At 72.4% G+C, this 54256-nt stretch carries 63 protein-coding genes (2 of these 63 cut by a window edge); 30 read left to right on the top strand and 33 right to left on the bottom strand.

Translation table 11 applies throughout. The annotated features are described in order from the left end of the window. Positions 1–123: the 5' end (the start) of a CAAX protease gene (locus tag DEI82_RS06955; protein ID WP_111036282.1), read on the bottom strand. Its footprint begins 531 nt before the window's first position; the window shows 123 of its 654 coding nt (coding positions 1–123); the start codon lies at positions 121–123; its stop codon lies beyond the left edge, outside the window. A 236-nt stretch (positions 124–359) separates the two neighbouring features. On the opposite strand from DEI82_RS06955, the gene DEI82_RS06950 reads away from it, so the two are divergent. Both DEI82_RS06950 and DEI82_RS06945 read left to right on the top strand, forming a co-directional pair. Beyond that, a complete protein-coding gene (locus tag DEI82_RS06950; RefSeq protein WP_111036280.1) occupies positions 360–1832 on the top strand; it encodes an ATP-binding protein in 1473 nt (490 codons plus the stop codon). Beyond that, on the top strand, positions 1829–2515 hold the full coding sequence (locus tag DEI82_RS06945; protein ID WP_111036279.1) for a response regulator: 687 nt from the start codon (positions 1829–1831) through the stop codon (positions 2513–2515). The genes DEI82_RS06950 and DEI82_RS06945 overlap by 4 nt, the downstream gene beginning before the upstream one ends. Here the strand turns inward: DEI82_RS06945 and DEI82_RS06940 are convergent. Together DEI82_RS06940 and DEI82_RS06935 are read right to left on the bottom strand one after the other, a co-directional pair. Beyond that, positions 2491–3642 carry an acyltransferase gene (locus DEI82_RS06940; RefSeq protein ID WP_181435134.1) on the bottom strand — a complete coding sequence of 384 codons (1152 nt, stop codon included), beginning with the start codon at positions 3640–3642 and terminating at the stop codon, positions 2491–2493. The two genes, DEI82_RS06945 and DEI82_RS06940, sit on opposite strands and share 25 nt — an antisense overlap. A gap of 168 nt (positions 3643–3810) precedes the next feature. Beyond that, entirely contained in the window at positions 3811–4164 is a 354-nt protein-coding gene (locus tag DEI82_RS06935; RefSeq protein WP_111012963.1) for a hypothetical protein, read from the bottom strand. Positions 4165–4276: 112 nt separating this feature from the next. Here DEI82_RS06935 and DEI82_RS06930 point away from each other — a divergent pair, with 112 nt between their 5' ends. Both DEI82_RS06930 and DEI82_RS06925 read left to right on the top strand, forming a co-directional pair. Then, positions 4277–4756, top strand: coding sequence for a hypothetical protein (locus tag DEI82_RS06930; RefSeq protein WP_111036275.1), 480 nt, complete (start codon positions 4277–4279; stop codon positions 4754–4756). Next, complete coding sequence (locus tag DEI82_RS06925) at positions 4753–5067, top strand: transcriptional regulator (protein ID WP_111012965.1); 315 nt, start codon at positions 4753–4755, stop codon at positions 5065–5067. Before DEI82_RS06930 ends, DEI82_RS06925 begins: the two co-directional genes overlap by 4 nt. On the opposite strand, the gene DEI82_RS06920 is transcribed toward DEI82_RS06925, so the two are convergent. Next, a complete protein-coding gene (locus DEI82_RS06920; RefSeq protein WP_111010591.1) occupies positions 5064–5678 on the bottom strand; it encodes a TetR/AcrR family transcriptional regulator in 615 nt (204 codons plus the stop codon). The genes DEI82_RS06925 and DEI82_RS06920 overlap by 4 nt on opposite strands. A 144-nt stretch (positions 5679–5822) precedes the next feature. On the opposite strand from DEI82_RS06920, the gene DEI82_RS06915 reads away from it, so the two are divergent. From DEI82_RS06915 to DEI82_RS06905, 3 genes are all read left to right on the top strand, one after another. Then, positions 5823–6896: an alkene reductase gene (locus DEI82_RS06915; RefSeq protein ID WP_181434776.1), complete on the top strand. Its 1074-nt coding sequence runs from the start codon at positions 5823–5825 to the stop codon at positions 6894–6896. Between the two features lie 95 nt (positions 6897–6991). Then, the gene (locus DEI82_RS06910; RefSeq protein ID WP_111036274.1) at positions 6992–7819 is read left to right on the top strand and encodes an endonuclease/exonuclease/phosphatase family protein; all 828 of its coding nucleotides are present in this window, start codon (positions 6992–6994) and stop codon (positions 7817–7819) included. 94 nt (positions 7820–7913) lie between these two features. Next, on the top strand, positions 7914–8678 hold the full coding sequence (locus DEI82_RS06905) for an amidohydrolase (RefSeq protein WP_111036272.1): 765 nt from the start codon (positions 7914–7916) through the stop codon (positions 8676–8678). Positions 8679–8690: 12 nt separating this feature from the next. On the opposite strand, the gene DEI82_RS06900 is transcribed toward DEI82_RS06905, so the two are convergent. From DEI82_RS06900 to DEI82_RS06865, 8 genes are all read right to left on the bottom strand, one after another. Beyond that, entirely contained in the window at positions 8691–9458 is a 768-nt protein-coding gene (locus DEI82_RS06900) for a hypothetical protein (RefSeq protein WP_111036270.1), read from the bottom strand. Between the two features lie 122 nt (positions 9459–9580). Beyond that, positions 9581–10396, bottom strand: a complete 816-nt coding sequence (locus tag DEI82_RS06895) for a phosphatase PAP2 family protein (protein WP_111036268.1) — start codon at positions 10394–10396, stop codon at positions 9581–9583. After that, positions 10393–12756, bottom strand: coding sequence for a PEP-utilizing enzyme (locus DEI82_RS06890; RefSeq protein WP_111036267.1), 2364 nt, complete (start codon positions 12754–12756; stop codon positions 10393–10395). The genes DEI82_RS06895 and DEI82_RS06890 overlap by 4 nt, the downstream gene beginning before the upstream one ends. A gap of 95 nt (positions 12757–12851) precedes the next feature. Further along, positions 12852–13961, bottom strand: a complete 1110-nt coding sequence (locus tag DEI82_RS06885) for a hypothetical protein (RefSeq protein ID WP_111036265.1) — start codon at positions 13959–13961, stop codon at positions 12852–12854. Continuing rightward, positions 13958–15019 carry a phosphotransferase family protein gene (locus tag DEI82_RS06880; RefSeq protein ID WP_220037245.1) on the bottom strand — a complete coding sequence of 354 codons (1062 nt, stop codon included), beginning with the start codon at positions 15017–15019 and terminating at the stop codon, positions 13958–13960. The genes DEI82_RS06885 and DEI82_RS06880 overlap by 4 nt, the downstream gene beginning before the upstream one ends. Then, on the bottom strand, positions 15016–16086 hold the full coding sequence (locus tag DEI82_RS06875; protein ID WP_111036263.1) for a zinc-binding dehydrogenase: 1071 nt from the start codon (positions 16084–16086) through the stop codon (positions 15016–15018). Before DEI82_RS06875 ends, DEI82_RS06880 begins: the two co-directional genes overlap by 4 nt. Further along, the gene (locus DEI82_RS06870; protein WP_111036261.1) at positions 16083–17618 is read right to left on the bottom strand and encodes an aldehyde dehydrogenase family protein; all 1536 of its coding nucleotides are present in this window, start codon (positions 17616–17618) and stop codon (positions 16083–16085) included. The genes DEI82_RS06875 and DEI82_RS06870 overlap by 4 nt, the downstream gene beginning before the upstream one ends. Further along, positions 17615–18829, bottom strand: coding sequence for a cytochrome P450 (locus tag DEI82_RS06865; protein WP_220037244.1), 1215 nt, complete (start codon positions 18827–18829; stop codon positions 17615–17617). The genes DEI82_RS06870 and DEI82_RS06865 overlap by 4 nt, the downstream gene beginning before the upstream one ends. A 74-nt stretch (positions 18830–18903) precedes the next feature. On the opposite strand from DEI82_RS06865, the gene DEI82_RS06860 reads away from it, so the two are divergent. The 3 genes from DEI82_RS06860 (at position 18904) to DEI82_RS06850 (ending at position 21810) form a co-directional block, all read left to right on the top strand. Further along, positions 18904–20568 (top strand): PEP/pyruvate-binding domain-containing protein, encoded by a 1665-nt coding sequence (locus tag DEI82_RS06860; RefSeq protein ID WP_111036260.1) that lies wholly within the window; start codon positions 18904–18906, stop codon positions 20566–20568. A gap of 12 nt (positions 20569–20580) precedes the next feature. Beyond that, complete coding sequence (locus DEI82_RS06855; protein WP_111010600.1) at positions 20581–20787, top strand: hypothetical protein; 207 nt, start codon at positions 20581–20583, stop codon at positions 20785–20787. Between the two features lie 123 nt (positions 20788–20910). Continuing rightward, positions 20911–21810 (top strand): glucose 1-dehydrogenase, encoded by a 900-nt coding sequence (locus DEI82_RS06850; protein WP_111036258.1) that lies wholly within the window; start codon positions 20911–20913, stop codon positions 21808–21810. Positions 21811–21977: 167 nt separating this feature from the next. On the opposite strand, the gene DEI82_RS06845 is transcribed toward DEI82_RS06850, so the two are convergent. Both DEI82_RS06845 and DEI82_RS06835 read right to left on the bottom strand, forming a co-directional pair. Beyond that, entirely contained in the window at positions 21978–22304 is a 327-nt protein-coding gene (locus DEI82_RS06845) for a hypothetical protein (RefSeq protein ID WP_111036256.1), read from the bottom strand. Positions 22305–22491: 187 nt separating this feature from the next. Then, on the bottom strand, positions 22492–23787 hold the full coding sequence (locus tag DEI82_RS06835) for an Ig-like domain-containing protein (protein ID WP_111036255.1): 1296 nt from the start codon (positions 23785–23787) through the stop codon (positions 22492–22494). A 238-nt stretch (positions 23788–24025) separates the two neighbouring features. Here DEI82_RS06835 and DEI82_RS06830 point away from each other — a divergent pair, with 238 nt between their 5' ends. Continuing rightward, positions 24026–24703, top strand: coding sequence for a TetR/AcrR family transcriptional regulator (locus DEI82_RS06830; RefSeq protein WP_111036253.1), 678 nt, complete (start codon positions 24026–24028; stop codon positions 24701–24703). Positions 24704–24756: 53 nt separating this feature from the next. Here the strand turns inward: DEI82_RS06830 and DEI82_RS06825 are convergent, their stop codons facing one another. After that, the gene (locus DEI82_RS06825; protein WP_181435133.1) at positions 24757–25338 is read right to left on the bottom strand and encodes a sigma-70 family RNA polymerase sigma factor; all 582 of its coding nucleotides are present in this window, start codon (positions 25336–25338) and stop codon (positions 24757–24759) included. Positions 25339–25561: 223 nt separating this feature from the next. Here DEI82_RS06825 and DEI82_RS06820 point away from each other — a divergent pair, with 223 nt between their 5' ends. The 4 genes from DEI82_RS06820 to DEI82_RS06805 all read left to right on the top strand — a co-directional run bounded on the left by DEI82_RS06820 (position 25562) and on the right by DEI82_RS06805 (position 27701). Further along, positions 25562–25987, top strand: coding sequence for a BLUF domain-containing protein (locus tag DEI82_RS06820; protein WP_181435132.1), 426 nt, complete (start codon positions 25562–25564; stop codon positions 25985–25987). Positions 25988–26094: 107 nt separating this feature from the next. Next, the gene (locus DEI82_RS06815; RefSeq protein WP_111036249.1) at positions 26095–26709 is read left to right on the top strand and encodes a hypothetical protein; all 615 of its coding nucleotides are present in this window, start codon (positions 26095–26097) and stop codon (positions 26707–26709) included. A 75-nt stretch (positions 26710–26784) separates the two neighbouring features. After that, entirely contained in the window at positions 26785–27213 is a 429-nt protein-coding gene (locus tag DEI82_RS06810; protein WP_111036248.1) for a hypothetical protein, read from the top strand. Between the two features lie 134 nt (positions 27214–27347). Further along, on the top strand, positions 27348–27701 hold the full coding sequence (locus DEI82_RS06805) for a hypothetical protein (protein WP_111012981.1): 354 nt from the start codon (positions 27348–27350) through the stop codon (positions 27699–27701). 36 nt (positions 27702–27737) lie between these two features. Here the strand turns inward: DEI82_RS06805 and mgrA are convergent, their stop codons facing one another. Further along, on the bottom strand, positions 27738–28778 hold the full coding sequence (mgrA, locus tag DEI82_RS06800) for an L-glyceraldehyde 3-phosphate reductase (protein WP_111010609.1): 1041 nt from the start codon (positions 28776–28778) through the stop codon (positions 27738–27740). 206 nt (positions 28779–28984) lie between these two features. Between mgrA and DEI82_RS06795 the strand changes: the two genes are divergently transcribed. Then, on the top strand, positions 28985–30028 hold the full coding sequence (locus DEI82_RS06795) for an NAD(P)-dependent alcohol dehydrogenase (RefSeq protein WP_111036246.1): 1044 nt from the start codon (positions 28985–28987) through the stop codon (positions 30026–30028). A 57-nt stretch (positions 30029–30085) separates the two neighbouring features. Here the strand turns inward: DEI82_RS06795 and DEI82_RS16195 are convergent, their stop codons facing one another. Both DEI82_RS16195 and DEI82_RS15965 read right to left on the bottom strand, forming a co-directional pair. After that, positions 30086–30250, bottom strand: coding sequence for a hypothetical protein (locus DEI82_RS16195; RefSeq protein WP_181435131.1), 165 nt, complete (start codon positions 30248–30250; stop codon positions 30086–30088). Beyond that, the gene (locus DEI82_RS15965) at positions 30243–30530 is read right to left on the bottom strand and encodes a hypothetical protein (protein WP_146242853.1); all 288 of its coding nucleotides are present in this window, start codon (positions 30528–30530) and stop codon (positions 30243–30245) included. The genes DEI82_RS16195 and DEI82_RS15965 overlap by 8 nt, the downstream gene beginning before the upstream one ends. A 32-nt stretch (positions 30531–30562) precedes the next feature. Between DEI82_RS15965 and DEI82_RS06790 the strand changes: the two genes are divergently transcribed. Continuing rightward, positions 30563–31195, top strand: coding sequence for a DNA alkylation repair protein (locus DEI82_RS06790; RefSeq protein ID WP_181435130.1), 633 nt, complete (start codon positions 30563–30565; stop codon positions 31193–31195). On the opposite strand, the gene DEI82_RS06785 is transcribed toward DEI82_RS06790, so the two are convergent. Further along, on the bottom strand, positions 31140–31739 hold the full coding sequence (locus DEI82_RS06785) for a hypothetical protein (RefSeq protein ID WP_111036242.1): 600 nt from the start codon (positions 31737–31739) through the stop codon (positions 31140–31142). The two genes, DEI82_RS06790 and DEI82_RS06785, sit on opposite strands and share 56 nt — an antisense overlap. Before the next feature lie 259 nt (positions 31740–31998). On the opposite strand from DEI82_RS06785, the gene DEI82_RS06780 reads away from it, so the two are divergent. The 4 genes from DEI82_RS06780 (at position 31999) to DEI82_RS06765 (ending at position 35881) form a co-directional block, all read left to right on the top strand. Continuing rightward, positions 31999–33186 (top strand): zinc-dependent alcohol dehydrogenase, encoded by a 1188-nt coding sequence (locus DEI82_RS06780; RefSeq protein WP_111010613.1) that lies wholly within the window; start codon positions 31999–32001, stop codon positions 33184–33186. Next, positions 33183–34205, top strand: coding sequence for an NAD-dependent epimerase/dehydratase family protein (locus DEI82_RS06775; protein WP_111036240.1), 1023 nt, complete (start codon positions 33183–33185; stop codon positions 34203–34205). The genes DEI82_RS06780 and DEI82_RS06775 overlap by 4 nt, the downstream gene beginning before the upstream one ends. Before the next feature lie 158 nt (positions 34206–34363). Further along, on the top strand, positions 34364–35197 hold the full coding sequence (locus DEI82_RS06770; protein WP_111036238.1) for a hypothetical protein: 834 nt from the start codon (positions 34364–34366) through the stop codon (positions 35195–35197). A gap of 27 nt (positions 35198–35224) precedes the next feature. Beyond that, positions 35225–35881, top strand: coding sequence for a pentapeptide repeat-containing protein (locus DEI82_RS06765; RefSeq protein ID WP_111025824.1), 657 nt, complete (start codon positions 35225–35227; stop codon positions 35879–35881). Here the strand turns inward: DEI82_RS06765 and DEI82_RS06760 are convergent. Then, positions 35824–36585, bottom strand: coding sequence for a TetR/AcrR family transcriptional regulator (locus DEI82_RS06760; protein ID WP_111025822.1), 762 nt, complete (start codon positions 36583–36585; stop codon positions 35824–35826). The two genes, DEI82_RS06765 and DEI82_RS06760, sit on opposite strands and share 58 nt — an antisense overlap. A 353-nt stretch (positions 36586–36938) precedes the next feature. Here DEI82_RS06760 and DEI82_RS06755 point away from each other — a divergent pair, with 353 nt between their 5' ends. Together DEI82_RS06755 and DEI82_RS06750 are read left to right on the top strand one after the other, a co-directional pair. Continuing rightward, the gene (locus DEI82_RS06755) at positions 36939–39131 is read left to right on the top strand and encodes an acyltransferase family protein (RefSeq protein ID WP_111036237.1); all 2193 of its coding nucleotides are present in this window, start codon (positions 36939–36941) and stop codon (positions 39129–39131) included. Between the two features lie 206 nt (positions 39132–39337). Next, on the top strand, positions 39338–39655 hold the full coding sequence (locus DEI82_RS06750; protein ID WP_111036235.1) for a hypothetical protein: 318 nt from the start codon (positions 39338–39340) through the stop codon (positions 39653–39655). 51 nt (positions 39656–39706) lie between these two features. Here the strand turns inward: DEI82_RS06750 and DEI82_RS06745 are convergent, their stop codons facing one another. The 4 genes from DEI82_RS06745 to DEI82_RS06730 are packed head-to-tail and all read right to left on the bottom strand — an operon-like array spanning position 39707 to position 43213. Beyond that, on the bottom strand, positions 39707–40510 hold the full coding sequence (locus tag DEI82_RS06745) for a metal ABC transporter permease (RefSeq protein ID WP_111010619.1): 804 nt from the start codon (positions 40508–40510) through the stop codon (positions 39707–39709). Beyond that, entirely contained in the window at positions 40510–41442 is a 933-nt protein-coding gene (locus DEI82_RS06740) for a metal ABC transporter permease (RefSeq protein WP_111036233.1), read from the bottom strand. The genes DEI82_RS06745 and DEI82_RS06740 overlap by 1 nt, the downstream gene beginning before the upstream one ends. Further along, complete coding sequence (locus DEI82_RS06735) at positions 41439–42290, bottom strand: metal ABC transporter ATP-binding protein (RefSeq protein WP_220037243.1); 852 nt, start codon at positions 42288–42290, stop codon at positions 41439–41441. Before DEI82_RS06735 ends, DEI82_RS06740 begins: the two co-directional genes overlap by 4 nt. Further along, entirely contained in the window at positions 42287–43213 is a 927-nt protein-coding gene (locus DEI82_RS06730) for a metal ABC transporter solute-binding protein, Zn/Mn family (protein WP_220037242.1), read from the bottom strand. Before DEI82_RS06730 ends, DEI82_RS06735 begins: the two co-directional genes overlap by 4 nt. Before the next feature lie 116 nt (positions 43214–43329). On the opposite strand from DEI82_RS06730, the gene DEI82_RS16655 reads away from it, so the two are divergent. Continuing rightward, positions 43330–43734, top strand: coding sequence for a Fur family transcriptional regulator (locus DEI82_RS16655; protein ID WP_111036229.1), 405 nt, complete (start codon positions 43330–43332; stop codon positions 43732–43734). Between the two features lie 27 nt (positions 43735–43761). Here DEI82_RS16655 and DEI82_RS06720 read toward each other — a convergent pair whose 3' ends face one another. From DEI82_RS06720 to ykgO, 4 genes are all read right to left on the bottom strand, one after another. After that, positions 43762–44181, bottom strand: a complete 420-nt coding sequence (locus DEI82_RS06720; RefSeq protein ID WP_111010623.1) for a Fur family transcriptional regulator — start codon at positions 44179–44181, stop codon at positions 43762–43764. Between the two features lie 71 nt (positions 44182–44252). After that, the gene (locus DEI82_RS06715; protein ID WP_258368623.1) at positions 44253–44543 is read right to left on the bottom strand and encodes a helix-turn-helix transcriptional regulator; all 291 of its coding nucleotides are present in this window, start codon (positions 44541–44543) and stop codon (positions 44253–44255) included. Between the two features lie 81 nt (positions 44544–44624). Beyond that, positions 44625–44780, bottom strand: coding sequence for a zinc transporter permease (locus tag DEI82_RS06710; protein ID WP_111010625.1), 156 nt, complete (start codon positions 44778–44780; stop codon positions 44625–44627). Between the two features lie 96 nt (positions 44781–44876). Further along, positions 44877–44999: a type B 50S ribosomal protein L36 gene (gene ykgO / locus DEI82_RS06705; RefSeq protein WP_071274734.1), complete on the bottom strand. Its 123-nt coding sequence runs from the start codon at positions 44997–44999 to the stop codon at positions 44877–44879. Between the two features lie 40 nt (positions 45000–45039). Here ykgO and DEI82_RS06700 point away from each other — a divergent pair, with 40 nt between their 5' ends. Together DEI82_RS06700 and DEI82_RS16190 are read left to right on the top strand one after the other, a co-directional pair. Next, entirely contained in the window at positions 45040–46110 is a 1071-nt protein-coding gene (locus DEI82_RS06700; protein WP_181435128.1) for a GTP-binding protein, read from the top strand. 167 nt (positions 46111–46277) lie between these two features. Next, a complete protein-coding gene (locus tag DEI82_RS16190; protein WP_181435127.1) occupies positions 46278–46436 on the top strand; it encodes a hypothetical protein in 159 nt (52 codons plus the stop codon). Between the two features lie 10 nt (positions 46437–46446). On the opposite strand, the gene DEI82_RS06690 is transcribed toward DEI82_RS16190, so the two are convergent. The 4 genes from DEI82_RS06690 to DEI82_RS06675 all read right to left on the bottom strand — a co-directional run bounded on the left by DEI82_RS06690 (position 46447) and on the right by DEI82_RS06675 (position 50482). Beyond that, the gene (locus tag DEI82_RS06690) at positions 46447–47856 is read right to left on the bottom strand and encodes a hypothetical protein (protein ID WP_146242851.1); all 1410 of its coding nucleotides are present in this window, start codon (positions 47854–47856) and stop codon (positions 46447–46449) included. Then, positions 47846–48658 carry a TIGR03943 family putative permease subunit gene (locus DEI82_RS06685; RefSeq protein ID WP_111036222.1) on the bottom strand — a complete coding sequence of 271 codons (813 nt, stop codon included), beginning with the start codon at positions 48656–48658 and terminating at the stop codon, positions 47846–47848. The genes DEI82_RS06690 and DEI82_RS06685 overlap by 11 nt, the downstream gene beginning before the upstream one ends. Beyond that, on the bottom strand, positions 48645–49670 hold the full coding sequence (locus tag DEI82_RS06680) for a permease (RefSeq protein WP_181435126.1): 1026 nt from the start codon (positions 49668–49670) through the stop codon (positions 48645–48647). Before DEI82_RS06680 ends, DEI82_RS06685 begins: the two co-directional genes overlap by 14 nt. A 74-nt stretch (positions 49671–49744) precedes the next feature. Continuing rightward, a complete protein-coding gene (locus DEI82_RS06675; protein ID WP_258371991.1) occupies positions 49745–50482 on the bottom strand; it encodes a TetR/AcrR family transcriptional regulator in 738 nt (245 codons plus the stop codon). Between the two features lie 107 nt (positions 50483–50589). Between DEI82_RS06675 and DEI82_RS06670 the strand changes: the two genes are divergently transcribed. Continuing rightward, positions 50590–51501 carry an NAD(P)H-binding protein gene (locus tag DEI82_RS06670; RefSeq protein WP_111036218.1) on the top strand — a complete coding sequence of 304 codons (912 nt, stop codon included), beginning with the start codon at positions 50590–50592 and terminating at the stop codon, positions 51499–51501. Between the two features lie 8 nt (positions 51502–51509). Beyond that, a complete protein-coding gene (locus tag DEI82_RS06665; RefSeq protein ID WP_111036336.1) occupies positions 51510–52217 on the top strand; it encodes a ThuA domain-containing protein in 708 nt (235 codons plus the stop codon). A gap of 24 nt (positions 52218–52241) precedes the next feature. Here the strand turns inward: DEI82_RS06665 and DEI82_RS06660 are convergent, their stop codons facing one another. Continuing rightward, positions 52242–52418: a twin-arginine translocase TatA/TatE family subunit gene (locus DEI82_RS06660; RefSeq protein ID WP_258368642.1), complete on the bottom strand. Its 177-nt coding sequence runs from the start codon at positions 52416–52418 to the stop codon at positions 52242–52244. Positions 52419–52747: 329 nt separating this feature from the next. Here DEI82_RS06660 and DEI82_RS06655 point away from each other — a divergent pair, with 329 nt between their 5' ends. Both DEI82_RS06655 and DEI82_RS06650 read left to right on the top strand, forming a co-directional pair. Next, a complete protein-coding gene (locus DEI82_RS06655) occupies positions 52748–53626 on the top strand; it encodes an aldo/keto reductase (protein WP_111036216.1) in 879 nt (292 codons plus the stop codon). Positions 53627–53878: 252 nt separating this feature from the next. Next, on the top strand, positions 53879–54256 hold the 5' portion of the coding sequence (locus DEI82_RS06650; protein WP_111036214.1) for a hypothetical protein. 510 nt of this gene lie beyond the right edge of the window; the window shows 378 of its 888 coding nt (coding positions 1–378); the start codon lies at positions 53879–53881; the stop codon falls past the right edge of the window.

Below are 54256 nucleotides of genomic sequence, written 5' to 3'. Positions count from 1 at the left end.
GAGATGCGCGAGGTCGAGGAGGAAAGCAGACGCCAACCGTGCGTTCCATCCGTACAGCGCACGAGCGCGTCGGGCATCGTGGCCCGCGGCTCGGAGGTACGGTTCGAGCCTCGGTTCACTCACCCAGCCTCGGAACCAGGCATCGTCCGGATCAGGCATGGAATGTGGTATGTTCCTCTCGAAAGCCCTCGATGACCTCTGCTGCATGTCGCCTGGGCCACGGAAGGAAGCTCCGGTATTCCGCCTCGGCGGACCCGGAGCTTCTGCCGTCTCTGGGTCGTCGCCCGTGTCCCCTTTCTGATACGTAGTATATCGTGCGGTGACAGGCGGTGCACGCAGCCAGACGGCAGGATGAGCGCATGGAGCATCGACGACCCGAGGCGGATCGCATGGTCCACGCCGACCCCTCGTTGCTCCGCCGCAGCGTGCGGTTCGCGACCGGACGGACCGGCAGCCTCAGCCGATCCCGCGTGTTCGGTGCCTTCGCGTTGGTCGTCGTCGTCGGACCGTCGCTCACCGCACTGCTCGTCGCGATCCGGGCTCGAGGGGACATCACGGTCGAGGCGCTGGCGTACCAGCTCCTCGTGCTCGTCGCCGCGCTCATCGGCGGCGCGTGGCCGGCGGTGCTCGCCGCGGTGCTGTCCGGACTGTCGCTCGACTACTTCTTCGTCGCCCCGGTCCACCGCATCACGGTGCAGCAGCCGTCGCACCTCGTGGGCCTCGTGCTGTACGTCGTGAGCGCCGTGCTCGTCAGCGTGGTCGTGGACCGCTCGGCGCGGCACTCCCGCACCGCCCGCCGTGCCGCCGCGGAGTCCGCCCTCCTCACGGGCATCGCGGGGAGCGTCCTCCGCGGCGACGACGCACTCGCCGCGCTCGTCGACCGCACCCGCGAGGCGTTCGGGTTCGACAGCGTGCTCGTCCGGCAGGACGACGTCGTGGCCGCGTCGTCGGGGGCGGTGCTCGGCACGCCGGACACGACCCGGAGCCTCCCGGGTGGCGGCGTGGTGGAGCTCCGGGGTGGCACGGTCGGACCGGGCGAGCGTCGCCTCCTGACCGTCGTCGAGCAGCAGATCGATGCCGCACTCGAGCACCGCGTGCTCGCCCGTGCGGCGGTCGACGCGGAGCGGATCACGGCCGCCGACCGGGTCCGGAGTGCCCTGCTCGCCGCGGTCGGGCACGACGTGCGCCGCCCGGTGGCCGCGGCCACGGCCGCGATCGGCGGACTCCGCGCGGCCGACGTCACGCTGACGGCCGCCGACCGGGAGGAGCTGCTCGCCACCGCCGACGAGAGCCTGCGGTCCCTCGCGGCGTTGCTGGCCGACCTGCTCGACGTGAGCCGCGTCCAGGCCGGCGTGCTCGCGGTGACGCCGCAGACGGTCGCGCTGGAGGACGTCGTCGCCCCCGCACTCGACGAGCTCGAGCTCGGCCCCACGGACGTCGACCTCGACCTGCCCGCCGACCTGCCGTCCGTGTGGGCGGACCCCGTGCTCCTGCAGCGGGTCGTCGTCAACCTGCTCGCGAACGCGCAGCGCTTCTCGCCCGACGGCGCGCGGGTCCGCGTGGCCGCGACCGTCTCCGGAACGGTCGTCGAGCTGCGCGTCGCGGACTCGGGTCCGGGCATCCCGGCGGCGCAGCGCGAGGACGTGTTCCTGCCGTTCCAGCGGCTCGGGGACACGGACAATGAGACCGGGCTCGGCCTCGGCCTCGCGCTCGCCCGCGGGTTCACCGAGGGCATGGGCGGCACCATCCGCGTCGACGACACCCCGGGTGGCGGGCTCACGGTCGTCGTCCGCCTGCCGATCGCCGCCACGGGCCAGGAAGGACATCAGTGAAGATCCTCATCGCCGACGACGACGCCCAGCTCGTCCGAGCCATGTCCGTCACGCTCGGCGCCCGTGGCTACGAGATCGTCACCGCTCGCGACGGCCGGGCGGCGCTCGACGCGGTCATCACGCAGCGGCCGGACCTCGTGCTCCTCGACCTCGGCATGCCGCGGCTCGACGGTCTCGGGGTGCTCGAGGCGCTCCGGGCGTGGACGCAGGTGCCCGTGCTCGTGCTCTCCGGGCGGACGGACTCGGCCGACAAGGTGGACGCCCTCGACGCCGGCGCGGACGACTACGTGACGAAGCCGTTCCAGATGGACGAGCTCCTGGCCCGCCTCCGGGCGCTCGGCCGTCGACGTGCGTCGGCCGAGGAGGCCCCGACCGTGCGGATCGGCGACCTCGTGGTCGATCTCGCCGCCAAGCAGGTCACCCGGGCCGAGGGCAGCGGCGCGCCCGTGCGGCTCACCCCGACCGAGTGGCGGCTGCTCGAGGTCCTCCTGGCGCACCCGGACCGCTTGATGACCCGCGAGATGCTCCTCACCGAGGTGTGGGGTCCGGCGCACGGGGGCGACAGCGGCTACCTGCGGCTGTACATGGCGCAGCTGCGGAAGAAGCTCGAGCCGGATCCGGCGAGCCCGCGGTACCTCGTGACCGAGGCGGGGATGGGCTACCGGTTCTCACCGACGGGCTGAACACGGGCCTCCCGGGCGCGACGCACCATCGGCCGCCCCGTCAGCGGCAGGCTGAGCGGCGTCCACCGGAATGCCTCGGTGGCGACGACCGCACCGATCACGACGAGCACGTACGCGATCGGCACGCGCAGTGCGGTCGGGTTCGACGGTGCCGTGATGCCGAGCGCGAGCAGGATCGTGATCATCGCCGGATGGCTCAGGAAGATCCCGAACGACCGGTCCGATGCCCAGGCGAGCGTTCGGTCGTCCCACGAACCCGGACGGCGGTGGTCCGCCCACCAGGCGCCGACGCTCAGCAGGGCGAGCGTCACCACCGTGCTCCACACGATCTGCACGGGCTGCATCTCGTCCGACGCGTCGCTGAGGTCGAGGCCGATGTGACGGTTCAGCGCGTAGACGGCGAGGGCGAGCACGGCGGTGGCGGTGAGTGCGACCGCGAGGACGACCCGGTGCCCGCGCACCCACCGCAGCACCGCGTCGGCATGCGCGCCGGCGACGACGCCGCCCACGACGAAGAACAGGTAGCTCGTGAACACACTCGTCAGGGAGCCGTGCGTCCAGGCGACGGTCGCGGGCTCGTACCGCGCGACCCAGAACACCGCGCCCTGGACGAGGAACGCGACCGAGAGGAACAGCAGGTGGGCCTCGGGGAACCGCCGCACGGCCCAGATGAACGCCGGGATCACGAGGTACACCTGCATGGTCACGAGCAGGAAGTACAGCTGCTCCGCCGCGTCGCCCCGCAGGAGCGCCTGCCCCCAGTCGACGAGCCGGGCGATCGGGTCACCGAGCGAGTCCGAGATCGTCGCGTTCAGGAACACGTACACGCCCGACCAGACGACGTACGGCAGCCCGACGAGCAGGAACCGCCGCGGCCAGAACCGGCGGAGCGGCCGCGGCCGACGGAGCTGCCCGTAGGTGAGCACGAACGCGGTCAGCCAGAAGAACGCCCCACGCGTGAAGTGGAGCAGGGTGAGCAGCGCGTCCGTGACGACGCCGAACCCGCCGATGTAGTTGACCGTGTGGACGGCGATGACGCACGCGAACGTGAGGAGCCGGAGCACGTCGATCTCGTACAGGTGCGAGCGCGGCGTGGTCTGCGCTGCGGCGAGTTCGGGCTCCGACACCCGGGGCACGGTAGGCGCGACAGCTTTGCGGGACGTCCATCGAGCGCGACGATGAGCCACCGCGCCAGAGGTCCGACCTCGGGGTCAGGCGCCGCGCACACCGCCCCGCAGTAACAGCAGCGCGAGGAGGGACAGCAGGAGCGTCCGCCCGTGCGTGCCACGGTGTGACTACCGCGGGCCGGTCGTGTTGTCGCCGGCGCCGTTGTCCGACGCCTGGAACGGCAGGTGGATGTCACCCGCCTCGGGCTCGACGTCGCCGACGTCGTCCGCGCCGCCGGTCCCCGGCGCCGTCACGACCTTCGACGGGTCGATGCCGTCCTCCGCCAGGTCGGCGTCGTCGCGCTGGAGGTCCTGCGCGGCCTCCGTCTCGGCGTCGCTCGAGGGGCTGTACGCCGTGTCCTTCACGCGGTGGGCGTGGTCGCCGATGCCGTGCTCCTGCCGTCCGGTCGACGCATCGGCCGCCTTCTGCAGCGGGCCGCGTTCGTCGCCGGCCCCCGTCTCGCGTGGTCCCAGGTCCGTCATGCCCGTCCCTTCCGTCTGGAGGCCCGACGCTAGTCCGCCGCGACGGTGGCGTCCGCAGGCCGCCGCACCCGTGCCTCTTGCTTTCCGTGTTGGAAACAGTATTGTTGCCGACATGGAAAACATCGACGAGAACCGCGCCTTCGGGCCGATCGACCCGCTCGCAGCCCGCGAAGCCGTCCGTGCCGCACGCGCCCGGATGACCGACCGCCTGCGCTCACCGTGGTGGTTCCACGCGCTGCACGGCCTCGGCATCGCCCTCACCGTCTACGGCGTGCGGAGCCGATCCGCGTGGGACCTCCTCCCGCTCGGCGTCGGGCTCGTCCTGTCCATCGGCCTGGCACGGCGCCGCACGGGCGTGGTCGGGTTCTCGCGGGCGAACCCGGACCGGTGGCAGTTCCTCCGCGCGGGTGCTCCCTGGTCCGTCATCGCCCTGGTGGTCGCCGTCGCCGCGCTCACGGCCTCGGTCGTGGTGCGCTCGTGGACCGCGCCCGACGGCATCGTGGTGGCGACGGTCGTCGGGCTCGTGTCCGCCCTGACCGGTCCGCTCGCGGACGCGGCCGCACGACGGCACCTCGGGCGACGCGACGCGTGACGGCACCGATGGAACCGACGTTCGACGCGACGATCCACGCGCCACAGCGCCTCCAGATCTGCGCGCTGCTGGCACGCGGTGGCGAGGTCGAGTTCGCGACGTTGCGGGACGCACTCGACGTCTCGGACGCGACGCTGAGCAAGCACCTCCGGGTGCTCACCGACGCCGGTTACGTGGTGCTCCGCCGGGTCCAACGGGACCGAGGCCACGCCCGCACCTGGGCCGGCCTGACGCGCGACGGTCGCCGTGCGCTCGATGCGCACTTCGCGTACCTCAGCGCACTCGCCCCGGACGCAGGCGACCTGGGTTAGACCACGCGCCAGTCGCGGACCAGCACACCGAGCGCGCGGTCGAACGCCGCCTGCATGTCCATCTGGGGGCGGAGCAGGAACTGCATCCACAGCCCTTCCCAGAGCCCGAGGATGAGCTCGGCGGCGTGGTCCGCCTGCAGGTCGTGGGGCAAGCGCCCCATCGCGATGTCGTGTTCGACCGCGGTCAGGATGGTCTGGTGGAACGCCTCGTAGCGCGTCTGCAGGTAGGGCGCGCTCGGGTGCGTCGGGTCCATCGCCTCCGCGAGCACCATGACGAGCAACCGTGCCATCACGGGGTCGTCGAGGTTCTCCTCGACCAGGCGACGCATGAACTCGAGCACGCCGTGGTCCCGTCCGACGTCCAGGAGGTGCGCGGTCCGGAGGGTCTGCCAGTGGTGCAGGGTGGCCATGACGAGCCCCGGCCACGTGGGGAAGTGCTCGCCGACCTGCTCCAGGGTCATCCCGGCCTCGTCCGCGACGTCCCGCAACGTCGTGCGGCGGTAGGACTGGCGGGACAGCACCCGCAGGGCCGCCTCGACGATGCCGATGCGGACGTCCACGGCCGCGAGCGTCTGGGTGGCCGACTCGGTGGTGTCGGTCGTCGTTTCCATCAGGGTGGTCCTCCTGCGGTGGGCGTCGCGTCATGGGTGGTGCGCGGTCCTTCCATGCAAGCGGTGGCGGGAGCCTGTGGAAAGCGCCCGTTCTGGGGGTCAAGTTGCGGAATGGAACAACCCGGATCGCGGTTCGGGCCTCGTGTGAACCTCTTCGACCCCGCCCAGTTCGGCGACCTCCAGCTCCGCAACCGCATCGTCATGGCCCCGCTCACGCGCACCCGCGCCGGGGTCGACGGCGTCCCGAACGACCTGCTCGTCGAGCACTACGCGCAGCGCGCCGGGCTCGGCATGATCGTCACCGAGGGGACCTGGCCGGTGCAGGAGTCCCGCTCGTACCCCGGCCAGCCGGGCATCGAGACGGACGAGCAGGTCGCCGGGTGGGCCCGGGTCGCCGACGCGGTGCACGCCGCCGGGGGCACGATCGTGATGCAGCTCATGCACGGCGGCCGCGTTTCCCACACCGACATCTCGCTGACGCCGCGCATCGTCGGCCCGAGCGCCCTCGCGGCTCCGGGTGAGGCACACACGCCGCTCGGCAAGGCCGAGTACCCGGTGCCGCACGCCCTCACCACCGACGAGGTGCACGAGGTCGTCGAGCAGTTCGTCGCCGCGGCCCGCAACGCGATCCGCGCCGGGTTCGACGGCGTCGAGGTCCACGGCGCGAACGGGTACCTGGTGCACCAGTTCCTCTCGCCCGCGTCGAACGAGCGCACGGACGAGTACGGCGGGACGCCGGAGAACCGGGCGCGCCTCGCGGTCGAGGTGACCGCCGCGGTGGCCGCTGCCGTCGGTGCCGGCCGGACGGGCATCCGCCTCTCGCCGGAGCACAACATCCAGGGTGCGCTCGAGACCGACCGCGACGACCTCGTCGCGACGTACACGGCCGTGGCCGAGGGACTCGCCCCGCTCGGGCTCGCGTTCGTCGACGTGCTCCACGCCGAGCCCGCCGGTGACTTCGTGCAGGGGATCCGACGCACCATCGGCGCGCCGTTCATCGCGAACAGCGGGTTCAGCGCGCCGACCACCCGGACCGAGGCGATCGGCCTCGTCGAGGCTGGTCTCGCCGACGCCGTCGGGGTCGGCCGCGCCGCCATCGCGAACCCCGACCTCGCCACCCGTTGGGAGCGCGACGCCGAGGAGAACACCCCGAACCCGGCGACCTTCTACGGCACGACGGCCGAGGGGTACACGGACTACCCGGCGCTCAGCGCCTGATCGCACGACCCGACGCCCTCCGACCGCGCACGGACGGAGGGCGTCGTCGCGTCCGGAACCGGACGTGACGACGGGCGCACGATAGCGTCGACGGCGTGAGCAGTCCCTCCACGACCGGCGGAGCCGCGACGCTCCGCACCGCCGTGCCCCTGACGGTGATGACCTACAACGTCAAGAACCACCACCACGACCCGGCACACGACTGGGCGGATCGCCTGCCGCTGCTCGTGGCGATCATCCGGCGGAACGACCCCGACGTGCTCTGCGTGCAGGAGGCGTTCCACGCGCAGATGGAGGACCTCCGAGCAGCGCTGCCCGAGTACGGCGACATCGGCCAGGGACGCGAGGGCGGCGAGCGTGGCGAGTACGCGGCGGTGTTCCACCGACGGGACCGCGTGGCGGTCGAGGAGGACGGCGCGTTCTGGCTGTCGGACACCCCGGACGCCGTCGGGTCGAACACCTGGAACACCTCACACGTCCGGATGGCGACCTGGGGGCGCTTCCACGACCTCGTCACCGACGAGCGCTTCACGCTCCTGACGACCCACACCGACTATGTCCAGACGTCCCGGGGCGCCGAGGTGCGCCGGATGAGCGCGGACCTCATCGCCGCGCGCCTCGCCGATGCCTCCGGGCCGGTCGTCGTCACGGGGGACTTCAACGAGGGCGCGGGGCTCGCCGCGGCGTCGGAACGCTTGGCGGTCGCGGGGTTCGCGGACGCCTGGACGCGCGCCGGTGCCGACGACCCCGTGTCGAGCTTCAACGGCTGGGAGCCGCCCGTGGACGGGGGTGTCCGGATCGACTGGATCCTGACGCGCGGACCCGTGGAGGTCGAGGGCATCCGCATCGACCACGACGACCCGAGCACCTGGGCGGCGAGCGATCACTTCCCGGTGGTGGCGCGGCTCGTCCTGGGCGTCTGACGCCCGCCCGCGAGATCGCACTCGTTGCCCCTCTCGGGAGCTCCAGAGCGGCAGCAGGTGCGATCTCGCGGGGACGGGTGGGCATCATGGCGGCGTGCCGATCCAGGTCTTCGACAGCCACCTCCACGTCATCGATCCGCGGTTCCCGCTCGTGCCGAACGACGGGTACCTCCCACCGCGGTTCACGGTCGACGACTACCGGACCCGCACGGCGGCGTTCGACGTGATCGGCGGCGTCGTGGTGTCCGGCTCGTTCCACGGCGTCGACACGACGTACCTCCTCGACGCGCTGGACCGCCTCGGACCGTCGTTCGTCGGCGTCGTGAACGTGCCGACGGACATCGCCGACGACGGACTCCGGGCGCTCGCCGCGGCCGGGGTCCGGGGGATCCGCTGCAACCTGTACCGCGGCGGATCCACGGCGGTGACCGATCTCGTGGCGCTCGGGCGTCGGGCGTGGGACGTCGCCGGCATGCACGTCGAGCTGTACCTCGACGCGGCGGATCTCGCCGAACTCGAGCCGGTGCTCCGGGCGCTGCCCCGTGCCTCCGTCGACCACCTCGGGATGACGCACGCGCACCGGGACGTCCTGCTGCGTCTCGTCGAGCGCGGGCTCCGTGTCAAGGCGACCGGGTTCGGCCGCGTGGACCTCGACGTGCGCGAGACCCTCGCCGCCGTCCACCGGGTCGACCCGCGCGCGCTCCTGTTCGGGACGGACCTGCCGAGCACGCGAGCGCGGCGACCGTTCCGGGACGAGGACGTCGCCGTGGCCGTCGAGGGGCTCGATCCCGACGACGCCCGGGCCGTGCTCGTCGACAACGCGGTCGCCTTCTACCGGGTCGGGACCCCGCTCGACTGAGACGGGCGCGGACTAGCAGTCGTCGGACGAGTGCACCGGCATGGGCGATCCGATGACGGCGACCTCGGTGCCCTTCGTGATCGCGGAGACGCCGTCGACCTCGGCGTCGGAGGCGTCCGGATCGAGGACCCAGCCCTCCTGCAGCACGATCTGCCAGTTCGCGCGGTCGCCCGAGGCGTAGGACTCCTTGTCGCGGCCCGAGGCCGTGGCGATGCGCTCGCGGATGTCGTCGCCGACGGTGACACCGTTGGGCCCCTGGAGGTGCACGGTGGCCCCCGACCGTCCGGTGATCGACGCCTTGAGCATGCGGATGTCGACGGCGTTCCCGCGGGTGGACGTCTGCGCGAGGTCGACGACGCGGAGGCCTCGGCCCCACGTGTACGACGTGCTCGCCGGGACACAGGTGCCGCCGTCACCCACCGCCGTGCGGGTGATCCGCGGCTTGCCGAGCAGCCGACGGAGGAGGCCCACGGTGGCGTCGCCGTCGGTCATCGGCGCGACCGCGACGAGGTCGTCGCCGTCGGACAGGCGGAGCTGCTCGGCGTCGAGTTCGATGACGTCGACGGTCCGCAGGCTGGCGGCGCTGATCGTCGTGTCGGTGCTGGGCTCGCCATCGGTCCTCAGGAGGCTGGCGGTCTCGACCACGCGCGGCGTGGCGACGGCAGCGTCTGCCCCGTCGGTGGTGGCTCCGGCGATCGCCGCGGTCCCCGGGGTGCTGCATCCGCCGAGCAACAGCGCGCCCACGACGAGCGTGGGCAGCAGCAGCGGTCGAGCGGTCACCACTCGACCGTAGGGGCCGTGGAGGCTCCCGTGACCGGCATTCATCGAATCGCAACGCCCCCGTGTCCGCATCGTGACCTGCGGACCGGTGTCGGCCCTCCGGGATGCGCGGACCGGGAGGCTCAGCGCCGGCCGTCGATGTCAGTGGCGGCCGGCGTCCTGCCGTGCTCCGTCGTCAGGTGCAGTCGGTGGACGGTGATGACCGTCGCGAGCCACCCGGCACCCGTCGTCCATCCCACCGCGACGTCCGTGAACCAGTGCGCGCCGAGCAGGACCCGGGACAGCCCGACCCCAGCGATCGTGGCGAGGGCCGACCCGGCGACGACCACCTGCGGTGCCTGCCGACGCTGCCGCAGCATGAGGAGGTACGCGACGATCCCGGCGATCGTCGTCGCATTGAGCGTGTGCCCGGACGGGAACGACGGCGACCGCTCGTACGGCGGGATCGCGTCACGACGGCCCGGCCGGTGGCGGTGGATGATCCGCTTGCCGGCGACGGTCATGGCGAGCGAGCCGAGCCCGGCAGCGGCGAGCAGCGTGAACGGCGCGGCCTTCCGTTGCTCGAGCGCGAACGCACCACCCGCTGCCGCCGCGAGCAGGGGCATGCCGACCGGGCCGAACCCGTGCGCGATCGCCGCCGCCGTGCCGTCGAGCGCGGGTGAGCGGAGCCGCTTGGCCAAGGCGAGCGCGGGCTGATCGAGGCTCGCGATGCCGTTGCGGTCGGCCACGTCGTCGTAGATCGTCGCCGCGAGCCAGGTCGCGCCGGCCGCGACCCCGCCCCCGACGGCGAGCAGGCCGATGAGCGCCCGGTGCGCGCCGACCCGGTCGACGAGCCGCTGGTGGCGGTCGGCCAGGCGTCGGCCCGCGGGGCTCCGCCACTCGGTGACGTCTCGCCGGCCCACCGACGTCGGACTGGAGGTGCGGTGGGCGTGGGTCACTCGTCGTCCTCCGTGCGCTCCCGCCCGAGCGTCGCGATGAGGTCCTCGTGCAGCTCCATCCACACGTCGTGGTACGAGCCGGACAGGGGCCGGGCGAGGGCGTCCCGGTCGCCTCCGCGGTAGGCCGTGATCGCCCGCTCGAGCCGCTCGCCGTACCGACCGAAGCGCGGGTCGACATCACCGAGCTGAGCGAGCACGGCTCCGATCTGCCCGTGCACGACCTCGAGTCGCTCCGTGACGTCCGCTCCCGCCTGCGCGTCCGCGGTGAGCTGCTTGACGTCGCGGTTCGGGAACAGGAACGACTCGTACACGTCCGCCACGGTGCTGCGCTGCGTGGCGCTGAGTCGGTCGCCCGCGAGGAGCACGGCGCGGGCGCGTCCGGCCGGCGTGAGCGTGTGCATGGCCCGACGTCCCCCGGTCGGCTGGGTGTGTCCGCGCTCGTCGGTGGCGGCGAGTGTCGCGTCGATCGCCGCGGCGTCGAGCCCGGTGCTCTCGGCGATCTGCTCGGTCGTGGCGAACCCGCGGACGCGCAGCGCCTGGAGGACGGCGAACTCGGTCTCGTCGGCGACGAGACCGGTCGCGGCGGTCTCGGGGACGGGGTTGCCCCACGACCCCGTGAGGAACAGTCGTGGGATCATCTCGGTCGCGACCCCGCTGACGATCGTGTCGTAGCAGGCGGCGACCGCGGGGTGGATCCCGAGGAAGTCGTGATCGGCGATGAGCTCGTCGAGCAGGCCTGCGGCGCGGGCGAACGGGAGCGCGAAGCCCGCGGTGTACGTGAGGGCGCCCGCCTCGATCTTCTCGCGGCGGTCCATGCTCGCGATCCGTCCGTACAGGGCGGCGGACTGCGCCTCGATCTGCGTGCGCAGGGCGGCCATGTCCTCGAGCGACAGGACGTCGATGTCGGACATCGGCGCGTCCCAGGTCGGTCGGGTGTACGCCGCCACGCCCTGGATGTACGGCACGTAGTTCGCCGGGTTCGTGAACGCGGTCGAGATGTCGATGACCTGGACGTCGAGGCCGGAGTCCGGGCCGAAGAACATCGCGGTCGTGACGGACCAGGGCAGCGGGGAGGCCGGGTCGTTCCAGTGCCAGGCGGGCTCGTTGAGGAAGATGTCGCGGACGAGGACGAACCCGCCGTCGTCGGTCGGGTAGGGCCCGTGATCCGACACACCGAGCCGGTTGTCGAAGTGGAGCAGGAACCCCATGAGCTCCGCGGCTCCCTGGAACCGCTGGAACGTCGAGCGGTCGGCGTCCACGCCCAGGGCGATCCGGTCCTGGCTGAAGCGGTCGATCCAGTCGCGGTCGAGGACCTCGGCACGGTACCCCTGCATCGACGTGAGGATCGGGCCGTCGCCCCAGAACCCGTTGTAGAGCCGACGGACGACGCCGAACGCGTCGCGGATCCGGTCGGCCTCGTAGTCGGCGTCGTGCAGGCCGAGCTCGAGCGCGATGCCCCGCCCGAACGACGGCGCGGTGGCGAGCGCCCAGATGTGCAGCATGTTGACCTTGGTGCCGATCTCGCGCTTGGCGATCGACGCGATGTCGACGACGCCGTCGATCCCGATCCTGTCCTCGATCGCACGGAGCCACCGCGGGTGCTGGAACCAGCAGTTCATGATCCCCATGGCCTCGTACTCCTGGCGGGGGATGAGTCCGGACTCACCCTCGGTGGCGCGCGAAGCGAGGGCGTCCCACTCGTTCCAGGTGTAGTAGCGGATCGCCTCGTTGACCTCCTCGCGCGTGAGGTCGCGGTGGATCGACTCCGCGTCGGTGTACAGCACCCGGGTGGTCATCTCGGCCTGCATGACGGCATCGCCCTCGGAACCCTTCGGCACGACGCCACCGAACTTCTCGAGCAGGAGCATGATCTGCGCCAACTCCTCCTGGCTCATCGCCGGGGCGGCGCTCTCGGGCGCCGGGGAGTCGTCGACGGGAGCACCGCGCTCGACGCTCACCGTGCCTCCCGGCCGCGACGACACGTCGAGCCGGATCCGCACGCCGTCGGCGGGGACCACCTCGCCGCGCGGCGTGCGGACGCCCTTGTCGAACGTGACCGACATCACCGCCGGGATGCCGTACTCGCGGCAGAGGATGCCGAGGTGGCTCTCCGGGGCGCCCTGCAGCGTGACGACGCCGCGGATGCCCGCGTTGAGCGCCATCGTCAGGAAGGTCGTGGTGCCGCCGCGGGCGATCACGACGACGTCGGACACGTCGTCGAGGTCGGCGAAGGCGATGACGTCCTCGGGTGTCTCGAGCCACTTCGCCACGCCCTCGACGAGGTCGTCGGTCTCGTAGACCGTCAGGCCGGTGCCGACCTGCTCGAAGGTGGTCTCGTCGTCGGTGAGCTGCTGGGCCATGTCGGTCCTCCGTGTCGGTGCGCTGCGCTGCGCGGTTGGTGATCGAGGGGTGTTCGGACCGGACGGCCGGTCCGAGGGGTGCGCTCGTCAGAGCGTCAGCCGGACTGGTCGATGAACGCCCACCCCACGCCGCCGTCGGCGCGGTCGAGTCGGGCGAACTGCAGTGAGCGGTGGTTCTCGGGTGCCGTCGGGTCGAGGTCGGCGATCGTCCACGACTCGGTGGCGATCACCGGCCGGTCGGGAGGCACGCTGCCGGGGACACGGGTCGGGTGTCCGTAGCCGACGGAACGCGGGAGGACGACGTGGTGCGACGTCACGGACAGCACGTCGTCCGGCGCCTCAGGGTGCCCGCCGCCGAGGGCGAGGCGGGCGGTGGCGACGCGCCGGGTGCCCGGGGAGCGCGCGACGGTGACGCCGCGGACCGGACGCGCCTGCTGGCGGGCACCCGGTCCGACGACGTCCGCCCCGGTGGCGAGCGTCGGGGCGACGGCAGCGTACTCGCCGTACCGCGTGCCGTCGGCCTCGGAGTGGGTGACGGCCTGCACGGCGACGTCATCGAACGCCCCGATCAGCCAGAAGAACGAGGGGCGTGCGCCGGTCTCCCCTGCCGGACCGGCTGCGGGGCGCGCGGCTTCCTGGACGCCCCAGGAGTGGTCACGACCGGCACGCCAGGCGACCGGGTCCAGCGTCCACGCGCCGAGCGGTGACCGGACGGTCCCGGCGACGGAACCGAGCTGCACGTACCGCGTGCGGTCCTGCACGACCGCACCGTCGCGGACGCGGGTGACGCGGTCCTCGGTGATCGCCGGTGTGGTCGCCGTGACCACGACGTCGGCCGCGAACCCGTCCCGGCCGTCGACCCGGATCCGGAGCACGCGCATGGGGTCGACCAGGGTGAGCCGGACGGGGCCGGCGACCAGGTCCTCCCGGCCATGGCGGAGCGCGTCGGTCACGAACAGGGTCTCGGCGCGATCACCGTCGGAGACGCTGAACGCGGCGTCGATCGTCCCGACGACGGGGTGCACCGTCACGACGAGGCCGATCATGGCGGCGCCGTCGGTGCTCGCGGCGGCGAACCAGTACCGCTCGTAGGTGCGCGGCTCGTCCGTGGCGGGGACGGCGAGCGGTGCGGGCGTCTGGTGGACGGGCAGGTCGTCCCAGCGCTCCAGGCCCTGGTGGGCGGGCGCGCCACGACGCCCATTCACACCGCCCCCGTGGGCAGGAGCTCGAGCGCGTCGAGGTCGAGCACCATGCGGGCGCCCTGACGGAGGAGCCGGCGGTACATCGCGTCGGTCCGGGGCGAGGTCTTCACGCTCCCCGTGGGCGGCACGAGCATGAGCAGCACGGCGGGGGCAGCACGGCGGTAGGCCTCCCACGCCGCGGGGAACGACCAGGAGACGCCGGCCGCGCCGAGTTCGTCGACGTGCCGGGCCACCTCGTCGCGTTCGACACGCCGACGCCGCTCCGGGCCGAGGGACGTGCCGAGCAGGTACGCCACGTCGAACATCGGGGCGCCCCAGCCCACGGTCTGCCAGTCGAGCACGACGACCCGCTCGGGGTCGGTGCCGACGAGGAAGTTGTCCATCCGGAAGTCGTGGTGGCTCACCGTGAACGGGCCGTCCAGGGAAGCGGCCCAGGCGTCGGCAGTGCCCACGAACCGGTCGATCGCGGCGAGTTCCTCGGGGGCGAAGCCGCCGGCGATCCGATCGGCGGCGGTCGACCACGAACGCCGCATGCGCTCGTGGATGCCGGGGATGGGGACGCCCTGCCGGCGGTGGAGCCAGTCGAGGGAGGCCGTCGCGGGGTCGTCCCAGAACGGCGCCTGCAGCGCCGCGAGTTGCTGCCGAGCACGCTGGAGCACCGCCAGGGGCGCGTCGTCGAGCTGGTCGCCGGGCGCCAGGGTCGAGCAGTCCTCGAGCAGGAGGCCCACGCGCTCCCCGTCCACGGTGATCGTGCCGAGGTGTGCCGGCGTGTCCACGGTGGCGCGCGGAGCGAGTTCCTCGTAGAACCGGACCTCCCGCGCGTAGGCGCCGATGGAGGCTGCGGTCGCGGCGGCCTGCGGATCACGTGACGGCAGCTTGGCGACCAGCGTCGTCGGGCCGGTCCCGCGCCTCCAGGTCGGCGTCAGGAGGAACGTGTCGGCCAACGCGCCGATCCCGATGGGCCGCGCGTGGACCGCGTCGATCACCGCGTCCGGGCCGATGCTGCCGCCGGCGCGGAGGGCGGCGGTGAGGTCCTCCGGGGTGACCGGCGGGGGCGTCACGGGGTCACCACGACGCGGAGGACCTCGCCGGCGCGCTGGAGGGCGGCCGCGGGTCCGAGGTCGTCGAGGGACACGACGTCGGTGAGGAACGCGTCGAGCCGGAGGTCCCCGGCACGCCAGGCGTCGACCATGCGCGGGACCTGCCGCCACATGTCGCTCGAGCCGTAGAACGACCCGGTGATCGACTTCTGCTCGTGGAACAGCTCCTGGGCGCTGAACCGCACGGGGTCGTCGCTCCGGCCCGCGCCGACCACCACCACCCGACCACCGCGTCGGACGGCGTCCCACGCGGCCCGGATCGTGCCGGACGACCCGACCGCGTCGATCGCGACGTCGAAGCCCTCGCCGTCCGTCAGCGCGGCACCGTCGAGGTCCCCGGGCGCGGCGGTCGTCGTCGCGCCGAGCTCCGCGGCCAGGCGACGGCGGTCCGCGCTCGGGTCGACCGCCGCGATCGTGGTCGCACCCGCGATCCGGGCGCCCTGCACGGCGTTGAGCCCGACCGCACCGGCCCCGATCACCAGGACGGTCTCACCCGGGGCGACGTGCGCGGTGTCGACGGCGGCACCGAACCCGGTCGGGACGGCGCAGCCGAGCAGCGCACCGACGGTGAACGGCACGTCCTCGGGCAGCGGCACGAGCGCGGTCACGGGCAGCACGGTCTCCTCGGCGAGGGTCGCGGTGCCCATCCCGGCGACCACGTCCGCACCGCCGGCCGTCATCGCCGCGCCCTGCGCCGACGATCGGGGGCGGTTCCGGCAGATGTACGGTTCGCCGCGGCGGCACGCCGAGCAGTGTCCGCACCGGGGGACCCACGACACGACGACGCGGTCGCCCACCGCCACGGTGTCCACCGCCGGACCGAGCGCGACGACCTCGCCCGCGCCCTCGTGCCCGAGGACGGCCGGGAGCCGCTGCCCGAACGCGCCCGCGGCCAGGGACAGGTCGGTGTGGCACAGGCCCGCGGCGCGGATCCGGACGACGACCTCGCCGGGGCCGGGCGCGCGGTGCTCGACGTCGTCGCGGACGACGAACGGACCACCGGCCTCGGTGACGACGGCGGCCCTCACGCGAGCGGGTCCTGCCCCGCCGCCGCTGGTGCGGCGGTGGTCGCGGTCGGATCGAGCACGGGGTCGCCGAGCACGGCCTTCACCTCGAGGTACTCCTCGATCGCGAACGGCCCCATCTCGCGCCCCAGCCCCGACTGTCCGTACCCGCCGAACGGCGAGACCGGGAGGGCCGGGGTGCGGACGCCGTTCACCCGCACCTGACCGGCACGGATGCGTCGGGCGATCGCCGCCGCGCGGACCTCGTCCGCCGACCAGACCTCGCTCGACAGGCCGTAGGGGGTGTCGTTCGCCATGCGGACCGCGTCGTCCTCGCCCGCGTGACCCTGCACGACGAGGACCGGACCGAACACCTCCTCGCGGACGATCTCGGCGTCCTCGGCGAGGTCGGTGACGATCGTCGGGCGCAGGAAGAACCCCGTGCCGTCGACGGCGGTGCCGCCCGTGGCGACCGTCGCCCCCGCGGCTCGTGCGGTGTCCACGAACCGGAGGACCTTCGCGCGTTGCTCCGCCGACACGACCGGACCCATCGTCGTCCCGGGATCGAGCGGGTCCCCGAGCACGTACGCGTCGGCGGACTCCGCCGCGATCCGGACCGCGTCGTGCAGCCGGTCCGCCGGCACGAGCAGCCGTGTCGGCGCGTTGCACTTCTGGCCCGCGTTCGTGAAGCAGTTGCGCACGGTGGTCCGCACCGCCAGGTCGAGGTCGGCGTCGTCGAGCACGACCGCGGGGGACTTGCCGCCGAGTTCGAGCGTCGCGCGCTTGATCCGCGACCCGGCGACGGCGCCGATGTGCCGACCGACGGCGAGCGAGCCGGTGAACGACACCATGTCCCACGTCTCGTCCTGGAGGAGCGCCTCGCCCGTCGTCGCGCCGGTCCCGGTGACGACGTCGAACACCCCGGCGGGCAGCCCCGCTCGGCGCCCGAGCTCGGCGAGGAACAGCGCGTTGAGCGGCGTGAGCTCGGCCGGCTTGAGCACGACCGTGCAGCCCGCGGCGAGTGCGGGCGCGAGCTTCGCCACGATCTGGTGGACGGGGAAGTTCCACGGCGTGATCGCGAGCACCACGCCGACCGGCTCGCGCACGACGGAGCTGCCCGAGGCGTCGCGGCTGTCCCAGGCGAGCTGCCGGGCGATCGCCGCCGTCGAGCGGAGCACCTTGACGGGCAGGTCGACCTGGACCGCGCGGGACTCCCGGATGGGCATGCCGATCTCGTGCGTCGCGAGCTCGGCGAGGGCGTCGCCGTGCCGTTCGAGTTCCGCGGCGAGCGCGTCGAGGAGCCCGGCACGTCGGGACGGTGGCAGCGCGGCCCAGGCGGGCCAGGCCTCCCGGGCGTCGAGCAGTGCGCGATGCGCGAGGTCGGCGGACGCGTCGAGGACGGTGCCGATGATCCGTTCCGTCGCCGGGTCCACGACGTCGAGCGGGGCCTCGTCGTCGGGCGAGACCCAGCCGCCGCCCATGAACACGGAGCGGTCGGGGACGACGACCGCGTCGACGGGAGCGGCGGTGGTGCTGACACCGGTCTCGGGACTCATGCCGCGCCTCCCGTCCTGACCACACGCACCGGCACGCGGTCCCACCCGCGGAACAGGTTCACCCGCAGGCGTTCCGGCTCCCCGTCGAGCTCGAACCGGATCCCGCGGTCGAGCACGGCGCCGAAGAACGACCGGACCTCCGCCCGCGCCAGGTGCGACCCGAGGCAGAAGTGCGCGCCCCACCCGAAGCTCAGGTGGTCGTTCGGCGTGCGGTCGAGGCGGAATTCGTCCGGGTCCTCGAACACTGCGGGGTCACGGTTCGCGGCCGAGAACCACAGGACGACCTTGTCGCCCGCGGCGACGTCGCGCCCGTCGATGGTCAGGTCCTCGAGTGCGGTCCGGCGCATCGCGGCGACCGGACTGACGTGGCGGAACATCTCCTCGACGGTCGTCGGCAGGAGGCCGCGGTCACGTTCCAGCCGCGCCCACGCGTCGTGCTCGTGGAGCGCCACCGTGCCGCCCGAGACGAGGTGCCGCGTGGTCTCGTTCCCGGCCGCCACGAGCACGATGTAGTACGCCGCCAGCTGGTTCCAGGTGAGCGGCTGCCCGGCCACGCTGCCGTTCGCCATGACGCTGATGAGGTCGTCCCGGGGGTCGGCGCGACGCTCCTCGGTGAGGCGCTGGAAGTACCCCATGACCTCGTCCCGCGCTTCGGCGAGGGCGTCGGCGTCGACCAGGTGGTCCGGGTCGGAGCTCGTCAACCGGTTCGTCCAGTCGACCATGCGGGGCGCGTCCGACGCGGGGATGCCGAGGACGCGGGACAGCACGAGCATCGGCAGGCGGGCGCTGATGCGTTCGACCAGGTCGAAGGTGCCGCGGGCCTCCGCCTCGTCGAGCAGGAGCGTCACGGCCTCGTCGATCATGGCCTGCCACTGCTGGATCTTCACGGCCCGCAGGTGCGGGATCGTGACCCGGCGCAGGGCGACGTGCTCCTGCCCGTCCATGTTGTGGAGGCTCTGCAGCGCGCCCTCCACCTTGCGGTCCAGGATCTGCGTGCCCTCGGCGCTCGTCAGCTGCGGCATCTCGCTCGCCGCGGCCTTGACGTCGGCGTACCGAGTGAGCGCCCAGAAGCCCGGCCCGCGGTGCGACGGGGCGTTCCAGTGCACGGGGTCCTGCTCCCGGAGCGCGGCGAACACCGCCATCTCGCGGTCGTCCGCGAACGCGGTGAGGTCCATCAGGTCGACGCCCGCCGTCGGGCTCCCGATCGTCATGGTCGCCAACCGTAGTCGCGTCCGGCGACGAACTGGCTACTGTGGAACACCTTTCCCACCCCAGGAGCGCCGTGATGTCCTCCCCGTCCGAGCCGTGTGTCGAACCGCGGGACCGCGCGCTCGACGACGCCGTGTTCGCGCTCGACCACCACCACGGCGTGCCCGCCCGCGAGCTCACGGAGCTGCTCGGTGGCAAGGGCGCGGGCCTCGCCGAGATGACCGCGCTGGGACTCGCCGTGCCCCCGGGGTTCACGATCGCGCTGCCGGTCTTCCGTCGGTGGCGTCACGGTGGCTGGCCCTCCTCGCTCGACGCCGTCGTCGCGGCACACGTCGCGGCGCTCGGCGAGCGGATGGGCCGCCGGCTCGGCGACCCGGACGATCCGCTGCTGCTGTCCGTTCGGAGCGGCGCCGCCGTCTCGATGCCCGGGATGCTCGACACGGTCCTCGACCTCGGGCTCAACGACGACACCGTGCGGGGGCTCGCCCGGGTCACCGGGGACGAGGCGTTCGCCGAGGACAGCCACCGGCGCTTCCTCCGGATGTACGCCACGATCGTCATGGGCGTGTCCGTCGAGGCGCTCGCCGACGCCGAGGACGCCCGCACGCTGCGACGACGGATCACCGAGCTCGCCGGGCGGCCCGTGCCGCACGACCCCGAGCAGCAGCTCCGCGAGGCGATCGCCGCGGTCTTCGCGTCGTGGGACAGCGAGCGTGCCCGCGCCTACCGCGCCCGCGACGGCATCGACGACGACGCCGGCACCGCCGTCACCGTGCAGGCCATGGTGTTCGGCAACCGCGGACCACGCTCCGGGACCGGCGTCGTGTTCACGCGCGACCCGGCCACCGGCGCGCCGGGCCCGTACGGCGACTACCTCGTCCGCGGCCAGGGCGAGGACGTCGTCGACGGCAGTGCGCACCCGGTGCCGGTCCGCGACCTCGCCGACCTCGACCCCCAGGTGTACGTCGACCTCATGGCCGCGCTGCGCCGCCTGGAGGCCCACTACCGCCACGTCTGCGACGTCGAGTTCACCATCGAGGAGGGACGGCTCTGGTTCCTCCAGACCCGCGCCGGCAAGCTCAGCGCGGTCGCCGCCGTGCGCACCGCCGTCGACCTGGTGGACGACCCGGAGGTCGCGCTGACGCCCGAGGAGGCCGTGGCGCGCGTCCCGGAGGAGGTCCGGGAGCGGGCGCGGCGCGACCTCGAGACGGGTGGTGCTGGTTCCGCCACGGAGCACGGTGACGACGCGCACGGTGCTCCCGCTGGCGGGACGCTGCTCGTGACCGGGCTCGGCGCGTCGCCCGGGATCGTCACCGGGGCGGTCGTGTTCTCGTCCGAGGCCGCGCTCGCCGCGGACGGCGACGTCGTGCTCGTGCGTCGTGAGACCAGCCCGAAGGACGTCGTCGGGATGTCCGCCGCGGTCGCGATCGTCACCTGCCGGGGCGGCCTGGCCAGTCACGCGGCCGTGGTCGCGCGGGGGTGGGGCGTCCCGGCCGTGGTCGGCGCCGGTGACCTCGTGCTCACGGGAGCCGGGGACGACGCGACCGGGACGGGCCCCTCCGGGGTGGTCGTCCGCGTCGGTGACCTCGTGACCGTCGACGGTGCCTCCGGTCGGGTCTGGGTCGGCTCGCCCGACGCGCGCGACGGGGCGGGGGCCCCCGTGCCTCCCGACCGGGGCGGCGACCGGGCCGCGGCTCTGCGCGCGCTCGAGCGGCTCGACACCTGGGCCGCCGGACGGTGACAGACTGCACCCATGACGGAGTACGTGGTCGACAACACCGGTGACGACCGCGCGCGGGGCGTGGACCTCGTGGACGGCGACCAGCCGCCGATCCGCCTGATCGTGCGGGGCGAGCTCCCGACGACCATCGAGCACGAGGGACGGACCTGGATCGCCACCGACGACGTCGACGAGGAGCCGGGAGCGCTGCCGATCGCGGTGTTCCGGCCCGCCGACTGACGACGGGGCGGGCGGGGACCGGAGCGCCTCCGCCCGGGGGACAACCGCCGCCGGCTGGCCGTGAGCGCGTCCCGGTCTCCCGCGTACCGTCGGGGTCCTCAGCCAGGAGGAGGAGACCCAGACATGACGGACCAGTACACGTTCCAGGACCCGAGCAAGCTCTACGCCGACAAGGTGCCCGACGAGCAGTACCTCGGCGGATCCGGCACCGATGCCCAGATGGCGGAGAACGTCCCCGCCGACCACGGTGAGGAGACCTACCGCGGCTCCGGTCGACTCGAGGGGCGCAAGGCCCTGATCACGGGCGGTGACTCGGGCATCGGCGCAGCCGTCGCGATCGCCTACGCGCGCGAGGGCGCCGACGTCGCGATCGGGTACCTGCCCGAGGAGGAAGAGGACGCGAAGCGCATCGTCGGCCTCATCGAGGACGCGGGCCGCAAGGCGGTCGCGCTGCCCGGCGACATCACGGACGCCGCGTTCTGCCGCGAGCTCGTGGCGAAGGCCGTCGACGAGCTCGGTGGGCTCGACATCCTCGTCAACAACGCGGGCAAGCAGCAGCACGTCGAGGACCTCACCGACCTGTCGGACGAGGAGTTCGACGCCACCTTCAAGACGAACGTCTACGCGATGTTCTGGATCACGAAGGCCGCGCTGCCGCACCTGCAGCCGGGCTCGACGATCATCAACACGACCTCGATCCAGGCGTACCAGCCGTCGCCGGCGCTCGTGCACTACGCCTCGACCAAGGGTGCGATCAACACGTTCTCCAAGGGGCTCGCGGGCCAGCTCGCGTCGAAGGGCATCCGCGTCAACGCGGTCGCTCCCGGCCCCATCTGGACGCCGTTGCAGCCGGCGGGTGGCCAGGCCCCCGAGAAGCTGCCTGAGGTCGGCGCCGAGACCCCGCTCGGACGCTGGGGTCAGCCGGCCGAGCTCGCGCCGGCCTTCGTGTTCCTGGCGAGTGGTGAGTCCTCGTTCGTCATCGGCGAGACGCTCCACGTGAACGGTGGCATGCCCACGCCGTGACGCCCGGGCCGGGCCGGGCCAGGCCCCGGCCCGGCCCGGGCCCGGGTCCGGCCGTTCGGTCCGCCGGCCGAGCACCGCGACGAGATCGCACAACACGCCGCTTCCCACCATCGGGAAGCGGCGTGTTCTGCGATCTGGGCGTTCCAAGTCCGGGCCGTCCGGGGGCGTCAGCGGGTGTCAGGGGCGGGGCGCATCCGCGCCATGCGCTGCAGCAGTTCACGTGCGGACAGCGCCGCGGCGAGTTCGACCTCGACCGGCTGGATGCCGAAGGCCCGCTCCATCTGGGCGCGGCGCGCCAGGTCGGCGACGGGCACCTCCGGACGCTGCGGCAGCTTCGCGACGGCCTCGGCCGCGGCCTCGAAGGCACCGGCCGGAGCGCCGAGGTGCTCCCACATGAGCCGGACGTCCCGTGCGACCTCGTCCGCGCCGCCACCGAGCTCGAACCCGGTGCTCGCCATCTGCGCGAGGCCCTGTGCCAGATCGTCGGGGGACATGGCGTCCATCCTCGCACCGCGATCCCGGCGCCGCGCCAGCGGTGTCCGCCGGCCCGGTCCGTGCCGGCCCGGTCCGTGCCGGCCCGGTCCGTGCCGGCCCGGTCCGTGCCGGCCCGGTCCGTGCCGGCCCGGTCCCGACGGCGCGGTGCGCCGCCGGGGCGTGGGTCAGCGCCGCCGGGACCGGGGGTCAGCGCTGCCGACGGAGGCCGTGACGCGGCGTCGCGGATCCAGCCGACTCGGGCGCGTCGACGGTGAGCCGACGGCGACGCGCCAGGGCGAGCACGGCGATCCCCGCCAGGAGCAGGGCCGAACCGAGCGCGATCGCCGGGCGGTCGTCCTGCCCGGTGAACGCGAGGGAGCCCGATGTGTCGGTCGCAGCGGCAGCAGCCCGTACGGCGCTCGCTCCGGCCGGGGACACGCTCGCGGTGCCGCCCGAGGGGGACGGCGTCGGCGTCGCGATCGGCGCGACGGCCACGGCGACGCCCTGCCCCATGCCGCCCGCGCTCGCCTGGATCATCTGTGCACCGGCATCCGTCGTGGCGGTCGTGCCGTCGGTGGCGCGGGTGGTGACGGTCGCCACGTTCTGCTCGGTACGAGCCGGACCGTCACCGTTCGCCGTCTGCTCGGAGGTCGCGACCTCGACGCGGTACTGGTCCGCGACGGCGAGCGCCGGCCAGGACACGGTCAGACTGGACGTGGAGCAGGTGACCGGGAAGTCCGATCCGGCGAGGTCCGCGATGTGCGTGTAGACGCCGTCGACGTAGGAGCCCTCGGAGAGCTGCACCGTGGTGCAGTCGAACTGCCAGGTCTGTCCGGCGGGAACGGCGTCGGTGGTCGTGGCGGAGGCGAACGGGCCGTTCGGGGTGTCGATGTGCCAGACGACCGCGTCCGTCGGGTTCGTCCGGCCCTGGTCGGGCCGCGCCCACGTGCCGTACTTCGACGCGGCCACCGGGTCACCCCAGGCCGGGCCGGTCGGCGTGATCGGCGTCGTGAACTGCCGCCCGTCACTCGTCGTCGAGGTGATCGGGGTGGTGACACCGCCCGGGGTCGTCGTGCCGTTGAAGTCCGACTGGACGTACGCCGTGCCGCAGGTGTCGCGGTGCGTGTCCACGTAGTTCGTGAACGTGAACGAGACGATCCACGGGGTGCTCGATGCGATCGTTGCCGTCGCGACGGGCACACCGGTGGCAGGGTCGTCCAGGTCGAAGCCCGTCGGCAGGTGACCGAGGTGGTCGCTCAACGTGAGGCCGAACGTGTCACCGGCGTGGGCGTCGGCGGGCGCGCACCAGTCGATGGACGTGCGGAGCTGACTGCCGAGCGCCGGCGCGGTCGGGCTGACGGTGACGTTCGTGATCGCGCCGGAGACCTCGGTGGCGTGGGCTGCGGGGCCGGCGGCCAGGACGAGGGCGCCCGCGACGGCGAGGGTGACACCGCCCACGATCGGGATCCGGACACGGCGGACGAGGGCATGCTTCGGGTACATGGTGCTCCTGGGATACGGGGTCGCGGGTTCGGGGCCCGCGTCGGGTGTGGTCATGCTACGGCGTCGCTCCCGATGCCCCGAGGGCGCCGCCCCCCGGTTGTCCCCTGAAGAGAGGACCCCCGGACCGGGGGGTGCGGAAGAAACCTTCTGGGCGGTTTGATCGTGGGGACGGACACGACGTCCGCCAGACCGGACCAGGGTGCCAACGTCGTCCGCCCTCCCGTCTCCACGAAGGGGCATGATGCTCGACCACACCAACGCGGACACCGCGGCCGCTGCCGCCGCTGCCCAGACGCTCCACCTCCGCGTCATCATCGTCGACGGGGCCGTCGACCTGCTCCACGAGGTGCCCTTCCACGAGGCCCGTCCGGAAGCCGTCGCCGCCCGCATCGGCATCTCGCTCGAAGAGCTCCACCAGCACTTCCCGTCGTGGGACGGCCTCGTGCTCGCCGCCGTCGACCGGTGGAACGGCCAGCGCACCGAAGCCATCGAGCACACCCTCGGCGACGTCAGCACCGTCGAGTTCCTCCGCGCGATGGTGGCGTCGAACGTCCGGCAGCCCGCGCTCATGCGCCTGCTCGTCGCCCTCGCGAGCGTCGCGAGCGACTGCACGCACCCCATGGCCCCCTACCTGCAGTCGCGGTACCAGCTGTTCGTCACGCAGATCCGCCGCGGTCTCGAGCACGACGTCGCCGTCGGTCGTGCACCGCACACCATGGACCCCCGTCGTGGCGCGGAGCAGCTCATCGCCCTCTACGAGGGCCTGCAGCTGCAGGCCCTGCTCCGGCAGGACCTCGACCTGATGTCGGCGTTCGACCGGGCAGCCTCTCGCCTCGAGCGCGGTTGGGAGGAGCGGTACCAGGTGCGCGCCCCGCTCACGCCGTCGACGTGGGTCGACGACGCCTGGTCGCTCTGAGTCGCGGCGACCGCCGCCCGGACCGTCCTGGGTCGTCGCGCTGACGCGCGCCGTCAGACCGTCCCGCTGAGGCAGCGGCGGAGGCTGCGGATACCGCTCCGGATCCGCGTCTTCGCGGTGCCGACCGGGACGCTCAACCGGTCGGCGACCTCCAGGTCCGTGAGCCCGTCGCGGTACCGCAACAGCACGGCGGATCGCTGGTTCGGCGTGAGGTCGGCGAGCGCGTTCCGCACCGCGACCCACTCGGCCAGCACGTCCAACCGCTCGGCGGCGTCGTGGTCGACCGGCTCGAAGTCCCGCATCCCGACGCGGATCTCCCGCTGTCGGGTGCGTTCGATGGACCGGACCCGGTCGACGGCGCGACGGTGAGTGAGGGTCTGGAGCCAGCTCGTCGCCGAAGCGCGCGCGGGGTCGTACGGTGTCGTGTCGTCGGACCAGACGTCGAGGAGGACGTCGTGCACGACCTCCTCGGCCTGGGCGTGGTCGACGAGCGTCCGGCGGGCGAACGACACGAGGCGCGGCGTCAGCCGGACGTAGAGCTGGCGGAAGGCCTCGCGGTCGCCGCCGCAGACGGCGATGAGCAGCGCGTCATCGCTCGTCGTGACGGGGTCGGTGGTCGGTCGACGGTGCAGCATCTCGGGTCCGTCTCGGGTGTCGTGATCTCGGGTGGTCCTGTCGACGCTGACTCCGCCGACGGGGTACGACGACTGCATCCCGTCTACTCGTGCCTCCTGGACCGGCTCGGAGGCACCGTTCGGGCCGTGCTTCCCCGATGCGCCCCGAACTGGGTGTCCCGCTCGCGGCGGTCGGGGGTGGAATCTGGGTCCTACCCCTGATCCCCACCTGAGGAGAACCGTCGTGCTGTCCACCGTCTACACCAGTTCCGCGACCTACCCGTTCACGGATGACGACCTGGCGGTCCTGCTCCTGAACAGCCGCGCGAACAACGCCCGTGCCGGTCTGACCGGCGTCCTGCTGCACCAGGACGGGCAGTTCATGCAGGTGCTCGAGGGCCCCGACGACGCCGTGCGCGAGCGCTACGCGATCATCGCGTCGGACCCGCGCCACGGTGCGGTCCAGCTCGTCGCGCAGGAGTCGATCGCCGAGCGACGGTTCCCGGCGTGGACCATGGGGTACCGCGCGGTCGTCGACACCGGCACCGACGACCTGCCCGGCTTCGACGACTTCTTCAGCGCGCCCGCGGCCGGTCGGACGTCGGAGACCGCGGCGCGGGTGCAGGACCTCGTCGCGCAGCTCGGCGACGAGGACCCGACCGCGGCCTGAGCCCCGGCGCAGGAGGCGGATGTCGGCCGATCCTCGGCGCGCCGTCCGCGGGACGACGATGATGAACGGGTCCGTTCCGGGCCTCGGGGCCCACGCGAGGAGGCCCCATGCAGCTGTACGCCGCCGATCCCGTCCGTCGTGTGCGGCAGCTGGTCGCCGACGTGGTTGCCCTCGTCGCGATCGTCCTGGCGGTCCTGCTCGGGCGCGCGGTCGGGGCGTCGATCGCCGCACTCGGTGACGTTGGCCGGCGCGTGCAGGACGCGGGTGAGGGTTTCCGCAGCACCATGTCGCGGGCGGCGGACCGCATCGCCGACCTGCCGTTCGCGGGCCGTGCCGTGAGCACGCCGTTCCGGAACGCGAGTGACGCCGCCCGGACCCTCGTCGCCGCGGGGCGCGACCAGCAGGAGGCAGCCCACCACGTCGCGGTCCTCGTCGGCGTCGTCGTGGCGGGCCTGCCCGTCCTCCTCGTCGTCGTCCTGTGGCTGCGCCGGCGGGGCGGCTTCGTGCGGCGGGCGGCCGCGGTCCGGGCGTTGCTGCGCACACCGCTCGGACTGGAAGCCCTCGCGGCACAGGCGTTGGCGCACGCGCACCCCCGCACGCTGCGTGCCGTGGAACCCACCGTGGTCGAGCGGTGGCGGGCCGGGGAGCCCGACGCGGTCCGGGTCCTCGCCACACTCGCGCTCCGCGACGCCGGGGTGCCGCTCCGGCTCCTGCCGCGCTGACGTCGACCGGAGACGCAGGGAGTCAGTGCGATCCTGGTGTGTCCACAGGAAACGCACCGAGTCCCAGAAGGATCAATGCACCAGCTCCACAGCACCACCCGTTCCACCCGATTCGTGGTCGGCGCCGCGACCGCACTCGCAGCGGCCGCACTGCTCGCCGGCTGCAGCTCGAGCACCTCCGCCGGTTCCTCCGGCTCCGCGTCGGCCTCCTCCGCATCGGGGTCGTCGTCCTCGTCGAAGCTGCCGGCGAACTTCCCGAAGGCCGTGCCCGTCGTCAAGGGTGACGTGATCGTCGCCCGCGGCAACGCCAGCGACGGCTGGAGCGCCACCGTCTCGCCGAAGGGCGGGAAGGGCTTCGCCCAGGCGGGCCAGGCACTCGCGTCTGCCGGCTTCACCAAGCAGGGCGGCGGCACCGCCACGCAGGCGACCTACACCAGCGACCGCTACACCGTGAGCATCAGCACGCCCGGCTCGTCCGTGACGTACATCATCTCGACGCGCTGACGCGCTGACGCGCTGACGCGCTGACGCGCTGACGCTCGATCGCGCGGACCGGATGGAGGCCCGGAGTGGCCTCCATCCGGTCCGCTTTGCGCAACCCCCCGGACGGAGATCGCTAGACCGTCTAGCTTCATGTCATGTTGATCCCCAGCGTGTTCGACTTCGAGCCGGACCGCCTCCGCAGCTACTCGGCGTCGCGCATCGACCGGCTCCTGCAGGACCGGCCCGTCGAGTACCTGGCGCACCTGTCGGTGGCGCGGCAACTGGACACGTGGATCGCGCAGACGCTGGCGGACCCCGACCCGGACGACGAACGGTTCGACGCCGGGTTCGTTGCGGCCCTCCGCGCGGTCCGTGACGGCCTGCGCCAAGGGGACTTCACGCCGGGTGGCCTCCACGGCAGCCGCCCGAGGGACGGGGCCGGAACAGGCCCCGACCCCGATCCCGACCCCGACCCCGGCGCGGCGGCGGGCGGCACCCCCGGGACCTGAACCGCCCCCGCAGCTGAGCGCACTGACCGACGGCGCTCAGACCTCGCCGGCCCGAGCGCCCGCCCACAGGTCGATGCCGGCCGAGTCCACCGCGTGCTCGTCGATGGCGCGCAGCTCGTCCTCCGTGAAGGACAGGTGGTCGAGCGCCGCGACGTTCTGTTCGACCTGCTCGACCCGCGAGGCGCCGATCACGAGCGAGGTCACCCGCTCGTCGCGGAGGGCCCACGCGAGTGCGAGCTGGGCGAGGGACTGCCCCCGAGCGGCCGCGATGTCGTGCAGCGCCCGGAGGTGACCGACGACCTCGGGCGTGATGACCGAGGGGTCGAACGAGGTGCCGGCGGCGGCGCGGGTCCCCTCGGGCACGCCGTCGAGGTACTTGCCCGTGAGCAGGCCCTGCGCGAGCGCCGTGAACCCGATGACCCCGAACCCGAGCTCGTCCGCGGCGTCGAGGAGGCCCTCGGTCTCGATCCAGCGGTTGAGCATCGAGTACGACGGCTGGTGGATGAGCAGCGGGGTGCCGAGGTCGCGGAGGATCGCCGCCGCCTGACGGGTCCGCTCCGTGTCGTACGAGGAGATCCCGACGTAGAGCGCCTTGCCCTGCCGGACAGCCGTGTCGAGCGCGGTCATGGTCTCCTCGAGCGGCGTGGAGGCGTCGAGGCGGTGCGAGTAGAAGACGTCCACGTAGTCGAGGCCCATGCGCTGCAGCGACTGGTCGAGCGATGCGAGCACGTACTTCCGACTCCCGCCGCCCTGCCCGTACGGACCCGGCCACATGTCCCAACCGGCCTTGGTCGAGATGACGAGCTCGTCCCGGTACGGGTGGAGGTCCTCCCGCATGATGCGGCCGAAGTTGATCTCCGCGGCGCCGTAGGGCGGCCCGTAGTTGTTCGCGAGGTCGTGGTGCGTGATCCCGAGGTCGAACGCCCGCCGGCTGATCGCGCGCTGGGTCTCGAACGGTCGGTCGTCACCGAAGTTGTGCCAGTACCCGAGTGAGAGCAGCGGCAGGTCGAGGCCGGACCGGCCGGTCCGGCGGAACGGCATCGAGTCGTAGCGGTCGTCACGGGCGACGTAGGTCATGGGGATGTGCCTCCGAGCGGGGTGGGGATCAGGGGTCCAGCCTCGCATGGAGGACGGTGGGGCGGGCCTCCGGACCGGTCAACGACACCTGTCGTGCACAGCGACAGGTGTAGTGTGACTGCCGGATCTTCCATCCGACCGCGACGCCGCGCCGACTCGATGACGGGGTGCCGATGGGCCACCACCAGCACAGAGAGCAGCCATCCATGCGCGCCGTCGTCTTCGAACAGTGGCAGACCTTCCCCTCGCTCACCGACGTGCCGAAGCCGGTCCCGGGACCGGGAGAGGTGCTCATCAAGGTCGCGGGCGCGGGCGCCTGCCACTCGGACGTCGCCGTCTACCGACACTTCTCCGAAGGCCAGCCCGGGGCGCAGGCGCCGGCGTTCACGCTCGGTCACGAGAACTCCGGTTGGGTCGAAGCAGTTGGCCCAGGAGTCGAGGGCTTCGCCGAGGGAGACGCCTACCTGGTGTACGGCCCGATCGGGTGCGGGCACTGCAGGGCCTGCTCGCGCGGGCAGGACACGTACTGCGAGAACGCCGCGACCATGCCGTACCTCGGCATCGGACTCGGCCGCGACGGCGGCATGGCCGAGTACGTCACGGTCCCCGCGCGGAACCTCGTACCGCTTGGGGACGCCGACCCCGTGCTCGCCGCGCCGCTCAGCGACGCCGCCCTGACGCCGTACCACGCGATCAAGAACAGCCTGCCGAACCTCGCGGGCGGGGGCCGCACCGCACTCGTCGTCGGGCTCGGCGGCCTCGGCCAGATCGCCGTGCAGATCCTCACCGCCCTCACCGGCGCGACCGTCATCGCGACGGACACCAAGGCGGACGCCATGACGCGTGCCGCCGAGCGCGGTGCGGTGACCGTCCCGGGAGGCCCGGATCAGGCCGCCAGGATCCGCGAGATCACGGGAGGCAAGGGCGTCGACGCCGCCTTCGACTTCGTCGGCGCGACGCCGACCATCGAGCTCGCCCAGGCGTCCATGGCGCAGGGAGGCCGGCTCACCGTCGTCGGGATCGCCGGTGGCGTCACGTCCTGGTCGTTCTTCTCGACGCCGTACGAGTCCACCTTGACGAACACCTACTGGGGCACGATCGAGGACCTCCACGAGGTCGTCGACATGTACCGAGCCGGTCAGATCGTGCCCGACGTGGAGCGCTTCGCGATGGACGACGCCCTGGAGGCCTACCGGCGGCTCGAGGCCGGCGAGCTGTCCGGGCGCGCGGTGGTCACGCCGAACGCCTGACGGAAGCGTGTCGGGAACTGCCGAACGGTCCTTCTACCCGACGCGAACGGGAGGCGCTCAATGCTCCGCGAACCGCTGGAGCGCGTCCACCGCGAAGCGTGGTACGCCGCTGCGCGCCAGGGCCCGCAGGAGCCCGACCTCGGTCAGCGGGGGATTCCGCATGTCGGCGGACCAGGACCGGAGCGCGTCGAGGACCGGACCGGGCAGAGGGAGGTCATGCATCGTCCTCGAACTCACTGTGCCGGCGCAGCGGTGAGACCGGGCCCGGCTCGGTCCCGACGCCCTGCGTGAGCGCGGCGAGTTCTCGGAGCGCCGAGCGACGCTCGTCCTGCTCGTGCTCCTGGTCCGCGACGAGGTCACTCAGGGCTCCCCGACGGTGTCGACCTGGCTTCTGGAACGGGATCGCACCCGCTTCGAGGAGCTTCGCGGCTCCGCCCTCGGCGACGTCGGACACGTAGCCTGGATCGGTGCCGTCCTCCTCCCGGTCCTGTCCGTCCGTCACGCGCCCCGTCGCGATCGGTTCGGCGGACTGACGTGGCCGTCGACACCGCCGAGGACGTCCTCGGCGCACTCGCCCGCACCCCGGGCGACCTCGCCGCCGCTCGACGCGTCGCGCGCCGGTTCGCGGCCCTCGGTGACGGCCAGGTGGGGGCGCTGCTCTGGAGCGAGGTCGAGGACGCACGGCTCGTGGCGGTGCTGCTGCTCGTCCAGCGGTTCCGGGACGGTGACGACGCGACCAGGTCGGTCGTGGTGGAGGACTACATGGCAGCGGCCCACAGCGAGCGCGTCGACAGCGACCTCCTCGTCGAGGTCAGTGCGGAACACATCGTGGGCGCGTGGCTCGCGGACCGTCCGCGTGGCCCGCTGTTCGCGCTCGCCAAGAGCGACGTCGTCTGGGAGCGGTGCATCGCCGTCAGCGCGACCCTGGCGTTCGTGAAGCGCGGTGAGGCCGCCACCGCGCTCGACATCGTCGGCAGGCTCGTGCGGGAGCGGAACGAGCACGTGCGGCGCGCCGTGGCGCTCGTCCTGCGCGGGGTCGGCAAGTGGGCCTCGCACGACGAGCTCGTCGCGTTCCTCGAGTCGAACGCGAGCGGGATGGACCGTGCGCTGCTCAGTGCGGCGACGGAGCACCTGCCTGCGGCTGCGCAGGCGCGGTTCCGCCGGTAGGAGCGTCGGCGGGGTAGGTCCACGAACTGCCGCGCTGCTGGAGGGTCCCGAGCACCCGGCGGATCCGTGGGAGCACGCGGCGCGTCTGGACCACGCTCCAGATGCCGAGGGCGACCCAGAGCACGACGAGCGCGATCCCGATGGGATCGGCGAACTGGGTCAGCAGCCAGACCGAGACGAGCGCGAGGACCGCGCAGAGCACCGGAGCCAACCACGCGGACCGTCGCTGCTGCCGCTCCCACCGCTCGAGCATCGGTGTCCAGGTGCTGGGATCGGCGTCATCGGGCACCTGGCCGGTCTTCAGGGAGCGTCGCATGGCGGAGAGGGCGCTCGTACCGCCCGCGCGCCGCCGGGCGATGCTGACCCGTACGGACAGCAGGGCTGTCAGCAGGACCGCGTAGACGGCGTCACCGATGAGCTGCGCGGGCCAGTCGGTGTGTCGCGGCGGGTCGACGAGGTCGATGCCACCAAGGACGACGACGAGGACGACGAACATCACGACGGCCAACGCCCATATCGGCAGGTTGCGGAAGCGCTCGAGCATCACGGTCTCCTTCGGGTGGGATCGACCCGAGCTTGCCCCCGATCAGCATGAGTGATCCTCGTTGTACCCCCAACCAAGGACGTCCTCCCAGCCAGCAGTGGGCCGAGCCGATCCGCAGGGCGGGGGACACCCCCGGCTGGACGGGACCTGCACGGGTCGGACGTGGCAGGTGGCGGACGGGTAGCGATGGACCCGGCGCGGGAGGGGCCTCCCGGCCGACCGCTGCGGCACCGCCGCAGCCCGACGAGCTGGAGGAACCATGCGCGCACTCACCTGGCAGGGGACCGAGAAGGTCTCGGTCGAGACCGTCCCCGATCCCACGATCCAGGAGCCCACCGACGCGATCATCCGGATCACGTCGACGGCGATCTGCGGGTCCGACCTCCACCTGTACCGCGTGCTCGGGCCGTACATCGACAAGGGCGACGTGCTCGGCCACGAGCCCATGGGGATCGTCGAGGAGGTCGGTTCGGGCGTGACGAACCTCGCTCCGGGTGACCGCGTCGTGATCCCGTTCAACATCTCGTGCGGGCACTGCTGGATGTGCACGCACGGGCTGCAGTCGCAGTGCGAGACGACGCAGGTGAAGCAGTACGGCAGCGGTGCCGCGCTGTTCGGCTACACGAAGATGTACGGCCAGGTGCCGGGTGGGCAGGCGGAGTACCTCCGGGTGCCGCACGCCGACTACGGGCCGATCAAGGTCCCCGCGACCGGCCCCGACGACCAGTACCTGTTCCTCAGCGACATCCTCCCGACCGCGTGGCAGGGCGTGGCGTACGCCGACGTGCCCGAGGGCGGGACGCTCGCGGTGCTCGGGCTCGGCCCCGTCGGGCAGTTCGCGGCCCGGATCGGCAAGCACCTCGGGTACCGCGTGCTCGCCGTCGAGCCGGAGCTCGTCCGCCGCGAGATGGCGGCGAAGTACGGTGTCGAGACGTTCGACATGTCGGACGACGTGGTGGAGCACCTCGTGGATCTCACCGACGGACGCGGGCCGGACGGCGTCGTCGACGCCGTCGGTATGGAGGCCCACGGTGACGCCGTCGCCGGGTTCGCCCAGCGGGCGGCCGGGCTGCTGCCCGACAAGCTCGCGCAGAAGGCCATCGAGACCGCGGGCGTCGACCGGCTCGTCGCGGTGCACGCGGCGATCGACCTGGTCCGGCGCGGCGGCACGGTCTCGCTCAGCGGTGTCTACGGCGGAACGGCCGACCCGATGCCGATGATGACGCTGTTCGACAAGCAGATCACGGTCCGTGAGGGACAGTGCAACGTCCGCCGCTGGCTCGACGACCTCATGCCGCTCGTCGAGGACCCGTCCGACCCGTTGGGCACGCTCGACCTGACGACGCACCGCGTGTCCCTCGAGGACGCCCCGCACATGTACGAGGTGTTCCAGAAGAAGGAGGACGGCTGCGTCAAGGTCGTCCTGACCCCCGGCGCTCCGGCATGACCCGCGTCGCCGTCGTCGGCGCCACCGGCAACGTCGGCACGGCGCTGCTGCGCCGCCTGCAGGCCGAGGAGGCCGTGACCGGCATCGTCGGCATCGCCCGACGGATCCCGGACCGGTCGGCCGACCCGTACGCCGGGGTCGAGTGGCACAGCGTCGACGTCGGCGCCGACGGTGCCGTGGCGGCCCTGACGCCGCTCCTCGAGCACGTCGACGCCGTCGTCCACCTGGCTTGGGCGCTGCAGCCGACGCACGACATCCCGACGCAGTACCGCGTCAACGTCGAGGGGACGGCCGCCGTGCTCGAAGCGGCCGCCGCCGCGGGCGTGGGGCAGGTCGTCGTGGCGTCGTCGGTCGGCACCTACCGGGCTGCGGACAAGCGGCTGCGCGTGGACGAGTCCTGGCCGGTCGACGGCATGGCCACGGCGACGTACAGCATCCACAAGGCGCTCAACGAGGCGGCCCTCGACGAGTTCGCCGACACCCACCCCGACATCGTGGTCACCCGCCTGCGCCCGGGGTTGGTCTTCCAGCAGCCGGCGGCAGCGGAGATCCGGGGACTGTTCCTCGGGCACCTCGTCCCCATGCGCGTCGTCCGCGCGGCCCGGTGGGCGGTGCTCCCGCTCCCGGGACCGTTCGTGTTCCAGGCGGTGCATGCCGACGACCTCGCCGACGCGTACTGGCGGACGATGGACCAGCGGGCGGCCGGCGCGTTCAACATCGCCGCCGGGCCGGTGCTCACGCCACCGCGGCTCGCCGCGGTGCTCGGCATGCGTCGCGCCGTCCGGATCCCGCTCCGACTGCTCCGCGCCGTCGTCACCCTGACATGGCACCTGCGGATCCAGCCGACCGACGCCGGCTGGATCGACATCGCGGCGAACGTGCCGATCATGCGGACCGACAAGGCGCGCGAGGAACTGGGGTGGGAGCCACAGCACACGGCGGTCGAGGCCTTCGCCGACCTCGTCGAGGGATTCCGGCAGGGCTCGTCCGTGCCCGCGTCGGGGCCGCTCCGCGGCTGAGGGACAGCGCGGGTGCCGCGACCGGTGACGCCTGGGAGGGGCTGTCCCCCGTTCCCAGGAGCCATGACGCACCGGGTGTGGTGCGAGCACACTGTGGGCCGGACGACGCACACCGCGTCCGACCCGGGACGGCCCGGACGGGCCCCGAGGAGGAACCCATGAGCAACGCCGATGACGGCCGCCAGACGACACCGGCGGTCCCACTCACCAACCCGAACGACGGCGAGCACGTCCCCGAGCACCGGGCGCCGGTGGACGACCGGGGTCCCGCCGACGACGGGGCCGACCTGCGCGACCGTGCCGTGGCGCACGAGGACCGCGACCGTGCCGTGGCCCATGAGGACCGCGACCGTGCCGTGGCGCACGACGACCGCGACCGTGCCGTGGCGCACGAGGACCGGGACCGTGCGCCCTTGACCCGGCAAGAGGTCGTCGGACGCCAGAAGGAGGAGTTCGGCGGCTTCAAGTTCGGATCGGCCTTCTTCGGGTGGCTCACCGCGATGGGCACGGCCGTCATCCTCACGGCGATCCTCGGTGCGATCGGCGCCGGACTCGGCCTCGGCATCACCGGCGGGAACGCGAACCAGGTCGGCAAGGCCGCCACGTCGAACGCCGGCACCGTCGGACTCATCGGCGCCATCGCGCTCGCCGTGATCCTGTTCGTCGCCTACTACTGCGGCGGGTACGTCGCCGGGCGCATGGCACGGTTCGACGGCGTCAAGCAGGGCCTCGCCGTCTGGTTCTGGGCCGTCGCCATCGCGATCGTCGCCGCGATCGTGGTCGCGATCGCCGGGACGCAGGCGAACTTCCTCCAGCAGGTGAACGCGTTCCCGCGGATCCCCGTGGACGAGGGCAGCCTCACCGTCACCGGGATCATCACCGTCGTGGTCGCCCTCGTCCTCAGCCTGGTCGGCGCGATCGTCGGCGGTCTCGCCGGGATGCACTACCACCGCAAGGTCGACCGCGTCGGGCTGGAGCGCCCCGTCGACTGACCGGTGACCGGCTGCGATGATCGGGGCATGCCCGAGCACCGCACCCGGCCGCCCCGACACGAGGACGTCGCCCCCGTCGAGCTCGAGCCCGGCGGGGGCGACGTCCTGCTCCCCGGCGATCTCCTCGAGGGGCGGGACATCCGTGACCTCGACGTCGTGGACCGTGCCCTGACCGGACTCGTCGTCGAGGAGTGTCGCATCGGCACGCTGCGAGCCGGCGACGCGGACCTCGGCATGCTGCGTGTCCGGGACACCGTGGTGGACGTGCTCGACGCGCCCGTGTTCCGCACGCCACGGTCCACCTGGCGGTCCGTCGTGATCCGGTCCGGCCGGATCGGGTCGGCAGAGTGGTACGACTCGACGTTCGACGACGTCCGCGTCATCGGCGCCAAGCTCGGGTTCGTCAACCTGCGTGCCGCGACCCTCCGTGACGTCACGTTCGAGGACTGCACGATCGAGGAACTCGACCTCGGCGGCGTCGTGGCCGACCGCGTCGCGTTCCCGGGCTGTCGGATCCACGAGCTCTCCGCAGCGGGGTCCCGCCTCCGGGACGTCGACCTCCGAGGCGCCGACGTCGCGGTCGTCGCGGATGCGGCGGCGCTCCGCGGTGCGACCGTGTCCGAGGTTCAGTCCGCGTTGCTGGCGACCTCGTTCGCTCGCGCCCTCGGGGTCGTCGTGGACTGACCCGAGCGCCCCTGCCCGCTGCCCACGTGCTCGTACCGGCTGGCGACGCGGTCCGCGCCGGTGAGCCCGGCCTCCCGGATCGCGCTGGCGGAACGACCCGCTGCCCGCAGGAGCGCGTCGGCCGACGCGCCCATCGTCGCGAAGCGGTCCAGGGTCCCGACGGCCGCGCTCGCGGCGAAACCCTCGTGGTCGCCGAGCGCGGTCGTGACCTCGCGCACGCCCGCGAACTGCGCGACGAGCATGCGGGCCTCGAACGGCACGTCGATGCACGCCGGGAGCTGCCCGAGGGCGATCGCGCGGGTCAGGGCGTTCCGGCAGCGCCCGACCCAGCCGAGGTAGGGCGGGGGCATCCGTGTCGGGATGAGCGGCGCCTCACGTTGCAGACGCATGGCCGCCCGCGCGATCACGTTCGACTCCTCCTGGATCGCGACGTGGACCGTCGACCGCGCCAGTTCGTCGAGGGGTGCGTCGAGGTCGACCGGGGCCGCGGCGAACACGCCGTTCTCGTACGCGATCGCGAACAGGTCGTCGACCAGGTCGGTCTTCGACGCGAAGTGGTAGCTCACGAGGCTCTTTGCGACGTCGGCGCGGGCGGCGACGGATGCGTACGAGGTGGCCTCGTACCCCCGTTCCTCGAACTCGGCGGCCGCCGCGAGCAGGATCGTCCACCGGGTGCGACGTCGCTGGTCCTCGCGGATGCCCATGGGCAGAACGGTAGCGCGGCGACGGCCGCCGCGGCAGGGTCCCCCGAACTGGGTGGGCGCTCGGACGGGATCATCCCCACGGAGGATTGCCCTGGACGACCGTCCTGTGGAATCCTTCCAGGACACGCAGCGGCTCGACCCGAGAGCTGCGGGACCGCGTGGACGTACCAGTGGGGGGACGTCCACGGCGGTCGTGGTGCCCCGCCCCGCGCGCGCCGTCCGAGTGTTCGGTACGCGCGGGGACGGGTGTCGAGCGCGCCGGGTGAACCGGGGGGTGACGCCCTCGTCCTCGGGACGCGCGATCCGTGGCGGAGCCGCGCCGGGCCTCCCGGTCGTGACGGAGCATCGCTGCCGTGCGTCGTGCTGTGGATCCCTCCGGGCACGTCGGCACCGCGCCGTTCCGTCCGGACATCGAGGGGTTCCGGGGCATCGCGGTCGCACTCGTCGTCGCGGCCCACGTGCTGGGTCGACCGGTCGGCGGGTTCGTCGGGGTCGACGTGTTCTTCGTCGTCTCCGGGTTCGTCATCACGACGGGGTTGCTCCGGGAGGCCGGTGCGACCGGCACGGTCGACCTCGCCGCGTTCGCGCTCCGGCGGGCACGGCGCGTGCTGCCGGCCGCGGCGCTCACCGTGCTCGTCACGGTCGCCCTGGCCTGGGCCGTCGACCACCTGGCGCGGGCGAGCGCGGTCACGTGGGACGGCGTCGCCTCGATGCTCATGGTCCAGAACTGGCACCTCATCCGTGCCGCCACGGACTACTTCGGGGACAGCGGGGCGGCCTCGCCGCTGCAGCACTTCTGGTCACTCGCGGTCGAGGAGCAGTTCTACGTGTTCTGGCCGTGGGTCGTCGTCGGCGCGGTCGCCCTCGGACGCCGCCGGTCCCGGCGTCCCGGCGCCCTCGCCGATCGCGGCACCAGCGAGCGGATCGTCAACCGAGTGCTGTCGATCGCACTCGGGGTGGGCTGCGCCGTGTCGTTCGCGATCGCCTGCTGGGAGACCCGGGCGAAGCCCGACTGGTCGTACTTCTCGTTCGAGTCACGCGCCTGGGAACTCGGTGTGGGAGCCGCCGCGGCGGTGGCCGAGCCACGCGTCGCCGCTCGGCTTCGTGTCGGCGCGGCGAGCGTGGTGACCGCAGCGGGGCTGGCCGCCGTGCTCCTGGCCGGGGCCGTCGACACCCCCAGCATGCCGTTCCCCGGACCGGCCGCCGCGCTCCCGGTCCTCGGCGCCGCGGGGGTGGTCCTCTGCGGCGCGACCGCAGCGTCGCGGGTGCTCGCGGTGCTCACCAACCCGGTCAGCCGAGCGGTCGGCCGTTGGTCCTACGCGCTCTACCTCTGGCACCTGCCGGTGTGGTCGTTCCTGCACGCCGTCGCACCACGCAGCCGAGCCGTCGTGCCCACGGTCGCCCTCGGGATCACCCTGGTGCTCGCCGTCCTCACCGTCCGGTTCGTCGAGCGTCCCTTCCGGTACGGGCGCACGCGCCCCGGCCCCCGTCCCGGCACGCCCGGGAGGCCCCTGCGCCCCCAGCCGGGTCGGCTGCGGACCACCCGTGGCACGCTCGTCGTCGCACTCGCCTCCGCGCTCGTGCTCGCGCTGTCGGCCGCGCAGTTCGTCGCGCCGGGGCGCCTGACGGGCGTGGACGACCTGCCGGACCCGGGCCCGCAGCACGTGGCGTCCTTCCGATCCGCGACCGCGCTGCAGCGGGCGGTGCGCGCGGCGGTCGACGACGGCGCGTGGGGCGCGACCGTCCCCGACCTGGACCGGGTGAGTGCGGCGGCCGCGGCGGCTCGACGGCTGCAGGCCGACGGATGTCTCAACGACCCCGTGGGGACGACGCCGAGCACGCTGACCGCTGCGGCGACCCGCTGCACGTTCTCCGACGGTCACGCTGCGCGGACCCTGGTGGTGGTCGGCGACTCGATCGCCATCAGCTGGCTGCCGGGCATCGTCGACGCCGTCCGCGGTCGGGGCTGGCGCGTCGTCGGGATCGGCCTGGAGAGCTGCCCGGCATCGATCGTGACGACCACCGACGCGGGCCGCCGCCCCGCCTTCGCGACCTCGTGCGACGCCGCGCGGGAGGCCGCGCTCGCCGAGGTCCATCGGCTCCGGCCCGACCTGGTGGTCGCGTCCTCCGCCGCCGGCGGGTACGACCGGCAGCCGGCCGCCGCCCGGGGTCGTGTGTGGAGCGACGGCACGCGCCTCCTCGCCCGGCGCCTGACGGGCGACGGCGCCCGCGTCGTCCTGCTCGGGTCGCCACCGGAGGGGACGCCCGTCAGCGCCTGCGCGGTCCGGGTCGCCGGCCCGGGGACCTGCCTGTCGACGCCACCGGCGACGTGGGCACCGAAGCGAGCGGCCGAGCGGCGCGCGCTGGCGGACGTGCCGCGGGCCTCCTTCGTGGACACCGCCTCGTGGTTCTGCGATCGTGCGATGCGCTGCCCGGCGGCCGTCGGCGGGATCGTCGTGCGCGCGGACGGCGGGCACCTGACCGTGGCCTACTCCGTCGCCCTGGCGCGCGTGCTCCGTGCTGCGCTGCTGCAGCAGAGCGGATGACGCCCGGACCGGCGGGGCGGTCAGGCAGCAGGGATACCGTCACGTGGAGCGGCATGAAAGCCCATCACGTCCAGCGCTGCCGAAGGGTGACGTTCTCACCCACGGCCGGAGGTCGGCATGGCACGTCTCCCGTTCAGCACGAATCCCTCGCACGTCCTCGATCGGTCCGAGACCCGGAGCGGCGCGGCGACGGACGGGCGAGCGCGATGAAGCACCTCGTCCGCGGGCCGGTGTTCATCCTCGTGGCCGACGCCGTTGCTCGCACCGTGTGCGACTACGCCGATGCACTCGCTCGGAACGCCCGCACCGATCGCGTCGACGTCCCCACGTTCGACCGATGCGGCTGTGGGACGACCACGAGCGTGCACGTGGCGTCTGGCCGTCCGCTGCTCGTCCTCGACGCGGACGACGACGAACTCGGCGACGACCTCGACGGCCCCTTCGCGGCAGACACGAGAGCGTTCGTCGCGGACATCACCGCCAGGACCGCAGCCCTGGCGGGCGGAGGGACGAGTTCACGTTGACCTGACCGTCGGGGGCGGGACCACGACGGCGAGGAGCGTGTCGGAGGGACGTCATGCTGCCGTCCGGCCGCGCGTCGGTCTCACCGTGGCCAGGCGCCCGGCCAGGTACATCAGGGCGCTGATGGCGGTGACGAAGAACCCGACGGGCCAATCGGTCACGTACGCGAGCGAGATCGCTCCCCACACCGCTGCGACCGCGAGCGCGGCCGACAGCGGGATCGCGGTCGCCGGCCGTCTGGTGACGAAGCGCGCGGCCGCGGGCGGTCCGACGAGGAGCGCGAACATCAGGAGCGCCCCGACGATGGGCACGCTCATCGTGGTCGCGCAGGCGAGGATGAGGCCGAACAGGATCGACATCGCCTGCGGTGAGACGCCGCGCGACGGCGCGGTGTCCGGCAGTGTCGATGCGAGGAGCAACGGCCGGTAGGTGACGCCCAGGGTGATGAGGCAGACCGCCCCGAGGATGATCATGGGCGTGATCTCGAGGCTCGAGACACCGAGGATCTGGCCGAACAGGAGCGCGAACACCTCGGCGGAGTACTCGGTGGATCGGCTGAGGAACAGCGCTCCGAGGCCGAGCATCGAGACGAGGGTGAGCGCGGTGACCACGTCACTGCGGGCGCGCCGCCCGAGCGCCGAGATCATGAACGCGCCGCCGGCTGCGAACACGCCGAGTCCGATCAGTGGGTCGACGCCGATGAGCACGGCTCCTGCCGCTCCGGCGAATGCACCGTGGGGTACGGCGTGGGCGAGGAACGAGTTCCCTCGGAGGACGACGAAGAAGCCGACGATCCCGGCGATGAGGGCGACGATCGTCCCGGCGAGCCAGGCGTTGAGCATGAACGGTGCGAACATCAGGGCAGCACCTCCTCGGTGTCCTGGGACCGGGACGAGCCGCGAACTGACCCGACGCGCGCCGGTTTCCACATCCGATGACGTCGCACTGCCACTCCGACGCGGATCGCGAGGTAGACGACGAGGATGATGGCGACGATGCAGAAGCTGACGGGCCAGTTGCCGTCGTGGCCCGCCCAGGAGTAGCTCTCGAAGGAGACGAAGCACCCCGCCCAGGTGCTGAGGACCGCGAGAGCGGCCGACACGAGGACCGCGGTCCCGAAGCGTCGGGTCAGCAGCAGCGCCGTCGCGGCGGGACCGATGAGGAGCGCGGTCGACAGGATGGCTCCGATCGTCAGTGACGACAGCTCCACCGCGAGGGCGAGCGCGACGAGGAACACGATGCCGGTGATGCGAACGGGGACACCGCGTGCTGCTGCAAGGCCGTGATCGAGCGATTCCATGAGCAGCCACCGGTACGTCGCAGCGACGAGGGCGAGGGCGACGACGCTGAGTCCGACCACGAGCGGGATGACGTCATGAGCGATGACGAAGAGGGATCCGAACAGCACGGACACGGCTGCGTTGCTCGAGCCGCCGACGGTGGTGCTCCAGTACAGGAACAGCGCCGTCAGACCGAGTCCGAAGCCGAAGACGATGCCGGTCGAGACGTCGCGACCCTGCAGACGACGGACGCCGATGAGCTCCATGAGCAGTGCTGCGAGGACGCCGGCACCGATGAACCCCCACACCTGGCTGATGCCGATGAGGAACGCGCCGGATCCGCCGACGGCTCCGAGGTCGGCGAGCGCGTGTCCCGCGAACGACTGGCCGCGCACGATCGTGAACACGCCGACGATCCCGGTGACCAGGGCGACGAAACCACCGACCACCAGTGCGGTGTGGATGGTGGGGCTGCCGAGGAATCCGCCGATCACCGAGGCGGGGCTCATGCGGGGGTTCCGTTCGGTCTCGACACCGACTCGAGGCCAGGGGACGCGAGGTGAGATGCGGGATCCCGGTCGTCCGCGAGCACCATCACCCGGCCTTCGGCCTCGATCACCCGGATCGGCCGACCGTACAGGCGCGAGAGGACGTCGCTCCGGACGACGGATCCGGGGTCGCCGGTGACGGCGCGGCCGTTCGCCAGGTACACCACGCGGTCCATCACCGGCATGAGGACGTTGATGTCGTGCGCGGTCATCACGATCGCGACGTCGCGATCACGGCGGAGCGTGTCCAGGAGACGGACGATGTCGTGGGCGCTGGCCGGATCGAGGTTCGCCAGGGGTTCGTCGAGGAGCAGCAGCGCCGGCTCGCTGATGAGTGCGTGCGCGAGGAGCACGCGCTGCTGCTGGCCTCCGGAGAGCTGTCCGATCCGCTGGTCGGCGAACGCGGCTGCGCCGACGGCGTGGAGGACCACGGTCACGCGTTCCTGCACCGCGCGACGACGGATCGGGAGGCCCAACCGCCCGCCGTCGAGACCGAGTGCGACGACGTCCCGTGCCCTGAGGGGCGTGTCGGGATCGAGCGCCACCTTCTGGGGGAGGTACCCGATGCCGTGTGTGCTCGCCTTGCGTTCGGGTCGGCGCACGGCACCGTAGGTGGGTCGGAGGATGCCGAGCAGGACGCGCAGCAGCGTCGTCTTCCCCGCGCCGTTCGCGCCGATGAGTCCGACGAACTCACCGGGCTGCACGTCGAGGTCGACCCCGTCGAGGACGAGGTTCCCCGACATCACGACGCGGACGTCCCGGGCGGAGAGGACCCCGCCCGGGACGTCGCGGTCGGTCTGACCGGTCACAGCTTCTCGGTGGACGTGCCGCTGGTGAGCGCCTTCTGCAGCGCGGTCAACTCGGCCTCCATCCACTTCTGGTAGTGATAGCCCGTCGGCATCGTTTCGTACACGCCGACGACCGGGATCCCGTTGTCATGGGCGAGGGACAGGTAGTGCGAGGTGATCGAGTCGGTCACCTGCTGGTTGTACAGGAACGCCTTGACCTGCTTGCCGGTGAACAGCGCGTCCTGCGCGGCGGAGTTCTGCGGACTCGGGTCGGTGTCGTTCATGATCGCCGACTGCAACGACCACGGCGTCTTGATGTCGACCCCGGCGGCCTGCAGCGCGTAGTCCGCGACGGGCTCTGTCACGGCGACGGGTGCGTCGCCGTGGGACTGTTTGAACGACGCCAGCTGGTTCGTCCACGTCTCGAGCGACCGCTTGAACGTCGCGAGGTTGTGCTGGAAGTACTGCTTGTGCGACGGCTGCATCGACCCGAGGTCGGCGGCGATGCGCTCGGCAACGGCCGGCATCGTCTTCGGGTCGTACCAGAGGTGCGGATTCCGCGTGCTGTCGGGAAGGCCGAGCACGTGCTGCGCGACGATGACCTTCCGACTCGCGTTCGGCGACGCCTTGGCGAGCTTGGTCATGAAGTCGTCGTACCCGAGCCCGTTCTGGACGAGGAGCTGTGCCGAGCTGAGCTCCTTCGCAACACTCGCGCTGGCCTCGAAGGTGTGCGGGTCGGTGTTCGGGTTGCTCATGATCGCCTTGGCAGCGACGTACTTGCCACCGATCTGTGCGGCGACGTCCGAGTACTCGTTCTCAGCGCCGACGACGACGATCTTGCCGTTGCTCCCCGTGCTCGCCGACTGCGAGCACCCGGTGAGGGCACCGGTCACGGCCAGGGCTGCGAGGCCGATCGCCGCCATTCTCTTGATGCGCACTGACATCCATCCAATCCAGGGACCGTGTCCCACCCGAGCGTTCTATTGAGAACGCTTATCGATAGGTGCAGACTACGGCATGCTGGAGCGTGTTGGTAACGGGAGTCGTTCCCGATTGTTCCATGGAGGGGTGGTGTCGGTTGGCGTCGACGGAGCGGGTTGAGGATCGACCGCGAGGCCACCGTTACCGCGGGAGTGTGCTCGCGGCCCTGGTCGAGCATGATGCGCCTGCGTCGGCGCAGTCGGTGTTCGCGAGGATTCGTGGGCGCGGAGTGCGCATCGGGCTCTCGACGGTCTACCGGGAGCTCCACGCCCTCGCGCGTGAGCGAGCGCTGACCGAGGCGTACGTCGGTGGCGAGGCCCTGTACCGACTCCCCGACAGGGATCTCCTGGTGTGCGACACGTGCGGACGTACGAGCGAGGTCAGAGACCCAGGACGGCATCCCGACCCGTGCCTCCCGTTCTTCGGCGAGGGCGGTGCCCTGACCATCCACGGGAGGTGCAGCGTCTGCTCGGTGCGCGGTTGAGCGAGACGTGCCCCGGCCCGAGGCGCCCTATGCTCCGACGCCGCGTGCGCGGCAGTCGTCGCACACCCCGAAGATGTCGACCACGTGGCGCACGCGGGAGAACCCGTGCTCAGCGGCGACCGTGTCGACCCAGTCCTCGATCGGTGCTTCGATCTCGACGGTGCGACCGCAGCTGACGCAGTACAGGTGATGGTGGTGGGCATCGCCGCAGAACCGGTACAGCTGGACGCCGGGCTCGGCCTGGAGGACGTCCGCCTCGCCGTTCACCGCCATGTCGCTGAGGTTGCGGTACACCGTGGCGAGGCCGACCGAGCTGCCGTCCGCGCGGAGGACCTCGTGCAGGTCCTGCGCGCTGATGAAGGACCGCACGCCTCGCAGCGCGTCGCGGATCGCCGTCTTCTGGGCGGTCTGCCGCTGGGGTTTCTTCCCCACGGGTGCTTCGGTCATGGACGCCTCTCGGGTCTCGGACGCTCGGTGGTGCTGAGGAGGCAGGGTCGCACGTGCAGCTGAACGGGCACTCACGCCGCGGCTTCGCCGACGTGCGTGAGCGCATCGCTGACGATGTGCGCGACGTGCTCGTCCCGGAGTGAGTACACGGCGTTCCGCCCGATGCGCTCGACCTCCACGAGCCCGGCGAGTCGCAGGGTGCGGAGGTGCTGCGAGACCAGCGGTTGCGACAGCTCGGTCTGCGCAGCGAGCGACGACACGTCGCAGGGCGCCTCGATGAGGGCGACCAGCACCCGGAGGCGGGCCGGCGAGGAGAGGGCCTTGAAGAGTTCCGCCGCGATGCTCACTCGATGATCGGTCACCTGGCGATGTAAGCAGATGTGCATACCGACGGGCAACGCCCGGGGGTCCGGCGGGTTGGCCCTACCCCCGGGCGGAGGGTCTCAGTGCTCGTCGTAGTGGTCGCCGTGCTCGGCGTGCTTGTGGCCTTCGTGTACGTAGTCCACGTGGTCCTCGTGCCGCACTGCCTCGTGACCGCAGCCGTCCTCGTGGTGGTGCTCGGTGACGGTGTGCTCGGCGACGGTTTCCTGCTCGGTCATGGTGGTGCTCCTTCGATCAGTCGGTTGACGTGACCCCGACACTAGAGCAAGCATGCACGAGTAGCAATACGTGCACGGAAGATGATCAGGTCGCACTCACCCCTGGCGCCCCTTCCCGCGCGGGTTGAGCTTGTTGATGACGAACGTGCGACCTCGGCGGCGTACGACCTGCGCGCCCGGGAGCTGCTTCAGCGACTTGAGTGAGTTCCTGACCTTCATGATCCTCCTACTGAGAACGTTTCTCACTAGAGTAGGGGCAATGGAGCCACGGAACGAACTCGGGTCTGCACATCCGGACGGCGGCGTCCTCCGGGTGACCTTGGTCAGCGGCCTGCGCGCCGCTGACCGACGACAGGTCAGCCGGCGACTGAGCGGAGCACCGCGCCGAGCACCGGTCGAGGTCGACGACGGTACCGAGGACAGCGGCGAGTTCGCCTTGGTCCTGGCCGACCGGATCCTGGAGTCGGCCCGAGCCGGTGCCACCGGTCGCTCCATCGTCGAGCTGGAGGAGGCCGCGGACGTGATGGAGATCGGGTTCGTGCTGGAGACCGAGTTCGAGAGCCGACGGGCGGAAGGGACCCCCGTGGAGCTACACGACCTGATGACGGTCGTGGCGGTGCGGGACATCGAGCGGTGGCTCCTGTCGCTCGCACCGTCCCCGCTGGACGACTACGTCACTGCGGAACGACTGGCCTCGCAGATCGAGTTCGCGACGGTGATCGTCCTCAGCGATGCGGACGACATCGGCCCCGCGTCCCTCCGCAGCGCCCTCGGCGTCCTCGAACAGCTCAACCCCGGTGCGGCCGTGGTCCGGAGCCCGAGCGCGATGTCCTCCCGACGGACGGGGGCGAGCGGGCGGTGGTGTGCTCGTCGACTCGGGGAACGGATGGGCTGGATGCACGCCCTCGCCGACCCGGCCACGCAGCCGGGACCCCGGTACGGCGTCGAGGCGATCGTGTTCCGTGATCCGCGCCCCTTCCACCCCCGACGGCTCTTCGACGCCGTCGACAAGCAGTTGACGCCCGGACGAGTCGGCCGGATCGCTCGATCGCGGGGCTTGGTCCAACTCGCGACCCGCGCCGACCAGATCGGGTCGTGGCGGAGCGCCGGCGACACCGTCGCGCTCGATCCGACCGGAATGTCCACCTGGGCACGGAATGCTCCTGCCGGACAGGAGCTGGTCCTCTTCGGGGAGGACCTCGATCGCCACCGGATCATCAGCACCCTCGACCGGAGCTTGGTCACGGACGCGGAACTCCTCGCGGGGCCGATGGAGTGGGCGACATACGACGACCCCTTCCCGGCATGGCCCACGGAACACCACCACTAGGGGGTCGTATGGCGCGCAGCGGAACCCGGTTCGGGACGGTGATCACGCGGATGTTCGGCGGCCGCGTGCCGGGTCCGCCGCTGCCGGTACCTCCTCGTCCGGCCGGACTCGACGGTCCGCGACGGACGCCGGAGCATCACGGGAGCGCTCCGTCGACGACGCATCGGGTGCGGCTCGTCGTCGTGTCGAGCGAGCGACGACTCATCGAGGCCGAGAGCGCCGACGCCCGGGGCGCACTGTTGAGCGCGCTGGGACAAGTGCCCCTCGGGTTCTCGGTGGCCTCGGTCGAGGTCATCGAGGCCCCTGACGGGGTCGACGCGACGTGAGCCCCGACCGTCACCCGGCGTCGGCGCTGGAGGGGAGCGCGGCACACCAGTCGAGGGTCACGCCGTCGAGGCTCGCTTCGAGGGCGCCGGACGTGGCGTCGACGACGCTCACCAACGACGAGTCGGCCGCCCGCGTGGTGATCGCGAGGAACTGACCGTTCGGTGAGGGACAGACCGCGGTGACGCTGGCGTCGGACGGGATGTGGACCTCCAGGTCCGAGACGTGCTCCCCGTCGACGCGGACGAGTCGGGCGGCGATGGTCCCGTCCGCGCGGACGTCGCCGACGAGGCGGACGTAGGAGGAGTCCGTGAGCGCGGCGATCCGCCCCAGGTACTGCGCCCTGGTGCTCGCGGCCGGTGCCGTGAGGGCGGCCCGGTCGCCGTCGGTCAGGTCGAGCCGGACGATGGCGTCCCCGGTCTCCACGACGGCGGTCGTGCCGGTTCCCACGAAGCCGTGGACGTACGTCGCGGACCCGAGCCGCGCCGCGTCGGTCCGTCCGCTCATGTCCACGAGCACGAGGCCGTCATCGGTCGTCCTGACGAGCGCGCTCTCGGTCCGCGGGACGTACGCCCACTGGCGCACCGTCATCGGGGTGGCACCCGTGGTGGGCCTCCCGTCCGCCGCGATCGCGGTCGGCATGTGCGTGCCGGTGAGGTCGACGTCGTAGAGCCCGACGTCCTGCGAGCGACCCGTCGTCGTGTCGGCGTACACGAAGCCGAACGACGCGCCGTCGTCGGCGGCGTGGAGCGCCGACGCGTGCCCCCGTGCGCTGGGCATGGTGATGTGCTCGACCGGGACGGCCGGGTCTTGCCGCCCGTCGGCGAGCGGCACGATGTCGATGCTCGAGGTGCCGTCGGCCGTGTCGCTGAGCACGACGAGGGACCGGGCGAGGCGTGCGAACCCGGTGATGCCGGTGCCCTGGAACACGGTGTCCGTGCCCCCGGTGGCGAGGCCACGGCTGACGATGCGATCGTGTGCACCGTTCGTGCCCGGGACGAGCGCGAGGACGTCGGTGGTGCCCGTGTGGATGGTCGTGCGCAGGTCGGACGTCGCGGCTTGCCCCGGCGCCCGGACGTGCCGCACGACGACCGCGTAGGTGCGGTCGTACGCCAACGGGCCGTCGAACTGCACCGCGACCGTGTTCCCGCTCGAGGTCACCGTGTGCGCTGCGGCGGGGGACACGACGACGTCGGACGGTGCGACCCGCTGCAGTGCCTGGTTCGCGGTGAGGATCAGGCGCTGCGCGGGACGGGAGACGAGGTCGGTCGCCGAGTACGACACGGAGCGGAGGCGCGGGCCCTGATGCGACCCGACGATCGCCGCCAGGGCTCCGATCAGCGCGAGCACCGCGACGACCGCGACGAATCGGCGTCGGAGGGGGCGGCCGGGGGCAGGAGTACCGCGGACGTCAGTACTCATACGGATCCGATGGTCGCTGCACCTGCTCGACCGTGGCGGCGCGGATCACCAGCGGGACGTCGGACCCGGCATCCGGGTTCGCCGCGAGCGCGCCGGACACCGTCACCCACTGGTTCGCCGCCGGCACGGATCCGTCCGTGACCACGCCCACGCCGACGGGCTGGGCGTCGACGGCACAACAGCTGATCACGAACCGGGTCAGCGTGAAGCCGCCGTCCGTGTCGGGCACGACGAACCCCGTGAGGCGGAGGCGCTTCCCGACGAGGGCGCTCGTGTCCGTCGTCTGACGGATGAGCGCGGCCCAGTCCTTCACGCCGTACTCCGACGTGTCGACGGAGCCGCTGCCGAGCAACGCGACGGCGCCGCCGGAGCCCGTGGCGGTCGAGAGGCTGCCCGAGTCGACGCTGCGCTGCTGGGCCGTCCGCGCCGACAGCGTCGTCGGCGGGAGCACGAACATCGCCGTGCTGATGCCGACCGTGACGACCACTGCGACGGCGACCGCCACGACGCGCAGGGACCGTGCAGCACCCCGCCCGCTGCTGCCGTCGGGCACGACCGTCACGTCGTCGCCGTGCCCATGACCCCGTTCGAGGTGTGGGTGCGCGGTCTGCCGTGCGACCGCCGACAGACCGGCCGCGGCGGCGACGACCGCGATGGCGGCGAGCGCCATCGTGAACACCCCGTACCGCGGATTGATGTAGAGGTCGAGATGACCGGCCGCTCCGAGCCAGAGTGTGGCGACGGCGAGCGCGAGCACCGAGCCGAGCCCGAACAGCACCCGTCGACGTTCAGACGAGGACATCCATCACCAACCCCACGGATGCGGCGAACAGCACGCAGATGACGGCGAGTGCGCCGATGAACCGGGTGCGGAAGGTGGTGCGGAGCAGCGCGATCATCTTGACGTCGATGATCGGCCCGATGAGCAGGAACGCCGTGATCGACCCGGGCAGGAACGTCGAGGCGAACGAGAGTGCGAAGAAGGCGTCGACGTTCGAGCAGAGCGACACCGTCATCGCCAACAGCATCATCGCCAGGACCGACAGCACCGGGTCGCTGCCGATCGCGATGAGCGTGCTCCGGGGCACCGCGACCTGGATCGCGGCGGCGACCGCTGCCCCGACGAACAGCGCGGGCATCATCGTCGCCGTCTCGCCGCCGAAGTGCGATGCGCTCTCCGCCCACCGGCTCCCACGCGCCTGCCCGCCGGCCTCCACACGGCACCGGGCCTCGAACGCGGGCACCAGGAGCTCGGAGGGTCGGCGGTGCGCTGCGACGACCCATCCGACGACGTTCGCCACGACGAAGCCGCCGATGATCCGGACGGGCAGGATCCATCCCGACCACCCGAACGCCTGCGCCGTGCTGACGATGACGAGCGGGTTGAGGATCGGCGCCGCGACGAGGAACGTCGTCGCCTCCGCTGGCGAGAACCCGCGCAGCATCAACCCTCGCGCCAGCGGGACGTTCCCGCACTCGCACACCGGGAAGAGCATGCCGATCAGGGAGATCACCGCCCGACGCGGGACCGGGCGTGCCGGCAGGACCCGTTCCAGCACGCCGTGCGGCACCCACACCTCGACGACGATGGACAGGAGGATCCCCAGCACCACGAACGGCAGCGACTCGACCACGACGCTGATCGCGAGCGTCAGGAAGTCCTGCAGCTCGTCGGGCAGCCCGGCGGTGCTGTCGCCGGTGGTGACCACCCGCGCGGCGAGGAGCGCACCGACGAGCACGAGCACGAGCACGGGGCCCGAGCCGGCCCGGGACCGGGACCGCGACCGGGGGACGCGGACGGGGGAACTCGTCACCGGGTCAGGATAGGCAGGCGGGCCATCCCGGCTCGGCAGAACCGCGGGCGGGCCGGGCTCCGGCCGGCCCGGTGCTACCGCGACGTGGGCGGGTCGTGGTCGACGATCCGGTCGAGCCACTCGGCGAGCACGCCCCGTTCGGCCGACGAGAGTGCGCCGAGCTCGTCGATGGAGGCACGGAGGGTGATGGCGGCGGTCCGGACACCGGACGTGCCTCGGGGACCCTCGTCAGCCGGCTCCGGAGCCAGGACCTGCGTCATGACGGCGTCGAAGACGACGTCGGCCAACCGCGGGTCGCGCTCGTCCGCCGGCTCGTCCAGGATGGCGAGCACGGCGCCCAAGCCGGCCGCGTGCATGAGCCGGACCGCGTCCCGCTCGCGCACCGCGAGCCTCCCGGCCGCGGCGACCCGACGGAGACGCTCCTCGAGCAGCCGGATCCCGGCGGCGACCGCGGGGGAGTCCCGCCCTCGACGCGGGTCGCTCATGATCACGAACAGATCCGGGTTGGCGAGTCCGAACGCGATGGTCATCGCCCAACCCGCGCGGAGGTCCGCGACGGGGTCGACACCGGTGACCGCGTCGACGGCTGCGGCCTTCGTCGCGCTGAACGTGGTCATCGCGTGCTCGGCGACCGCGTCGAGCAACCCGTCCTTGTCGCCGAAGAGCCGGTAGATCGTCGGAGCCTGGACGCCAGCTCGCTCGGCCACCGCTCTCGTGGTGACAGCGACGGCGCCTTCGTCGCGCAGGAGCTCGGCGGCTGCGGTCACGATGCGCATCCGCACGTCGAGGCGGGGCTCGGGGGCGTCGTCCACGTATCGACGATAACGCGCCGTTGCTTCCGACGTGATCCTGTTGCTACGGTGGTGGTGTTTCCAATGATACGGACACAGCGTTTCCATCGATATGAGAGGGATCCACCATGATCACCATCACCGGGGCGACCGGCGCCCTGAACGGCGCGACCGTCGACCACCTGCTCCGGCACCTCCCCGCGTCGGAACTGACCGTCGTCACGCGCGACCCGGCGAGGGCCGCACGCTTCGCCGAGCGCGGCGTGACGGTCCGCCAGGGCGACTACGACGATCCGGCGGGGCTGCCGGCGGCCTTCGCCGGCGCGGACCACTTGCTCCTGGTCTCGTCGAACGACCCGGCGGGCGACACGATCAGCCAACACCGGAACGCCGTGGAGGCGGCGATCACCGCCGGGGTCGGGCACGTGCTCTACACCAGCCATCAGGGTGCCGGTGCAGCGTCGCCGTTCGTGCCGGCGCGACACCACGCCGCGACCGAGGACATGCTCGCGTCGTCCGGGCTGCCCTGGACGTCGCTCCGGAACGGCTTCTACGCCCACAGCCTGCAATGGCTCCTGGGACCGTGGCAGCGGACCGGCGTGGTGTCGATCCCGGCCGACGGTCCGGTGTCGTGGACCGCGCGCGAGGACGCAGCCGAGGCGGCCGCAGCGATCCTGCTGCTCGACGAACCCGTCGAGGGCCCCGTGACCATCACCGCTCCGGAGGCGCCGACGTTCGCCGACCTCACCCGGACCGCCTCGGACCTCGTCGGGAACGAGGTCCGGTTCGAGGTCGTCGATGACGACGTCTGGGTCGAGCGTGCCGTGGCCGGTGGACAGCAGGAGCCGATGGTGCGGTTCCTGCTCGGCATGTACCTGGCGGCGGAACAGGGGTGGTTCGCGGGGACGGACCCGATGCTCGGGGAGCTCCTGGGCCGCGCGCCGAGGTCCGCGCAGGACGTGCTCCGGGAGGTCGTCACCGCTCGGTGCGCGAGGACGGGAGAGCCCGGGACGGACGCCATCCGTCCGGGCAGGCCATGATCGGGACCATGTCCGACATCGACGTCACCAAGCACGCGCTCGTCGTCCGCGGCGGCTGGCCCGGCCACCATCCCGTCGCGGCGACGGACGCGTTCCTCCCGTTCCTCCGCGACACGGGGTACGAGGTGCGGATCGAGGACGACCCGGAGGTCTACGCCGACGAGTCCGTGATGGCTGCGGTCGACCTCGTCCTGCAGTGCGTGTCGATGGGCACCGCGAGTGACGCGGCCGTCCGGGGCCTCGCCGCCGCCGTCGAGCGGGGCACGGGATTGGCGGGCTGGCACGGCGGCGTCGTGGACTCCTTCCGGGCGAGCGCCGACTACCTGCACCTCGTCGGCGGGCAGTTCGCCACGCACCCGGGCAAACCGGTCGCTGATCGGCGGGACGACGGCGCCGACTTCTTCATCGAGCACCAGATCGTCATCGCGCCGGATCGCCGGGACCACCCGATCGTCGCCGGGCTCGACGACTTCACGCTGACCACCGAGCAGTACTGGGTGCTGACCGATGGCTCCTCGGACGTGCTCGCCACGACGACCCTGGCGGCCCGGCCGGGCGACCCGTGGCACCGACCGGTGACGTGTCCCGCGGTGTGGACCCGCGAGTGGGGCGCCGGACGGGTGTTCGTCGCGACACCGGGCCACGACCGCGAGGTCCTCGCGCACCCGAGCGTCCGGACCATCGTCGAGCGCGGCATCCGGTGGGCGAGCCGGTGACGAACGGGCGGCGGCAGGGAGCGGTCAGGCCCCGTCCTCGTCCCGCGGCGTGACCTCGGCATGGTCGTCCGCCCGGCTCTCCTGCTTGAGGATCCGCAGCGACGCGCCGAGGCCCTTCGCGAGCGCAGGCAGCCGGGTGGCGCCGAACAGCAGGACCACCACGCCGACGATGATGAGCAGGTGGAGTCCCGTGAGGCCCATGAACACAGGCGTTCCCTTCCGGTCAGCGGACGCGGCGGTCGCGCCGGGTCCTGCACGACGGTAGGTCCGCCCTGGGGCCGCGCCTGGCGTTCCGCCGGGGGTCCGGGCGTCAGCAGCAGGAGATCACCCGCCCGGTCACCACCGTCGGCAGCCGCCCGCTCGGCCGTCTCACCCGCCACGCGCGGCTCGCGCCCGGGGAATGCACCGACGGGCGACACGTTGCCCCAGGCACGGACGGTGCACCAGGAGTACACCGGACCGCGGTACCCCCGGGGAGTCCGTCGACGACGGAGCACCCGGACCGTCGACGAGAGGGAGAACCCCTGAGCATGACCACCGCAACCGACTCGAACCGCCCCGCCGCAGCGAGCGGCACCTTCCGCATCGGCGGTGACCTCGAGGTGCACCGCCTCGGCTACGGCACGATGCAGCTGACCGGCCCCGGCGTCTGGGGACCGCCGAAGGACCACGACGAGGCGATCCGCGTCCTCAAGCGCTCCGTGGAGCTCGGGGTCGACTTCTTCGACACGGCGGACAGCTACGGTCCGTACGTCGCCGAGGAGCTCCTCCGCGAGGCCCTGCACCCCTACGGTGACGACATCGTCATCGCCACGAAGGCCGGCCTCACCCGGACCGGCCCGAACGAGTGGCCGCCGGTCGGCCGCCCGGAGTACCTGCGCCAGGAGGCCGAGATGAGCCTCCGCCGCCTCGGCCTCGAGCGCATCGACCTCTTCCAGCTGCACCGCATCGACCCGAAGGTCCCGCTCGAGGACCAGATCGGCGAGCTGGCGAAGCTCCAGGACGAGGGCAAGATCCGTCACATCGGCCTCAGCGAGGTCAGTGTCGACGAGGTGAAGGCGGCGCAGGAGATCGCCACGATCGTCACCGTGCAGAACCTGTACAACCTGTCGAACCGGTCCTCCGAGGACCTGCTCGACTGGTCGGAGGAGCAGGGCATCGGGTTCATCCCGTGGTTCCCGCTGGCGACCGGGCAGCTCTCGGGCGAGGGCAGCCCGCTGTCCGAGCTCGCGAAGCAGCACGACGCGAGCCCCTCGCAGCTCGCGCTCGCGTGGCTGCTCAAGCGCTCGCCGGTGATGCTGCCGATCCCGGGCACGTCGAGCGTCGCCCACCTCGAGGACAACCTCGCGGGCGCGCTCATCGACCTGACGGACGACGAGTTCGAGGCCCTCTCGAAGGCCGGCGCGTAAGCGCGCTCCGCTCCAGGACGACGGACGGGAGGGACGGTGGCGGCTCGCCCCGTCCCTCCCGTCCGTCGTCCTGTCCCGGATCACTGCGTCACCCGCCGGGTGAACCGGTGGATGAGCGGCGGGGCGTGCCGAGCCGCCGTGGCGTGCGCCCGGACGCCGCGTGGCGCGCCGTCCGCTAGACACGTCCCGCCAGCGCGGAGGGCGCTGCAGCGTCGATGCCCGGCGGGGGAGCCGGGGACGGAGGGGGACGACATGGTGGACACGGGCACGGACACGGACACGGACGCGGACACGGACACGGACGCCGTCACCGCGACCCGCAGACGACCGGGGCCCGGACGACGTCGGCTCCTCCTCGGGGCCGCCTGGGGCCTCCCCGCCATCGGCGTCGTCGTCGCGACGCCGGCCCACGCGTCGAGCCCGACGCACACGCTCGACGTCATGGTCCCCGAGCCGACCACCCGCCCGACCGGAGCCGACCTGAGCGACGTGGCGCTGCGACTCACCCGCGAGGGCGTCCCGGTCGAAGCCGAGGTGCTCGCCGTGGTCGAGGGCGCCGGGCCCACGTTCGAGGACGGCGCCACCATCCGGACGCTCCGGACCGACGCGGCCGGCATCGCACGCTGCGCC

It is taken from the genome of Curtobacterium sp. MCBD17_019, from assembly GCF_003234555.1.
In the GTDB taxonomy this organism is placed as follows: Bacteria; Actinomycetota; Actinomycetes; order Actinomycetales; family Microbacteriaceae; genus Curtobacterium.
This window is presented reverse-complemented; position numbering and strand designations above follow the sequence as displayed.

Bases quoted from the DNA above. Each gene is read 5' to 3' on its own strand.
- DEI82_RS06950 (WP_111036280.1), top strand. From the start codon at position 360: ATGGAGCATCGACGACCCGAGGCGGATCGCATGGTCCACGCCGACCCC.
- DEI82_RS06935 (WP_111012963.1), bottom strand. From the start codon at position 4,164: ATGACGGACCTGGGACCACGCGAGACGGGGGCCGGCGACGAACGCGGC.
- DEI82_RS06930 (WP_111036275.1), top strand. From the start codon at position 4,277: ATGGAAAACATCGACGAGAACCGCGCCTTCGGGCCGATCGACCCGCTC.
- DEI82_RS06920 (WP_111010591.1), bottom strand. From the start codon at position 5,678: ATGGAAACGACGACCGACACCACCGAGTCGGCCACCCAGACGCTCGCG.
- DEI82_RS06890 (WP_111036267.1), bottom strand. From the start codon at position 12,756: ATGGCCCAGCAGCTCACCGACGACGAGACCACCTTCGAGCAGGTCGGC.
- DEI82_RS06870 (WP_111036261.1), bottom strand. From the start codon at position 17,618: ATGAGTCCCGAGACCGGTGTCAGCACCACCGCCGCTCCCGTCGACGCG.
- DEI82_RS06865 (WP_220037244.1), bottom strand. From the start codon at position 18,829: ATGACGATCGGGAGCCCGACGGCGGGCGTCGACCTGATGGACCTCACC.
- DEI82_RS06860 (WP_111036260.1), top strand. From the start codon at position 18,904: ATGTCCTCCCCGTCCGAGCCGTGTGTCGAACCGCGGGACCGCGCGCTC.
- DEI82_RS06855 (WP_111010600.1), top strand. From the start codon at position 20,581: ATGACGGAGTACGTGGTCGACAACACCGGTGACGACCGCGCGCGGGGC.
- DEI82_RS06850 (WP_111036258.1), top strand. From the start codon at position 20,911: ATGACGGACCAGTACACGTTCCAGGACCCGAGCAAGCTCTACGCCGAC.
- DEI82_RS06845 (WP_111036256.1), bottom strand. From the start codon at position 22,304: ATGTCCCCCGACGATCTGGCACAGGGCCTCGCGCAGATGGCGAGCACC.
- DEI82_RS06835 (WP_111036255.1), bottom strand. From the start codon at position 23,787: ATGTACCCGAAGCATGCCCTCGTCCGCCGTGTCCGGATCCCGATCGTG.
- DEI82_RS06830 (WP_111036253.1), top strand. From the start codon at position 24,026: ATGATGCTCGACCACACCAACGCGGACACCGCGGCCGCTGCCGCCGCT.
- DEI82_RS06825 (WP_181435133.1), bottom strand. From the start codon at position 25,338: ATGCTGCACCGTCGACCGACCACCGACCCCGTCACGACGAGCGATGAC.
- DEI82_RS06815 (WP_111036249.1), top strand. From the start codon at position 26,095: ATGCAGCTGTACGCCGCCGATCCCGTCCGTCGTGTGCGGCAGCTGGTC.
- DEI82_RS06810 (WP_111036248.1), top strand. From the start codon at position 26,785: ATGCACCAGCTCCACAGCACCACCCGTTCCACCCGATTCGTGGTCGGC.
- DEI82_RS06805 (WP_111012981.1), top strand. From the start codon at position 27,348: ATGTTGATCCCCAGCGTGTTCGACTTCGAGCCGGACCGCCTCCGCAGC.
- mgrA (WP_111010609.1), bottom strand. From the start codon at position 28,778: ATGACCTACGTCGCCCGTGACGACCGCTACGACTCGATGCCGTTCCGC.
- DEI82_RS06795 (WP_111036246.1), top strand. From the start codon at position 28,985: ATGCGCGCCGTCGTCTTCGAACAGTGGCAGACCTTCCCCTCGCTCACC.
- DEI82_RS16195 (WP_181435131.1), bottom strand. From the start codon at position 30,250: ATGCATGACCTCCCTCTGCCCGGTCCGGTCCTCGACGCGCTCCGGTCC.
- DEI82_RS06785 (WP_111036242.1), bottom strand. From the start codon at position 31,739: ATGCTCGAGCGCTTCCGCAACCTGCCGATATGGGCGTTGGCCGTCGTG.
- DEI82_RS06780 (WP_111010613.1), top strand. From the start codon at position 31,999: ATGCGCGCACTCACCTGGCAGGGGACCGAGAAGGTCTCGGTCGAGACC.
- DEI82_RS06775 (WP_111036240.1), top strand. From the start codon at position 33,183: ATGACCCGCGTCGCCGTCGTCGGCGCCACCGGCAACGTCGGCACGGCG.
- DEI82_RS06770 (WP_111036238.1), top strand. From the start codon at position 34,364: ATGAGCAACGCCGATGACGGCCGCCAGACGACACCGGCGGTCCCACTC.
- DEI82_RS06765 (WP_111025824.1), top strand. From the start codon at position 35,225: ATGCCCGAGCACCGCACCCGGCCGCCCCGACACGAGGACGTCGCCCCC.
- DEI82_RS06760 (WP_111025822.1), bottom strand. From the start codon at position 36,585: ATGGGCATCCGCGAGGACCAGCGACGTCGCACCCGGTGGACGATCCTG.
- DEI82_RS06750 (WP_111036235.1), top strand. From the start codon at position 39,338: ATGAAGCACCTCGTCCGCGGGCCGGTGTTCATCCTCGTGGCCGACGCC.
- DEI82_RS06745 (WP_111010619.1), bottom strand. From the start codon at position 40,510: ATGTTCGCACCGTTCATGCTCAACGCCTGGCTCGCCGGGACGATCGTC.
- DEI82_RS06740 (WP_111036233.1), bottom strand. From the start codon at position 41,442: ATGAGCCCCGCCTCGGTGATCGGCGGATTCCTCGGCAGCCCCACCATC.
- DEI82_RS06730 (WP_220037242.1), bottom strand. From the start codon at position 43,213: ATGTCAGTGCGCATCAAGAGAATGGCGGCGATCGGCCTCGCAGCCCTG.
- DEI82_RS16655 (WP_111036229.1), top strand. From the start codon at position 43,330: ATGGAGGGGTGGTGTCGGTTGGCGTCGACGGAGCGGGTTGAGGATCGA.
- DEI82_RS06720 (WP_111010623.1), bottom strand. From the start codon at position 44,181: ATGACCGAAGCACCCGTGGGGAAGAAACCCCAGCGGCAGACCGCCCAG.
- DEI82_RS06710 (WP_111010625.1), bottom strand. From the start codon at position 44,780: ATGACCGAGCAGGAAACCGTCGCCGAGCACACCGTCACCGAGCACCAC.
- ykgO (WP_071274734.1), bottom strand. From the start codon at position 44,999: ATGAAGGTCAGGAACTCACTCAAGTCGCTGAAGCAGCTCCCGGGCGCG.
- DEI82_RS06700 (WP_181435128.1), top strand. From the start codon at position 45,040: ATGGAGCCACGGAACGAACTCGGGTCTGCACATCCGGACGGCGGCGTC.
- DEI82_RS06690 (WP_146242851.1), bottom strand. From the start codon at position 47,856: ATGAGTACTGACGTCCGCGGTACTCCTGCCCCCGGCCGCCCCCTCCGA.
- DEI82_RS06685 (WP_111036222.1), bottom strand. From the start codon at position 48,658: ATGTCCTCGTCTGAACGTCGACGGGTGCTGTTCGGGCTCGGCTCGGTG.
- DEI82_RS06670 (WP_111036218.1), top strand. From the start codon at position 50,590: ATGATCACCATCACCGGGGCGACCGGCGCCCTGAACGGCGCGACCGTC.
- DEI82_RS06665 (WP_111036336.1), top strand. From the start codon at position 51,510: ATGTCCGACATCGACGTCACCAAGCACGCGCTCGTCGTCCGCGGCGGC.
- DEI82_RS06660 (WP_258368642.1), bottom strand. From the start codon at position 52,418: ATGGGCCTCACGGGACTCCACCTGCTCATCATCGTCGGCGTGGTGGTC.
- DEI82_RS06655 (WP_111036216.1), top strand. From the start codon at position 52,748: ATGACCACCGCAACCGACTCGAACCGCCCCGCCGCAGCGAGCGGCACC.